At 68.1% G+C, this 54,355-nt stretch carries 57 protein-coding genes; 17 read left to right on the top strand and 40 right to left on the bottom strand.

Going from position 1 to position 54,355, the window contains the following annotated elements:
• Positions 1 to 160: 160 nt before the first annotated feature.
• Positions 161 to 1,129 carry a LacI family DNA-binding transcriptional regulator gene (locus ACIBL3_RS00005; RefSeq protein WP_396350921.1) on the bottom strand — a complete coding sequence of 323 codons (969 nt, stop codon included), beginning with the start codon at positions 1,127 to 1,129 and terminating at the stop codon, positions 161 to 163.
• Positions 1,130 to 1,225: 96 nt separating this feature from the next.
• Here ACIBL3_RS00005 and ACIBL3_RS00010 point away from each other — a divergent pair, with 96 nt between their 5' ends.
• Positions 1,226 to 2,521: a Gfo/Idh/MocA family protein gene (locus ACIBL3_RS00010; RefSeq protein ID WP_396350922.1), complete on the top strand. Its 1,296-nt coding sequence runs from the start codon at positions 1,226 to 1,228 to the stop codon at positions 2,519 to 2,521.
• On the opposite strand, the gene ACIBL3_RS00015 is transcribed toward ACIBL3_RS00010, so the two are convergent.
• The 3 genes from ACIBL3_RS00015 to ACIBL3_RS00025 all read right to left on the bottom strand — a co-directional run bounded on the left by ACIBL3_RS00015 (position 2,471) and on the right by ACIBL3_RS00025 (position 4,532).
• Positions 2,471 to 3,013: an AAA family ATPase gene (locus ACIBL3_RS00015; RefSeq protein ID WP_396350923.1), complete on the bottom strand. Its 543-nt coding sequence runs from the start codon at positions 3,011 to 3,013 to the stop codon at positions 2,471 to 2,473. The two genes, ACIBL3_RS00010 and ACIBL3_RS00015, sit on opposite strands and share 51 nt — an antisense overlap.
• 12 nt (positions 3,014 to 3,025) lie before the next feature.
• Positions 3,026 to 3,460: a VOC family protein gene (locus ACIBL3_RS00020; RefSeq protein WP_396350924.1), complete on the bottom strand. Its 435-nt coding sequence runs from the start codon at positions 3,458 to 3,460 to the stop codon at positions 3,026 to 3,028.
• A 67-nt stretch (positions 3,461 to 3,527) separates the two neighbouring features.
• Complete coding sequence (locus ACIBL3_RS00025) at positions 3,528 to 4,532, bottom strand: magnesium and cobalt transport protein CorA (RefSeq protein WP_396350925.1); 1,005 nt, start codon at positions 4,530 to 4,532, stop codon at positions 3,528 to 3,530.
• A gap of 98 nt (positions 4,533 to 4,630) precedes the next feature.
• On the opposite strand from ACIBL3_RS00025, the gene ACIBL3_RS00030 reads away from it, so the two are divergent.
• Positions 4,631 to 5,596: a 2-hydroxyacid dehydrogenase gene (locus tag ACIBL3_RS00030; protein WP_396350926.1), complete on the top strand. Its 966-nt coding sequence runs from the start codon at positions 4,631 to 4,633 to the stop codon at positions 5,594 to 5,596.
• Here ACIBL3_RS00030 and ACIBL3_RS00035 read toward each other — a convergent pair.
• Both ACIBL3_RS00035 and ACIBL3_RS00040 read right to left on the bottom strand, forming a co-directional pair.
• Complete coding sequence (locus ACIBL3_RS00035; RefSeq protein ID WP_396350927.1) at positions 5,593 to 6,099, bottom strand: DinB family protein; 507 nt, start codon at positions 6,097 to 6,099, stop codon at positions 5,593 to 5,595. The genes ACIBL3_RS00030 and ACIBL3_RS00035 overlap by 4 nt on opposite strands.
• A 73-nt stretch (positions 6,100 to 6,172) precedes the next feature.
• Positions 6,173 to 6,580, bottom strand: coding sequence for a VOC family protein (locus tag ACIBL3_RS00040; protein WP_396350928.1), 408 nt, complete (start codon positions 6,578 to 6,580; stop codon positions 6,173 to 6,175).
• 108 nt (positions 6,581 to 6,688) lie between these two features.
• Here ACIBL3_RS00040 and ACIBL3_RS00045 point away from each other — a divergent pair, with 108 nt between their 5' ends.
• Positions 6,689 to 7,063, top strand: coding sequence for a VOC family protein (locus tag ACIBL3_RS00045; protein ID WP_396350929.1), 375 nt, complete (start codon positions 6,689 to 6,691; stop codon positions 7,061 to 7,063).
• Between the two features lie 10 nt (positions 7,064 to 7,073).
• Here the strand turns inward: ACIBL3_RS00045 and ACIBL3_RS00050 are convergent, their stop codons facing one another.
• The 5 genes from ACIBL3_RS00050 to ACIBL3_RS00070 are packed head-to-tail and all read right to left on the bottom strand — an operon-like array spanning position 7,074 to position 11,238.
• Positions 7,074 to 7,430 carry a 5-carboxymethyl-2-hydroxymuconate Delta-isomerase gene (locus tag ACIBL3_RS00050; RefSeq protein ID WP_396350930.1) on the bottom strand — a complete coding sequence of 119 codons (357 nt, stop codon included), beginning with the start codon at positions 7,428 to 7,430 and terminating at the stop codon, positions 7,074 to 7,076.
• Complete coding sequence (locus ACIBL3_RS00055; protein ID WP_396350931.1) at positions 7,411 to 7,848, bottom strand: hypothetical protein; 438 nt, start codon at positions 7,846 to 7,848, stop codon at positions 7,411 to 7,413. The genes ACIBL3_RS00050 and ACIBL3_RS00055 overlap by 20 nt, the downstream gene beginning before the upstream one ends.
• 21 nt (positions 7,849 to 7,869) lie before the next feature.
• Entirely contained in the window at positions 7,870 to 9,168 is a 1,299-nt protein-coding gene (locus tag ACIBL3_RS00060) for an amidase (protein WP_396350932.1), read from the bottom strand.
• Complete coding sequence (locus ACIBL3_RS00065) at positions 9,165 to 10,322, bottom strand: hypothetical protein (protein ID WP_396350933.1); 1,158 nt, start codon at positions 10,320 to 10,322, stop codon at positions 9,165 to 9,167. Before ACIBL3_RS00065 ends, ACIBL3_RS00060 begins: the two co-directional genes overlap by 4 nt.
• 4 nt (positions 10,323 to 10,326) lie before the next feature.
• Positions 10,327 to 11,238 carry a nitrilase family protein gene (locus ACIBL3_RS00070; protein WP_396350934.1) on the bottom strand — a complete coding sequence of 304 codons (912 nt, stop codon included), beginning with the start codon at positions 11,236 to 11,238 and terminating at the stop codon, positions 10,327 to 10,329.
• A 130-nt stretch (positions 11,239 to 11,368) separates the two neighbouring features.
• On the opposite strand from ACIBL3_RS00070, the gene ACIBL3_RS00075 reads away from it, so the two are divergent.
• From ACIBL3_RS00075 to ACIBL3_RS00090, 4 genes are all read left to right on the top strand, one after another.
• Positions 11,369 to 11,818, top strand: coding sequence for a winged helix-turn-helix transcriptional regulator (locus ACIBL3_RS00075; RefSeq protein WP_396350935.1), 450 nt, complete (start codon positions 11,369 to 11,371; stop codon positions 11,816 to 11,818).
• 172 nt (positions 11,819 to 11,990) lie between these two features.
• Positions 11,991 to 13,946, top strand: coding sequence for a heparinase II/III family protein (locus tag ACIBL3_RS00080; RefSeq protein WP_396350936.1), 1,956 nt, complete (start codon positions 11,991 to 11,993; stop codon positions 13,944 to 13,946).
• A 188-nt stretch (positions 13,947 to 14,134) separates the two neighbouring features.
• Positions 14,135 to 14,890, top strand: a complete 756-nt coding sequence (locus tag ACIBL3_RS00085; protein ID WP_396350937.1) for a hypothetical protein — start codon at positions 14,135 to 14,137, stop codon at positions 14,888 to 14,890.
• Positions 14,891 to 15,296: 406 nt separating this feature from the next.
• Positions 15,297 to 17,195, top strand: a complete 1,899-nt coding sequence (locus ACIBL3_RS00090; RefSeq protein WP_396350938.1) for a heparinase II/III family protein — start codon at positions 15,297 to 15,299, stop codon at positions 17,193 to 17,195.
• Between the two features lie 63 nt (positions 17,196 to 17,258).
• Here the strand turns inward: ACIBL3_RS00090 and ACIBL3_RS00095 are convergent, their stop codons facing one another.
• From ACIBL3_RS00095 to ACIBL3_RS00105, 3 genes are all read right to left on the bottom strand, one after another.
• Positions 17,259 to 17,825: a DUF664 domain-containing protein gene (locus ACIBL3_RS00095; RefSeq protein WP_396350939.1), complete on the bottom strand. Its 567-nt coding sequence runs from the start codon at positions 17,823 to 17,825 to the stop codon at positions 17,259 to 17,261.
• Between the two features lie 49 nt (positions 17,826 to 17,874).
• Positions 17,875 to 18,570 (bottom strand): hypothetical protein, encoded by a 696-nt coding sequence (locus ACIBL3_RS00100; RefSeq protein WP_396350940.1) that lies wholly within the window; start codon positions 18,568 to 18,570, stop codon positions 17,875 to 17,877.
• 373 nt (positions 18,571 to 18,943) lie between these two features.
• Positions 18,944 to 19,339, bottom strand: a complete 396-nt coding sequence (locus ACIBL3_RS00105; RefSeq protein WP_396350941.1) for a hypothetical protein — start codon at positions 19,337 to 19,339, stop codon at positions 18,944 to 18,946.
• A gap of 39 nt (positions 19,340 to 19,378) precedes the next feature.
• On the opposite strand from ACIBL3_RS00105, the gene ACIBL3_RS00110 reads away from it, so the two are divergent.
• Together ACIBL3_RS00110 and ACIBL3_RS00115 are read left to right on the top strand one after the other, a co-directional pair.
• Entirely contained in the window at positions 19,379 to 19,738 is a 360-nt protein-coding gene (locus ACIBL3_RS00110) for a hypothetical protein (protein WP_396350942.1), read from the top strand.
• Positions 19,735 to 20,364 (top strand): histidine phosphatase family protein, encoded by a 630-nt coding sequence (locus ACIBL3_RS00115; RefSeq protein WP_396350943.1) that lies wholly within the window; start codon positions 19,735 to 19,737, stop codon positions 20,362 to 20,364. The genes ACIBL3_RS00110 and ACIBL3_RS00115 overlap by 4 nt, the downstream gene beginning before the upstream one ends.
• Positions 20,365 to 20,661: 297 nt before the next feature.
• On the opposite strand, the gene ACIBL3_RS00120 is transcribed toward ACIBL3_RS00115, so the two are convergent.
• Together ACIBL3_RS00120 and ACIBL3_RS00125 are read right to left on the bottom strand one after the other, a co-directional pair.
• Positions 20,662 to 21,216 carry a hypothetical protein gene (locus ACIBL3_RS00120; RefSeq protein ID WP_396350944.1) on the bottom strand — a complete coding sequence of 185 codons (555 nt, stop codon included), beginning with the start codon at positions 21,214 to 21,216 and terminating at the stop codon, positions 20,662 to 20,664.
• Positions 21,217 to 21,500: 284 nt separating this feature from the next.
• The gene (locus tag ACIBL3_RS00125; RefSeq protein ID WP_396350945.1) at positions 21,501 to 21,659 is read right to left on the bottom strand and encodes a hypothetical protein; all 159 of its coding nucleotides are present in this window, start codon (positions 21,657 to 21,659) and stop codon (positions 21,501 to 21,503) included.
• 82 nt (positions 21,660 to 21,741) lie between these two features.
• On the opposite strand from ACIBL3_RS00125, the gene ACIBL3_RS00130 reads away from it, so the two are divergent.
• Positions 21,742 to 21,912, top strand: a complete 171-nt coding sequence (locus ACIBL3_RS00130) for a hypothetical protein (RefSeq protein WP_396350946.1) — start codon at positions 21,742 to 21,744, stop codon at positions 21,910 to 21,912.
• A 436-nt stretch (positions 21,913 to 22,348) separates the two neighbouring features.
• On the opposite strand, the gene ACIBL3_RS00135 is transcribed toward ACIBL3_RS00130, so the two are convergent.
• Genes ACIBL3_RS00135 through ACIBL3_RS00145 form a run of 3 tightly spaced genes read right to left on the bottom strand, consistent with a single transcriptional unit; the run spans position 22,349 to position 23,670 of the window.
• A complete protein-coding gene (locus tag ACIBL3_RS00135) occupies positions 22,349 to 22,549 on the bottom strand; it encodes a hypothetical protein (protein ID WP_396350947.1) in 201 nt (66 codons plus the stop codon).
• Complete coding sequence (locus ACIBL3_RS00140) at positions 22,546 to 22,725, bottom strand: hypothetical protein (RefSeq protein WP_396350948.1); 180 nt, start codon at positions 22,723 to 22,725, stop codon at positions 22,546 to 22,548. The genes ACIBL3_RS00135 and ACIBL3_RS00140 overlap by 4 nt, the downstream gene beginning before the upstream one ends.
• Positions 22,726 to 22,743: 18 nt before the next feature.
• Positions 22,744 to 23,670, bottom strand: coding sequence for a hypothetical protein (locus ACIBL3_RS00145; protein WP_396350949.1), 927 nt, complete (start codon positions 23,668 to 23,670; stop codon positions 22,744 to 22,746).
• 479 nt (positions 23,671 to 24,149) lie between these two features.
• Between ACIBL3_RS00145 and ACIBL3_RS00150 the strand changes: the two genes are divergently transcribed.
• Positions 24,150 to 24,509 (top strand): PRC-barrel domain-containing protein, encoded by a 360-nt coding sequence (locus ACIBL3_RS00150; RefSeq protein ID WP_396350950.1) that lies wholly within the window; start codon positions 24,150 to 24,152, stop codon positions 24,507 to 24,509.
• Positions 24,510 to 24,795: 286 nt separating this feature from the next.
• On the opposite strand, the gene ACIBL3_RS00155 is transcribed toward ACIBL3_RS00150, so the two are convergent.
• The 3 genes from ACIBL3_RS00155 to ACIBL3_RS00165 all read right to left on the bottom strand — a co-directional run bounded on the left by ACIBL3_RS00155 (position 24,796) and on the right by ACIBL3_RS00165 (position 28,249).
• On the bottom strand, positions 24,796 to 25,611 hold the full coding sequence (locus ACIBL3_RS00155) for a GDSL-type esterase/lipase family protein (protein WP_396350951.1): 816 nt from the start codon (positions 25,609 to 25,611) through the stop codon (positions 24,796 to 24,798).
• A gap of 461 nt (positions 25,612 to 26,072) precedes the next feature.
• Entirely contained in the window at positions 26,073 to 27,071 is a 999-nt protein-coding gene (locus ACIBL3_RS00160; RefSeq protein WP_396350952.1) for a glutathione synthase, read from the bottom strand.
• Positions 27,068 to 28,249 carry a flavohemoglobin expression-modulating QEGLA motif protein gene (locus ACIBL3_RS00165; RefSeq protein WP_396350953.1) on the bottom strand — a complete coding sequence of 394 codons (1,182 nt, stop codon included), beginning with the start codon at positions 28,247 to 28,249 and terminating at the stop codon, positions 27,068 to 27,070. Before ACIBL3_RS00165 ends, ACIBL3_RS00160 begins: the two co-directional genes overlap by 4 nt.
• A gap of 777 nt (positions 28,250 to 29,026) precedes the next feature.
• On the opposite strand from ACIBL3_RS00165, the gene ACIBL3_RS00170 reads away from it, so the two are divergent.
• A complete protein-coding gene (locus ACIBL3_RS00170; protein WP_396350954.1) occupies positions 29,027 to 29,773 on the top strand; it encodes a DUF5131 family protein in 747 nt (248 codons plus the stop codon).
• A gap of 15 nt (positions 29,774 to 29,788) precedes the next feature.
• Here ACIBL3_RS00170 and tcmP read toward each other — a convergent pair whose 3' ends face one another.
• From tcmP to ACIBL3_RS00185, 3 genes are all read right to left on the bottom strand, one after another.
• On the bottom strand, positions 29,789 to 30,937 hold the full coding sequence (gene tcmP, locus ACIBL3_RS00175) for a three-Cys-motif partner protein TcmP (RefSeq protein WP_396350955.1): 1,149 nt from the start codon (positions 30,935 to 30,937) through the stop codon (positions 29,789 to 29,791).
• Between the two features lie 698 nt (positions 30,938 to 31,635).
• A complete protein-coding gene (locus tag ACIBL3_RS00180; protein WP_396350956.1) occupies positions 31,636 to 32,559 on the bottom strand; it encodes a hypothetical protein in 924 nt (307 codons plus the stop codon).
• Positions 32,560 to 32,918: 359 nt separating this feature from the next.
• Complete coding sequence (locus ACIBL3_RS00185) at positions 32,919 to 33,287, bottom strand: hypothetical protein (RefSeq protein WP_396350957.1); 369 nt, start codon at positions 33,285 to 33,287, stop codon at positions 32,919 to 32,921.
• A 293-nt stretch (positions 33,288 to 33,580) separates the two neighbouring features.
• Between ACIBL3_RS00185 and ACIBL3_RS00190 the strand changes: the two genes are divergently transcribed.
• Positions 33,581 to 34,015 carry a hypothetical protein gene (locus tag ACIBL3_RS00190; RefSeq protein WP_396350958.1) on the top strand — a complete coding sequence of 145 codons (435 nt, stop codon included), beginning with the start codon at positions 33,581 to 33,583 and terminating at the stop codon, positions 34,013 to 34,015.
• Positions 34,016 to 34,098: 83 nt separating this feature from the next.
• Here the strand turns inward: ACIBL3_RS00190 and ACIBL3_RS00195 are convergent, their stop codons facing one another.
• From ACIBL3_RS00195 to ACIBL3_RS00265, 15 genes are all read right to left on the bottom strand, one after another.
• Positions 34,099 to 34,989 (bottom strand): bifunctional DNA primase/polymerase, encoded by an 891-nt coding sequence (locus ACIBL3_RS00195; RefSeq protein ID WP_396350959.1) that lies wholly within the window; start codon positions 34,987 to 34,989, stop codon positions 34,099 to 34,101.
• Positions 34,986 to 35,210 (bottom strand): hypothetical protein, encoded by a 225-nt coding sequence (locus ACIBL3_RS00200; protein ID WP_396350960.1) that lies wholly within the window; start codon positions 35,208 to 35,210, stop codon positions 34,986 to 34,988. Before ACIBL3_RS00200 ends, ACIBL3_RS00195 begins: the two co-directional genes overlap by 4 nt.
• A gap of 4 nt (positions 35,211 to 35,214) precedes the next feature.
• Complete coding sequence (locus ACIBL3_RS00205; RefSeq protein ID WP_396350961.1) at positions 35,215 to 35,505, bottom strand: hypothetical protein; 291 nt, start codon at positions 35,503 to 35,505, stop codon at positions 35,215 to 35,217.
• A gap of 2 nt (positions 35,506 to 35,507) precedes the next feature.
• Complete coding sequence (locus ACIBL3_RS00210; protein WP_396350962.1) at positions 35,508 to 36,356, bottom strand: hypothetical protein; 849 nt, start codon at positions 36,354 to 36,356, stop codon at positions 35,508 to 35,510.
• A gap of 99 nt (positions 36,357 to 36,455) precedes the next feature.
• A complete protein-coding gene (locus ACIBL3_RS00215; RefSeq protein ID WP_396350963.1) occupies positions 36,456 to 38,018 on the bottom strand; it encodes a DNA cytosine methyltransferase in 1,563 nt (520 codons plus the stop codon).
• Positions 38,015 to 38,320, bottom strand: a complete 306-nt coding sequence (locus ACIBL3_RS00220) for a hypothetical protein (RefSeq protein WP_396350964.1) — start codon at positions 38,318 to 38,320, stop codon at positions 38,015 to 38,017. The genes ACIBL3_RS00215 and ACIBL3_RS00220 overlap by 4 nt, the downstream gene beginning before the upstream one ends.
• Before the next feature lie 516 nt (positions 38,321 to 38,836).
• A complete protein-coding gene (gene mobF, locus ACIBL3_RS00225) occupies positions 38,837 to 43,516 on the bottom strand; it encodes a MobF family relaxase (RefSeq protein ID WP_396350965.1) in 4,680 nt (1,559 codons plus the stop codon).
• 250 nt (positions 43,517 to 43,766) lie between these two features.
• Complete coding sequence (locus ACIBL3_RS00230) at positions 43,767 to 45,284, bottom strand: DUF2637 domain-containing protein (RefSeq protein ID WP_396350966.1); 1,518 nt, start codon at positions 45,282 to 45,284, stop codon at positions 43,767 to 43,769.
• Positions 45,281 to 46,036 carry a hypothetical protein gene (locus ACIBL3_RS00235; protein WP_396350967.1) on the bottom strand — a complete coding sequence of 252 codons (756 nt, stop codon included), beginning with the start codon at positions 46,034 to 46,036 and terminating at the stop codon, positions 45,281 to 45,283. The genes ACIBL3_RS00230 and ACIBL3_RS00235 overlap by 4 nt, the downstream gene beginning before the upstream one ends.
• Complete coding sequence (locus ACIBL3_RS00240; RefSeq protein ID WP_396350968.1) at positions 46,036 to 46,716, bottom strand: RRQRL motif-containing zinc-binding protein; 681 nt, start codon at positions 46,714 to 46,716, stop codon at positions 46,036 to 46,038. Before ACIBL3_RS00240 ends, ACIBL3_RS00235 begins: the two co-directional genes overlap by 1 nt.
• Positions 46,716 to 47,051: a hypothetical protein gene (locus ACIBL3_RS00245; protein ID WP_396350969.1), complete on the bottom strand. Its 336-nt coding sequence runs from the start codon at positions 47,049 to 47,051 to the stop codon at positions 46,716 to 46,718. The genes ACIBL3_RS00240 and ACIBL3_RS00245 overlap by 1 nt, the downstream gene beginning before the upstream one ends.
• Positions 47,048 to 49,297 (bottom strand): type IV secretory system conjugative DNA transfer family protein, encoded by a 2,250-nt coding sequence (locus ACIBL3_RS00250; RefSeq protein ID WP_396350970.1) that lies wholly within the window; start codon positions 49,295 to 49,297, stop codon positions 47,048 to 47,050. The genes ACIBL3_RS00245 and ACIBL3_RS00250 overlap by 4 nt, the downstream gene beginning before the upstream one ends.
• Complete coding sequence (locus ACIBL3_RS00255; RefSeq protein WP_396350971.1) at positions 49,297 to 49,809, bottom strand: Pycsar system effector family protein; 513 nt, start codon at positions 49,807 to 49,809, stop codon at positions 49,297 to 49,299. Before ACIBL3_RS00255 ends, ACIBL3_RS00250 begins: the two co-directional genes overlap by 1 nt.
• The gene (locus ACIBL3_RS00260) at positions 49,806 to 50,210 is read right to left on the bottom strand and encodes a hypothetical protein (RefSeq protein WP_396350972.1); all 405 of its coding nucleotides are present in this window, start codon (positions 50,208 to 50,210) and stop codon (positions 49,806 to 49,808) included. The genes ACIBL3_RS00255 and ACIBL3_RS00260 overlap by 4 nt, the downstream gene beginning before the upstream one ends.
• Before the next feature lie 119 nt (positions 50,211 to 50,329).
• On the bottom strand, positions 50,330 to 50,563 hold the full coding sequence (locus ACIBL3_RS00265; RefSeq protein WP_396350973.1) for a helix-turn-helix domain-containing protein: 234 nt from the start codon (positions 50,561 to 50,563) through the stop codon (positions 50,330 to 50,332).
• 117 nt (positions 50,564 to 50,680) lie between these two features.
• Here ACIBL3_RS00265 and ACIBL3_RS00270 point away from each other — a divergent pair, with 117 nt between their 5' ends.
• From ACIBL3_RS00270 to ACIBL3_RS00285, 4 genes are all read left to right on the top strand, one after another.
• Positions 50,681 to 51,028: a GntR family transcriptional regulator gene (locus tag ACIBL3_RS00270; RefSeq protein ID WP_396350974.1), complete on the top strand. Its 348-nt coding sequence runs from the start codon at positions 50,681 to 50,683 to the stop codon at positions 51,026 to 51,028.
• A 205-nt stretch (positions 51,029 to 51,233) separates the two neighbouring features.
• Complete coding sequence (locus ACIBL3_RS00275; protein WP_396350975.1) at positions 51,234 to 52,634, top strand: hypothetical protein; 1,401 nt, start codon at positions 51,234 to 51,236, stop codon at positions 52,632 to 52,634.
• A 497-nt stretch (positions 52,635 to 53,131) separates the two neighbouring features.
• Positions 53,132 to 53,932 (top strand): GAF domain-containing protein, encoded by an 801-nt coding sequence (locus ACIBL3_RS00280; protein WP_396350976.1) that lies wholly within the window; start codon positions 53,132 to 53,134, stop codon positions 53,930 to 53,932.
• A 73-nt stretch (positions 53,933 to 54,005) separates the two neighbouring features.
• A complete protein-coding gene (locus tag ACIBL3_RS00285; protein ID WP_396350977.1) occupies positions 54,006 to 54,173 on the top strand; it encodes a hypothetical protein in 168 nt (55 codons plus the stop codon).
• Positions 54,174 to 54,355 lie beyond the last annotated feature (182 nt).

The raw sequence follows: 54,355 nt of genomic DNA on the forward strand, positions 1-54,355 counted from the left end.
CGGAACCCCAGCACCCCAGCCGCAATCAGCTCCCCCGACCCAGCCTCCGCCAGCCGAACCGCCTTCGCCGACCGATCAACCCCCAACACAAACCCCCCCCCCCCCCCCGGGGCCCCCCCCCCCCCCCCCCCCCCCCCCCCCCCCCCCCCCCCCCCACCCCCTAACAGCCGCAGGACTGCCTGACGATCAGCTCGGCCGGGTAGGTGACTTCCTCGACCGCGTCCTGCCCGTCGACCAGTCGGCCGACGGCGTCGCGGGCCATCTGCTCGAGCGGCTGCCGTACGACGGTCAGCGGCGGCCAGCTGTACTCAGTCTCGGCGGTGCCGTCGAACGCCACCACCGCAACGTCCTGTGGAACCTTCAGCCCGGCCTCGTGAATCGCCCGCAACACCCCGATCGCCTGCAGATCCGAGCTGGCGAAGATCGCCGTCGGGCGATTCGTTGCCGCCAGCAACTCACGACCCGCTGCATGACCACCGCTCCGGCTGAAGCTCGCGCGGACAATCGGCCCCTCGTCCAACCCAGCCTGCGACAGCGCGTCCCGCCACCCGAGCTCACGCTCCGGACGACCGCGCCCGCCGATCACGAGACCGATCGTGCGATGACCGTGCTCGATCAGGTGCTCGACGCCACGCCGCGCGCCCTCGCGGTACTGCGGGCGGACCGACGAGGCATGCGGGAGAACGCGGTTGATCGCGACCACCGGTACGTCGACGCCGTCCAGGTCCGGATCCTCGGTCGGCGCGACCAGGAGCAGACCACTGACCCGCCGTACCAGCAGCTCCGCGAGCTTGGCCTGCTCGGTCGCCGGGTCACCGTCGGCGCTGGTCTGCAGGACGACGTACCCGCGGGCCGAGGCCTCCTTGTCGATCGCCTTCGCGAGCTCGGCGAACAGCGGGTTGCCGCCGTCCGGGGTGATCAGGCCGAGCGTCCGCGTCGTGCCCATCCGGAGCGCGCGGGCGGTCGCGTTCGGCCGGTAGCCGAGCACGCGGATCGCCTCCAGCACCCGCTCCCGGGTCTCCGGCGCGACCGGACGCGGGCCCTCGTTGACCACGTAGCTGACGACCGCGGTGCTGACCCCGGCGTACTCCGCCACGTCGTTGCGGGTGACTGGGGTGGCCTTGGGCATGTGCCGATAGTACGGCCTTGACCGCGCCGGAAAGCGATTGCTAGCGTGCTGGTTCTACACGAGTAGAGAGGGTTCGTCGTGCCCAGACGTTACGCAGTGGCAGGAACCGGTTCGCGGGCTCGGGCGTACGTCCGCGCGATCATCCAGGACCACCCCGACGAGGCCGTGCTGGTCGCGTTGCTCGACCCGAACCCGGGCCGGCTCGCGGTGCACGACCGGTGGGTGAAGGAGCTGAACGGGCCGGAGCTGCCGCAGTACGGCGCCGACGACCTGGAGCGGATGATCAAGGAGCAGTCCGTCGACCGGGTGGTCGTGACGAGCCCCGACTACACGCACGCGAACGTCGTGTCCCGGATCCTGCGGTCCGGCGCGGACGTGATCGTCGAGAAGCCGCTGACGATCGACGCCGACGGCACCCGGCAGATCGTCGACGCGATGAACGAGTCCGGCAAGTCTGTCGTCGTCACGTTCAACTACCGGTACTCGCCGCGGAACAGCGCCCTGCGGCAGCTGATCCTGGACGGCGAGATCGGCAAGGTCACCAGCGTCGAGTTCCAGTGGGTGCTCGACACCCGGCACGGCGCGGACTACTTCCGCCGCTGGCACCGGGAGAAGCGGTTCTCCGGCGGCCTGCTGGTGCACAAGGCGTCGCACCACTTCGACCTGGTGAACTGGTGGATCGCCTCGACCCCGACCCGAATCTTCGCCTCCGGCGGCCTGTTCTTCTACGGCGCCGACAACGCGGCAGCTCGTGGCCTTGGGCAACGACCTGAGCGCGGTACGGTCGACGGCTCGGCCGAGGACCCGTGGCTGCTCGACCTGCGCACCGACGAGACCAACCGGCAGCTGTACCTGGAGAGCGAGCAGTACGACGGGTACATCCGCGACCAGGACGTGTTCGGTCCGGGGATCACGATCGAGGACAACATGGCGGTGATCGCCGAGTACGCGAACGGCGCCCGGCTGAGCTACTCGCTGAATGCGCACTCGCCGTGGGAGGGGTACCGGGTCTGCGTGAACGGCACCGAGGGGCGCGCCGAGCTCGAGGTGGTCGAGCGCGCTGCCGTGGTGGACGAGCAGATCGACCCGAGCTACCCGTCGGAGCGGGTCGTGTCCGGCGACGTGCGGTCCGACGGCGAGCGGCTGGTGCTGCAGAAGCACTGGGCGCCGGCGGTCGAGGTCGAGATCCCGCGCGGGGTCGGCGGCCACGGCGGCGGTGACCGGCTGATCTACGCCGACCTGTTCAAGGGTCCCGGCGACGACCCGCTGGCCCGCGCCGCCGACGTCCACGACGGCGTGCGCGCCGTCGCCGTCGGCATCGCCGCAAACCAGTCCCTGGCCTCAGGCCAGCCCGTCGTGATCACCGACCTGGACCTGGGCGGCTGGGCCTAATCCGGTCTCGGTCAGGATGCGCGCGACGGTCGTCGCCAGCGAGCTCGTCTGGTCGATGACCGTCTCGCGCGGTTCGTCGAGGAGGTCCTGCGACTGGTACCACTCGGCCATGTCGGCGCCGGTGAACTCACCGGCCTTCGGCCGGGTCGCGTGCCGCCGGACCGTCTCCTCGAACGGGATGTCCAGGTAGTAGAAGTACGACGGACCCGTGTGGTCGGCGTGGAGTTGGCCGAGCATGTCGCCGTACCGGATCCTCGGCATGATGCCCTCGACGACGGCGTGGTAGCCGCGGTCGAGGGCGTGGGTCGCGATCTGGCGGATCATCTGGATGTTGGCGCCGTCGGGCTGGTCCAGTTCCTTGAAGATGATCCGGCGGACGTAGTCCTGCTCGATCCAGGCGACCCCGCGCCCGTACGCCGTCCGGATCGCCTGGACGATCGAGCTCTTGCCGGAGCCCGAGTTGCCTCTGATGACGATCAGCCGGGGGTCCACCGGCGCAGAGTACTACCAGGAGGCGGGCAGTCCCGGGCGGTGCGTCCCGAAGGTCCACTCGTAGCCCTCGGGGTCGGCGACGCGGCAGCGGTAGTTGCCCCACGCGGTGTCCGCCGGCTCCCAGACCGACTCGGCGCCGGCTGCGATCGCGGTCGCGTGGACCGTGTCGACCTCCGCCTTGCTGTCGAACGCGACATAGCTCCCGTGACCGACGGTCTCGCCCTTGCGCACCGGCTTGTCATAGCCTTCCTCGTCGGTGAAGAGCGTGAAGGAGACCCCGCCGTACCGCATCTCGGCGTGCATGATGCCGCCCTTGTCGTCCGGCACCTCCGTCGTGGTCTCGAACCCGAACGCCTGCTCCAGCCAGCGCAGGGCGCCGACCGCGTCCCGGTAGCCGAAGTACGCGTGGAAGGTGGCGGTACTGGTGCTGCTGCTGTTCTCGGTCATGTCTCCAGGATCCGCTGAGTAGCGGACAGGTCGTGTCCGCTACTCATCGCCGGTTGAACCGGTTGCGTCAGGTGGCTTGCCGGTGGGCTTTTCGCTGGCGGCGGAACCAGATGAACAGGCCTATGCACGGGATGAGCAAGCCTCCGACGCCGAAGATCAGGAAGTCCCACTCGGCGCTGATGTGCTCGACCAGCCAACCGAAGTTCTGTCCGAAGAAGCCGGTGACGAAGGTCAGCGGCAGGAACACCGTGGCCAGGATCGTGAGCTGCTCGATGGTCGCGTTCTGCCGGACACCGACCTTGGTCTGCTCGACCGAGATCACCGCCATGTTGGCCTCCAGCACGGTCGCGAGCAGGTCGCGCTGAGCCGCCACCTCCTCGTTCACCAGCACCAGGTGGTCGTGCACGTCCCGGAAGTACGGCAGTAGATCGGTACTGCGTGCCCCACGCTCGATGGTCGCGAGTACGGCGAGCAAGGGGTGCACGGCTCGGTAGAAGTCGGTCACCTCACGGCGGAGGAAGTAGATCCGCTCAGTCGGCGCGACGGATCCGGCGAACACTGTGTGCTCGACCTGCTCGATGTCGCGCTCGAGCTCAGCGACCACGGGCCCGTAGCCGTCGACGACCTGGTCGAAGATCGCCCACAGCACCGAGTTCGTGCCGGCTTTGAGCAGTTCCGGCCGCTGCTCGAGCCGGATCCGGGCGCCGTGCAGGTCGCTGGCGACGCCCTGACGGACGGTGATCACGAACGCCGGCCCGACGAACACGCTGACTTCGCCGAAGTCGACTTCCTCGCGCTCGTCGTCGTACCGGGCGGTGCGCAGGATGACGAGCCGGATGTCGCCCTCGTACGGCTCCACCTTGGGGCGCAGGTGGAAGGTCTGGGCGTCCTCGACCGCCAGCTCGTGCAGACCGAAACTCTCGCTGACCTGGATGAGCTCGTCGACGGTGGGCTCGAACATGCCGAGCCAGACGAAGCCGCCCTCCTTGCAGCGGGTCGCGGCGTCCGTGATCGACATCGGGCCGACGTGCTGGCGGTGCCCGTCGCGGTAGTAGGCGCAGTCGATGATCATGATGACCTCCTCCCCCGATCGTCAGTCCTATCGGCCACAGGAAATAGGGTTAGGCGGGAAAGGCAGCGTGAACTTCGGCGCCTGGGCGAGGAGGAACTGTGGGACTGCCAGTGGTGGTGATGCCGGGGCCGATGAACCCGGTCGTCGCGGAGGGTCTGGACGGGAAGGTCGAGCTGATCCGGCTCTGGCAGGAGGCGGACCCGGACGCCGTACTCGCGCAGCGCCGGGACGAGATCGTTGCCGTCGCGACCGGCGGCACGCGGATCGACGGCGCGTTCCTGGACCGGCTGCCGGCGGTGCGGATCGTGGCCAGCTTCGGGGTCGGGTACGACCAGATCGACGCGTCCGCCGCGGCCGAGCGTGGCGTGGTGGTGACGAACACCCCCGGTGTCCTGGACGACGAGGTCGCGGACACCGCGCTCGGGCTGCTGCTGATGACGGTCCGCGAGCTCCCGCAGGCCGAGCGGTACCTGCGCGCCGGCCAGTGGCAGGACGGGCCGTACCCGTTGACCAAGGCAACCTTGCACGGCCGCCGGATGGGTATCCTCGGCCTCGGCCGGATCGGGCAGGCGATCGCGGACCGGGTCGCGCCGTTCGGGGTATCGGTGGCCTACCACAACCGGCGCCGCAAGGACGTCGGCTACCGCTACTACCCGTCGCTGGTCGAGATGGCGCGCGACGTCGACATCCTGATGCTCGTCATCCCCGGTGGCGACAACACCCGCCACCTGGTGAACGCCGAGGTGCTCGAGGCGCTCGGTCCGGACGGCATCGTGATCAACGTTGCCCGCGGCACCGTCGTCGACGAGTCGGCCCTGGTCGACGCGCTGCGCAACGGCACGATCCTGAGCGCCGGCCTGGACGTCTTCGAGGCCGAACCGACTGTGCATCCAGGGCTGCTCGACCTGCCGAACGCCGTACTGCTGCCGCACGTCGGCTCCGCGACCATTCCGACTCGCAACGCCATGGGCAACCTGGTCGTGGAGAACATCCTGAACTGGGTCACCTACGGCACCCCGGTCACGCCGGTCCCCGAGTCGGCGCCGCTGCTGAAGCGAGGCTAGGCCGGCAGGTCCCAGATCCGGTTGTGGGTCCAGGCGTACTCCCAGGCCTGGATGTCCGGGGGCTGGATGCCGAGTCCGGTGAGGATCGCGCAGACCTGCTCGCGGTGGTGGTTGGCGTGGTTGATCGCCTGCGCGATGAAGATGCCGACCCGGGTGGCGCGGGAGTTGTTGTCGACGACGATCTCGCGTTCGACGTCGATCGGCTTGGTGAGGAACTCCTCCCAGAGCGCGCCGGCCTCGTCGTTCCAGCCTTCGAGGGTGCCGAAGTCGGTGGCCGGCTCGCTGTCCACGTAGTCGAGCGGGCTGTCCGCGATCCGGCGCAGGTAGCTGCCGTCGCACCGGACGATGTGGTCGAGGGTGGCGAGGATCCCGCCGTACGTGCCGACGCCGGTGACCTCCAGCTGTTCGGCGGTCAGCTTCTGGTCCCGGCAGAACCTGATCAGGCTCTTCGTCGCCCAGTTGTTGTGCCGGATCGGGTCGTACAGCACGTCGTTGAGTCCCATGCTGTTCACGGTAGACCCGGCACGGCGGGGCGCCGTACCCATTTTCCGTGCGGGTACGGCGCTCCGGAGCCGGTCAGCCCTGGCTGACGTTGACCATCCAGGTGATGCCGAACTTGTCGACGACCTGGCCGTACTCGTCGCCCCAGACCTGCTTCTCCAGCGGCATGACCACGGTGCCGCCGTCGGCCAGCTTCTCGTAGTACTCGCGCAGCTCCGCGTCGTCACCGCTCAGGCTGATCGAGATGTTCTGGCCCGGGTTGTAGGGCATGCCGACCGGTGTGTCCGAGGCCATCAGCGTGAAGCCGCCCGGTGTTTCGAGCTGGCCGTGCATCAGCTTGTCCTCGTCGTCCGGGCCGCTGCTCGCCCCGAACTCGGCGAACGTGTTCGTCGCGAGGTCGCCGCCGAAAATCCCCTGGTAGAACTCCATCGCCGCCCGCGCGGTGCCGTTGAACTGGATGTACGGATTGAGCCGTGACGCCATCGGGCTCACCCTCCCCCTCGGTGGAAACACTGTTTGGCCGCACACTAGACCCGCCCACCGACAATCCGCGAGACCCCACCGGCCTCGGGTCGCGGTTAGGGTCTCGGCATGATTCTGCGACACATCACGATCGACGCCGGCAACCCGTACGAGCTCGCGCAGTTCTGGAGCAACGTCACCGGCTGGCCGATCGCGGACGGCGACGTACCCGGGGACGAGGAGGTGCTGGTGGTCGCACCGGCTCCCGTGCCCGGCTTGCTGTTCATCGCCGTCCCCGAGGCCAAGTCGGTCAAGAACCGCGTCCACATCGACTGGGTCCCCGACCAGCGCACCCGCGACGAGGAGGTCGACCGCCTCCTCACCCTCGGCGCCACCATCCACGAAGACCACCGCAAACCCGACGGCCCCGGCTGGGTCACGATGCACGACCCCGAACACAACGAGTTCTGCATAGAACGCAGGCAGTCCGAGCGCACCGGCTGATCACCGCCGATCAGGGCAGAACGCGTTTGTGGTAGTTGGTGAGGTCGCGGATCTCGACGGTGACCTGGATGTTCAGATCCGCCGGGGCCTTCAGGTGGTCGGTCAGCACGTCGAGCGCCAACTCACCCAGCCGGTTCTTGAGGTCGTCGTCGCGCCCGGGCAGGATCGCCAGCTCGACGTGGACCATCGCCTCGCCGGGATCGCCGGTGGCGATGACCGCGTCGGTGATCGGGCGGAACCGGGTCTTGAAGGCCGGCACCGCGCTGCCGATCAGGTCGGAGGCGGCGGGGTGGAAGGTCAACGCGAAGCCTCGTCGGTCGAAGGCGTCGGTCAGGGACTCCGAGTACTCAACGGTGATCTGCGGCATGTGCTCCATTATCGAGACCAGCCGGTGGTCTCTCGTCGCCGGTCCAGTTGGTGTTGAAGCCGCCGAGGTGTGGGTGGTACATGTCGGCGCCGTCGTGCTGGGTGAACTCGACCTTCACCCACCGGGCGTCCAGCTCGAACGTCTGCGCGCAGGCGTCGATCAGGGCCTCCGCCAGACGTGCTCTGGTCTCCGTGGGACGCCCCTTCCGGACATCGCACATGATCAGGGCCGACGGTGTCGGCGGACCGGACTCGTGACAGCGCCAGACCCCGCCGCTGCCGAGGTCGTGGATGGAGACCGTGAGCAGATCCCTGCCGACCTGCATGATCTCCCCGTAGACATGGCCGAGGCGCTCCGCGAACGCCCGCTTGGTGACCTCACCGGCAGTCAGCGGCAGGTCGACCTGGATCGATGGCATGACAGTCCTTCCTCGCTCCGGCTACTCGGCCAGGGCGATCTCGAGCATCCGGGCCGTAGCGAAGAGCTGGCCTTCGTTACCCGGTGCAGTGATGAGTTGTACGGCGACCGGCAGCCCGTCGAGCCGCCCCGCGGGCACGCTGATCGCGGGCGAACCCGTCAGGTTCCACGGGCTGGTCAGCGACAGCAGCGCCCCACGAACCTCGAGGTCGACGCCACCGACTGAGACGCTGCGATCGCCCACACGTGGTGCCACGATCGGCACCGTCGGCAACGCGAGTACGTCGTACGTCGCCAGCAGCTCGCCGACCCTGGTCCGGAACTCCTGGCGAGCGGCATCGGCCTCGGCGTAGCGGCTCGCGGAGATCCCGCGCCCCCGGTCGAGCCGGGCCAGCACCTCGGGATCGATCAGGTCCCGGTCCGCGGCGAGGTGGTGCTCGTGCACACGGAATGCCTCCCGGCCCTGCAGGGTGGAGAAGACCTCGAACAACTCCGACTTGGGGAATCCAGGAACGACCTCGACGTCGGCTCCGATCCGGAGCAGGAGCTGCCGGGTCAGCTCCTCGACCCGTGAATCCGCGCTGGCGATCGACGTCGGCGGAATCCATCCGACCGCGAACCGACCCGACCGGGACAGCACTGGCCGGTCGCTCAGGGCCCGGTAGCCGGTCAGCGCGTCCTCTGCGGTGGCCGCGAAGAGTCCGACGTGGTCCAGGGTCGGAGCCAGCGGATACACGCCGGCGCTCGAGATCGCGTCGTACGCCGGTTTGAAGCCGACTACACCGCAGAGCGCGGCGGGCACGCGGACCGAGCCGGCCGTGTCGGTGCCCAGCGCGAGCGGCACCATCCCGGCGGCCACCGCGACAGCGCTGCCGCCACTGCTGCCGCCGGACATGCGGCTGGGGTCGACCGCGTTCCGGGAGGCGCCGTGGACGGAGCGGTCACCCGTGGCGCCGTACGCGAACTCGTGCAGCGTCGTCTTCCCGACGATGACCGCCCCGGCTGCGCGCAACCGCCGTACCACCTCGGCATCCTCCGTCGGAGTGGTTCCGAAGGACGTGGCCGATCCACAACTGGTGGGCAGACCGGCCATGTCGATGAGGTCCTTCACTGCCACGGGCACGCCGTGCAGCGGACCGAGGTCGATGCCGGCGGCAAGTTGTTCGTCGGCGACCCGTGCGGCCGCACGGGCTCCGTCGTCGTCTACGAAAGCGAACGCGTTCAGGGTGGGATTCAGCTCGTGGATCCGGTGCAACGTCGTCTCGGTGACCTCGCGGGCGGAGGTCTCGCGGTTCGCTTGGGCGAGTTCGGCGAGGTTCATGAGGCGAATCCGGGGACGAGGCCGAGCGCGGGCACGATCAACGCCGTACACACGCTCATCGAGACCACGTTGCCGATGAAGGGATGGAAGCCGGCCGGCATCCGCGCCCCGATCGCCGCGGCCACCGGTGGGGCGATCAGCGCTCCGGCGAGTGCGCCGGCCACGACGGACTGAAGGGTTCCACCGAAGGCCAGGACGGCCGCCGGTGCGACGGAGACGACCGGCACGAACGTGGGATAGAAGCCATGCGTCTGCCATCGCTTGCGCCAGACGACCACGCCCACCAGCGCGGTCAGTGCCTGGGCGGCGAGCACCGCCAGGAACAGGCCGGACCCGTAGGCAGTGCTGGACGGAGCGATCAAGTGCGTCACGACGGCGCCGACGATCAGCGCCGCGCTCGCCCACTCGTTGCCGAAGAACTGCGCCTCGGAGAAGTCGGCCAGGGCCCGGCGAGGCACCCACCACAGCACGGGACCGCGGCGCGGCTCATCCGCGGCCTGCGTTCGCCAGGCACCCGGAGCCGGCATCCACTTGAGATGTCTGCAGAGCCAGAACGCAGCCAGCGCACCGAGCGCCATGCCCGCGGTCGCACCGACAACGGGTGGCAGGTCCAGCGGGACGCAGACGCGCTCGACAGCGAGGATCGCGATCGGTGGCGTCAGCAACGCTCCCAGTACGGCGGCCGACAGCCCGACTCTCCACCCAGGTCCGAAGAGGACCACGATCGCCGGCGCGACGGACACCAGCGGGACGAACAACGGCTGCCAACTGCCGGGCTCCAGCGTCCAGCCCCAGACGAGGTTGCCGAGCAGCAAGCTGACCAGCCCGCTGCCGGCAGCCCACGGCCACAGACCCGTGCCGCAGGCTTGGACGAACCCCTGCCATCGCCACGATCCCCGGTGAGCGACATGCGCGGCCAGACCGCCGACGAGCAGCAACGCCCCGGCTGGAGCCACTGCATAGAACTGCGGCTCGCTCATGGATCCGGCGAGCCAGGAGGCGAACCGGCCGACGTCGGTGTAGTCGCCGTTCCATGGCTGCGCGTCGACTCGCGTGAAGGTCCAGCCGGCGAGGACCAGGAGGCCGAGGCCGGCACACCAGAAGGCGATCGTCCGCGCCCCGGTGACTCCCGCCGTACTGCGGATTGTCGTCATCAGGTCACCTCGGCAGCGGAGCACGGTCGCGGTAACCGAGCATCTGGTCGTACAGGTCGGTACGACGGTCCCGGTGCAGGTCGTTCAGCTGGTTCCAGATCGGGGCAGTGCGCGCGGCCGTCAGATCGATGTCGGCGTAGATGACGGTGTCCTCGTCCGGGCCCGCGATCCGGTCGATCGGCCAGCCGTTCGTCCCGGCGATCAGCGAGTTGCCCATGAAGCCCGCGCCCCGCTCCTGGCCGGTCCGGTCCGCGGTGGCGATGAAGACGTTGTTGGCATGGGCCGCCGTGATCGTCAGGTACGCCGCCATGCACACACCGCTCGCGTCGTACAGCGGTGGTGGTGTCCAGACCCAGCCGGTGGGCACGCAGATGATGTCTGCGCCCATTTGCGCCACGATCCGCGCCGTCTCCGGGAACCAGATGTCCCAGCAGACGAGCAGCCCGATCCGGCCGATCTTGGTGTCGAACACCGAGAACCCCTCGTCGCCGGGGGTGAACCACAGCTTCTCGGTGTTCCACAGGTGCGTCTTGCGGTACCGCCCGATGTAGCCCTCCGGGCCGACCAGTACGGCGGTGTCGTAGAGCTTCGCCCCCGATCGCTCCGGGAGGCAGCCGACGATGTACACGTTCCGCGCGGCGGCGATCCGGGCGAACAACTCGACCGTCGGACCGTCCGGAACCTCTTCGGCGTGGGCGAAGGCCTCCTCGCGGGTCTCGAAGACGTAGCCGGTGGTGGCGAGCTCGGGCAGCACGATCAGGCCGGCGCCGGCGTCCGCCGCCGCGGTCAGCCGCTGCTCCACCGCCAGCGCGTTGGCCTTCAGGTTCTCGACCCCGACCCGCGGCTCGAACTGCACGACCGCGGCCCGCACCGGACTCACTCTCGGGTCCGCGCTCTCCTGCGCCTGTGTCGTCATGACGTGGCCTCCTCGCTCACTCCCTGGGAATCTGGTTTCAAGTTGAAACCAGCTTGACCGGGAGCGTAGGGGATCCGGTTTATACTTGCAACCACTTGGCGACAGGAATCTGCACTCGAAGGGAACCGGGATGCCGCAGCGGGTGACGCACGAGGGAGCGGAGTGCCCGGTCGCGCGGGCTGTCGACGTGATCGGCGACCGCTGGTCGCTGCTCATCGTCCGGGACGCGTTCGACGGCATCAGCCGGTTCGGCGAGTTCCAGCGCAACCTCGGCCTGGCGAAGAACATCCTGTCCTCGCGGCTACGCGAGCTCGTCGCCCACGGCATCCTCGAGGTCGTCCCCGCCACCGACGGCACGGCGTACCACGAGTACGCACTGACCGAGAAGGGCCGCGACCTCTTCGTCATCCTGGTCAGCCTGCGCCAGTGGGGCGAGGATCACCTCTTCACCCCCACCGAGCCCCACTCGGTCCTCCTCGACACAAAAACCGGCAAACCCCTCCGCAAACTTGAGGTAAAAGACGCCACCGGCCGCCCCGTCACCCCCGCCCAAACCCACGTCCGCAAGGTAGGCGCCTGACGCCCCGAGCCATCTTCAGGTGGACACCGACAGCGATCCGGTGTGCACGGGGTGAGGTTGTTGGGGCCTTGGGCAAAGAGCGGGCAACTTTTGCCGGCTGTTGGTCATCAGGCGAGGTGTAGGGGTGTCCACCGCCGGCTGGGGGGCTGCGGGTTAGTGGTGGGGGAAGGACATGGTCAGGTGGGTCTTGGTGGTTGGGCTGGTGGTGGCGGGGATCGCCGGCGGAAGTGGCGGGGTGGCGACGGCGGGGCCGTCCGAGGACGGGCCGGGGATCGCGATCGCGGCGGATCTGCCGGAGCCGGACGAAGCGCAGTTCTTGCCAGAGGCAACAAATGTCGTGCCGGCGACCGCGGCGCCGGCGGGGGACGTGCGGACGAAGAGCCAGGCCGAGCTGCAGGCGGAAGCCGCGGCGGCCGGGACGTACACGTGTCCGGGGTTCAGCACCGTCGACGACGCGACTCCGTTGTCGTACGTGATGAACGACTACTACGCCTGGGGCGGGTTCAAGGCGGTCAAGGTCGGAAACGGCAGCGGCAACATCAACTGGAAGCTCAACCCGTACAACAATTCCAGCTGGTACATGTGGTTCCACTCGCTGCGCTGGCTGGGCCAAGGCATCATCGCGGCCGGCAAGGGTGACGCGAACGCGATCGCGCACGTCACCACGATCGTCAGCGACTGGGTGCTCGACAACCCGTACTCCTGGAAGGCGAACGTCGGCGCCTGGGAGTCGACGATGCACCGCACCAACGTGATCATCTGCACCAGGCAGGCAGTGCTGTCCGGGCTCAAGGTCACCACGCTTCCGCCGCGCTACCTCTGGTTGGACACCGCGTTGATCAACCACGCCCGGTTCCTGATCAACTACTGGAGCGGCGCCTGGAACCACGGCACGGACGAGAGCATCGCCTTGTTCGGCGTCGGCTGCACGCTCAACCGCGCCGACTACAAGACACTCGCCCAGCAACGCCTCGCGTCCGGCATCACGACCGCGATCGACTCCCAGGGCTCCACCAACGAGCAGTCGACGGCGTACGCGCAGTTCAACTACGCGCTCTGGGGGCGGGCAGTCGACGTACTGCGAGCCTGCGGCGCCGACCCCGGTACGACGATCACCGCCAGACGAGCCCTGATGGCACGCTGGCTCGCCTTGGCCACGAACTCCATGGGCCTTCTCCACCAGATCGGCGACTCCGAGGTCATCCGTACGGCGCCCGTCGCCGGGACACCACTCGAGTACGCCGGAAGCCTCGGCGCATCCGGGACAGCACCGGCCCAACGTGTCGGTCTGTACTCGGCCGGCTACGTCCTCGGCCGATCCGGTTGGGGAACGCGGACGACGTTTGCGGCCCAGGCGGCGTACAGCATCAGGTACGGCCCAGCGCGCAAGCTGCATGGGCACAGCGACCACATGTCGCTCACGTACACCGCTCGCGGCCGGGACATCGTGATCGACGGCGGCCACGCCGGCTACCAGAACACCGTCTGGCGGACCTGGGCGAAGAGCCCGTTCGCGCACAGTTCGATGACGACACCGCGGACTGCTGACCGGCTGCCGGCCACCAAGCTGACCCGCTACGCACTCAAGTCGACCTCGGACTTCTACGAGTTCTCCGACGTACCAGGGACCGGGATCAGCCGCGTTCGCGCCGTACTGGTCGTCCGTAATCCAGACCTGGTCGTGACGCTCGACCGCGCGTCGTCCACGACCGCGCAGCAGTTCCAGACGCTGTGGCACCTGCCGTCGGATCAGAAGGCGACGGTGTACTCGCGGACGACGGCCCTCGCGGCGCGAGCCGGCGACGGCACCCGGACGATCCTGTTCCAGGTGCCCTACCGGCAGGCGTTGCCGCGCGGCGCGATCCTGCTGAAGCAGGCGCAGACCAACCCGATCCAGGGCTGGCACTTCCCGAAGATCACCATCCGGCGTTCGGCGCCCACGCTGATGTTCGCGCGGGCCGGGACGTCGGCGTCGATCCTGTCGTTCATCGCGCCGGTCCGGGCGACGGGTTCGGTGACGTACCGCGCCCGCTGGTCGGGTACGACGTACGTCGTCGACCTGAACGTGGCCGGCGTACGGACGTCGATCGGGATCACCGCCGGGGGGTCGCTGGTGCGTCTCGCGTGACTCGGCGTGACTCGACGTGACTCGACATGGTCAGGAGGGCGCGCGGACGCGCGGGCCCTCCGTCATGCAACCGATGGAACCGTTCACCGCGTCGAGACATGTAGAGGGGTAAGGCGAGATTCTGGGGGTGTGGGGCGTTGAGGCATCGGGGCAGCTTCCGTCAGCACGTCGGGGGTTCGTTGGTCGCCATGGCGGTGACGATGGTCGTGCTGACGCTGGTGGGGGGCGTGCTGGTGCTGCTCGAGCCCAGCCGGCCGAGCGCGACGATACCGGTCAGCAGCACCCCGGGAACCGGGGCGCGATCGGTGGATCGGGGGCCGTACGGCTCGGGCCGGCTGGGCTCGTGGGAGGACCTGGTCAAGCACATCTCGTCCGACGACGAGGTCCAGGACACGCTGATGTTCAACGGGGTGTTCATGTTCGGCGACAGCATCGCCGTACAGGACGGATCCGCCCTGGAGAAGTTGCTGGCGGACCGGGCCGGTGACTCGATCGCCGTCCACGACTGGTCGGGGCAGCCCACCGCGGCCGCCGTCGACGCGCTGGAGGACTGGGAACGGCAGTTCGGTCTGCCGAGCCGGATCGTGATGGCGGTGGGTTCGAACGACATCTTCGACCCGCCGGCGTTCGCCGCGCAGGTGGAGCGCGCGATGCACATCGCCGGTCCTTCGCGGACGGTGTACTGGGTGAACGTGCACGTCGGCCGGGTCAATCAGCCCGCCGCGGTTCGGGCGGCCGATCTGGACAACAGTGCGTGGGTCAACCAGCAGCTGGAGCAGGCCGCCGTACGGCACCCGAACCTGCGGATCGTGCGCTGGAACGAGTTCCTCGCGGGGCAACCGGGTGGTCCGGCGAAGTACCTGCGGGACGGCGTCCACACCTCGCAGCCCGGTCAGCAGGCACGCAACGAACTGATCGTCGAGTCCCTCACCGGGCCTCACTGACCATGGCAACCTCCACACGGCATCTGCGGGCGATTCCGGACCACTGGGCTTGCCCGCAAGGGCAACGCGGGAACCGGAGTAGGGGATCCGGACAACTTTTAGGGTGTGTACGGACATCAAAGCGGACAGAGGGATTCACTTCGAGTCGGGGGGAACCGATGACAGCGACCATGAAGCTGGAGTGACAGCGGTAGGACGGCTGGACCGTGGCATCGATTTCGGTGCCGGACGCAACTTCGCAGGGGTCCCGCACCGTCTATAGAGCAAGACCCTCTGGCCCTGAGCCACCGCCGGCTCGGGCAGCGCAACGAAAACCAACCTGACCAGACCAAGGGACAGCTCCGACTCAAATTCAGGTCTAGGCCAGAACAAGGCAGGCCCTGGGGGCTGCAGTGAGGAACGAACCATGCCCGCGCACCGACACCGCAAGGCCGGCACGACCCTGCGGCTCAGCGTCGCCCTGCTGCTGAGCGCGATCGTCGTGGTGACGTCCCTGGTCATCCCGTGGGGTGGCTCGACACCTGAAGCCGCACCGGACCCGACCGTAGCCCGTACTCCGGAACCGCCGACGCCGACCGTCACCCAGCCCGCGAAACAGAACGTGTACACGTGCCCGGCGTACTCCGGCATCGACCGCACGAACCCACTGAGTGCCCTGTACAACGACACGTTCGCCTGGGGGACGTCGGCGCCGTACAAGGTCGGGAACGGCAAGGGCGACATCGACTGGAGCCTGCACCCGTACCAGAACCCGAGCTGGTACATGTGGTTCCACTCGCTGCGCTGGCTCGGCCAGGGCATCGCTGCCGGCGGCAAGGGCGACAAGCAGGCGCTCGCCCGGGCGAGCGCGATCGTGCGCGACTGGGTGAAGGACAACCCGTACTCGTGGAAGTCGAACATCGGCGCGTACGAGTCGACCATGCACCGCACGAACGTGCTGATCTGCTTGCGTCAGGCAACACTGACGGGGCTGAAGGTGGCCAAGCTGCCGCTGTCGTACGCCTGGCTCGACAAGGCGCTGCAGGAGCACGCGTGGTTCCTGCAGAAGAACTACAGCGGCGACTGGAACCACGGCACCGACGAGAGCCTCGCGCTGTTCGGCATCGGCTGCACGCTGAACCGGCCCGACCTGAAGAAGATCGCCGCCGACCGGCTGACCAGCGCGATCAAGACGTCGATCGACACCCAGGGGTCGACCAACGAGCAGTCGACGGCGTACGCGCAGTTCAACTACTCGCTGTGGGGACGGGCCATCGACGTACTGCAGAAGTGCGGTGTCGACCCGGGTACGACGATCAAGGCGCGCCGTCGTGAGCTCGCCAAGTGGCTCGCACTCGCGACCAACTCGCTCGGCAACCTGCACCAGATCGGCGACTCCGAGGTGGTGCGCACGTCCCCGGTCCCCGGCACGGTGCTCGAGTACGCCGGGACGCTCGGCAAGGAGGGGATCCGGCCGACGCAGCGAGTCGGGATCTTCGACGCCGGGTACATCTTTGGCCGGACTGGCTGGGGTGAGACGAGGCCGTTCACGCAGGAGTCGACGTACAGCATCCGGTTCGGCCCGTCGCGCAAGCTGCACGGGCACGAGGACCACACCGCGGTCACCTACACCTCGCACGGCCGCGACATCCTGATCGACGGCGGGCACTCCGGGTACAAGTGGGACGACTGGCGGAGTTGGGCGAAGAGCCAGTTCTCGCACAACCAGATGACAGTGTTGTCGACGGCAACGTCGCACCCGGTGACGCGCTTGACCCGGTCGTCGATCGGGGCGACGTCGGAGTTCTACGAGCTGAAGGACTCGCTTGGCCCGGGCATCGACCGGACGCGTGGCGTGCTGGTGCTGAAGGACCCGGATCTGATGGTCGTCCTCGACCGCGGGACGTCGGCGTCGGACGAGGAGTACCAGACGTTGTGGCACCTGCCGTCGGACCAGAAGGTGACTGTCGCCGGCAATGGGACCGCGGTGGCAGCCAAGCCGGGCGACAAGGTGAAGACCGTGTTGCTGCAGGTGCCGTTCCAGCAGGAGACCACGCCGATCAAGGTCGAGAACGGGGCCACCGACCCGATCCAGGGCTGGCACTACGAGACGATCGACACCCGCAAGCCGGCTCCGGTGGTCAAGTTCACCCGCTCGGGGCGCTCGGCAACGATCCTGTCGGTCATCGTCCCGGTCCGCGCCAACGCCGCCGTCACCTACACCACCACCCAGTCCGGCGACCGCACCCTGATCAACCTGACCGTCGACAAGCTCCAAACCACCATCGCAGTCACCCCCGACGGAACCCTGCAACGGGTGAAGTAGCTGCCGGGTTGTGTCACCGCTGGCCGGTTGTAGCAGGTCAGCGGTGACACAACCTGCCAGTGGCTAGCCCTGAGCCCCGATCGGGCGCCAGTCGGCGGGTGGGTCCTCGCCCACGCGGCCGTCCACGGCTTCGCGGAGGAGGTCGGCGTGGCCGGTGTGGCGCCCGTACTCCTCGATGAGGTCGCAGACGAGCCGGCGAAGGCTGGCGTGCCGCCCGTCGGGCCAAGCGATGTGCGCAGGCTGATCGAGCCCACCGTCGGCGATCGCCGCCGCCAAGGACGCCCGGGACCGCTGCACCGCACCATCCCAGAGCGCGTAGAGCTCCTCCGGCTTGTCATCGACCGCGGACGTCAACTCCCAGTCGTTGTCGTCCCGCCAGCCGTTGCCCACCCAAGGCTCCCCCATCGGCTCACCACGGAACTTCACGGTGAACAGGTAGTCCTCGTTGGCCGCCAGATGCTTCAACAGGCCCCCAATCGTCAACGACGACTTCCCGATCCGCGTGTTCAACCCCTCCGCACCCAACCCATCGGCCTTCCACCGAAACGTCGTACGCAACCTCTCCAACGCCCCCACCAGATGCTCAACATCCGACCCCGCCACCGGCGGCTCCCAAGGAATCTCAGCCATAGGGAGACGCTAACTCCCATTCCGGACATTCCCCTTCCGGAATCCTTGGCTAACTGCCCCTGAGGATCTCGATGTACTCCGCCAGCCGCGGATCTGCCGGCACGCGCGCGAGCCGCGGCGGCGCATCCTCGAGGATCCAGCGCTTCACGTCCGTCGTGATGTCGATCGTTCCCGACCATCCGACCATCAGGTCACCGCCGAGCAGGTCGCCCGCCCACCAGAGGCAGAGGTCCGCGGCATGCAGGTCCGCCGCACCGGCCGGCTGCGCGTTCCACACCTCGAGCCAGTGGGTGAACGGCACGGGCGTCGTCGCGAGGAAGCTGAGCACCTTCAGCGCCTCCGGCGTGCGCGGGTACGACGCGAGCGTCGCTTCCCACCACAGGTTGCACACGGCAAGCATCGCCGTACGCTCGGACTCCGCCCAGGTACTCCAGCACCCCGCCGTGACCAGACGTGACGCAACCAGCTCCTCGTCGAGATGCAGCTCGTCGTACACCATCAACGCCATCAGCCGCGGCGTCAACTTCCTGTACACGTTCGCAAAGTCGTCCCAGTGATCCGGCCCCTCGAACGCAGCCCTCGCCACGAGCTCCTCGGGAATCCCTCCGACCGGCCCCGAGAGCGCCACCGCATCCTCCTCGCCGTAGCAAAAGGTGCAGTAGTCACTGACGTCCACCTCAACCCCCGCCAGCACATCCGCCAACCCCAGCAGCGCACCGTCGAGAACCAACTCCTCCTCAGTCACACCCAAGATCATCCCGTCACCCACCCAACCCAACAACGCAATTCCCCGCCGAGTCCGCGAGAGCCCGCAGCTTCTCCACAGCCTCGGCGATACTGGCAGCGTTCGAGGACTCCGACTGGCTGGCCATCGAGACTGCCTTGCCGGACACGGACGGCGACGTCCAGCCCGAGCGGTGGTACGACTACCCGATCATCGGCTCGCCACCCCTCACGGCCTTCCTCGCCGAGGACCCCGGCGCCGCCGTCGTGAACATCCGCATCCGCAGGGAGCTCGACCCGGTCCTCGCCGCACGAATCGACACCACCCTCAGCATCCTCGCCGACGTCATCCCGACCAAGGCAACTGACCGACGCTCGACGCCGCTGGGAAATGATCAGTGCTCGGTTTGCTGGGCGATCGCGAGGGCCTCGGCGTGCTCGGCGCGGGCGAAGCGGACCAGCCACACCAGGGAGCCCAGGACGAGGAGGGCACCGAAGGCGCCCGCGGCCTTCAACTCCAGCTCAGGTCGGATCGCCACCACCCAGACCATGCATCCGACCGTCACCAGGCTGGCGCCACCGCCGACAACGCCGGTCGCCACCACTCGCCGCCTGGTCCAGAGCCGCGGCGCCGGCGGATGCCGCACCGAGCGGTAGAGGAGTACGGCGGCGAGGACCGTGGTGACCGCCGGCGAAATGGCATTCCCCGGTCCGCTCGTCACGAACGCGCCGACCGTCCCGACCGCAGACAGGCCGAGGACAACACCCAGAAAGACCTTCAAGCTCCCCACGCACCGAATGGTACGGCGACCTCGCGGGATGATGGTGCGATGCCTGAACGACATTCACGCCCCGTCACCGGCGGGCGAGCCTTCTACTTGACCGAACGGCTGTGGAAGCTGGCGGAAGGTCTTCCCGTCGAGTCGGTGCCTATCGACAGCATCCGGGAGTTCGATCAGGACTGCTGGTTCGGCGGGGACCCGGTCACCTGCCGGATGGTCGCCGTACACGCCGACCGGATCCAGAAGGCCGACCTCCGCTACCCCGTGATCCTGTCGTCGGACGGCCGCCTGATGGACGGCGGCCACCGAATCGCCAAGGCCTGGCTAAACGGCGCCACCACCATCAACGCAACCCGCTTCACCACAGACCCCGCCCCCGACTACATCCAGCCGGATCCCCGCCCATGAGACACATCTACCTCGTCACGCATCCGGAAGCCCAGCACCACATCGACAACATCGTCGGAGGCTGGCACGACTCAGAACTAACCGCCCGCGGACACCAGCAGGCCGAACGCATAGCCGACGTCCTGGCAACCAGAATCGGCCCCCAGCCGGTCGAGATCTACTCCTCCGACCTACGCCGAGCCACCCAAACCGCAGAGCCAATCGCGAGAAGATTCTCCGTCGAAGTCCAATCCGACGCACGCCTCCGCGAGCGCAGCAACGGCGAGGCCGACGGCCGTCCCCAATCCTGGCTAGCCGAGCGCCGCATCCCCCTCCCGGAGTACGGCGACCGCCTCAACCACCACGACGGCCCAGCCGGCGCAGAAACACGCCCAGCCTTGGTCGAACGCCTGTACCCCGCCCTCGAAGACATCCTCCGCAGTCCAGCCACAAACCAAATAATCGTGTCCCACGCGTCCGCATCGAGCTACCTGATCACCGCCTGGCTAGGCATGCCGATAACCTCCACAGACCGAGCCTTCTTCCCCCTGACCCCAGGCAGCATCACCACCCTCCACCGCAACCCCACCCACCACAGCCACCAAGTCCAAACCCTCAACGAAACCCACCACCTCCAAGACCTCTGACACCCACCGCTTGCGCGATCCAGGCCCCGCCGACCTGCCGATGCGCGTGGTTGCGAGGCGGCCGGGCTCTGCCGGACGCATGGAGCGACCAAGGTCTCCAGGTATGCACAACCCCAAGTTGGGGACCTGGATTTGGTGGAGCCGCCTGCCAGAATCGGACAGACGGAATTCTCATCACGAGTCCGTCACCGCACGCGGACGAACCCGAGCGACCCGCGATCCAGAGCGCCGATTAGGTCCACCGATCGCGGGTGGCTACGGCCGCTGAAGGCGCTCCGGGGCACCCCAGGGCACGAGTCAGCGAACCACCGATTTGTGATCGACGAACACCCGCTCCGCGACGGCGACGATGTAGCCAAAGCCCCACGTACCGATGACCGGTAAGTCTCGTGCCTCGTCTGCCGTGGCGGTGCCGACCATCCGGCCGTCGCAATAGAGCCCGACCGTTCCACCCACGCGGTGAGACACACCCGACAGCGCACCAGCTCGGTCGACGGGTGGGGAACGGTGACCGACGATCGCCCCGCGGTTCTCACCGATCATCTTGACGTGGCCGAAGCCCCAGGTCAGGAGCTGACTGTCGTCGGCCGTATCTGGTGAGGGCAGCTCGTCGCCAACCCAGTCGAGCAGACCCGCGGCGAACGTCCGACTGTTGATTGCATAGTGGGGTGCTTCCTGAGCGGTAGGGACTGCGACCACGACACCGCAGGCGAATCGGCCGTCTCGTAGCGCTATACCCCAGATGTGACCTGGCAAGAGGTGAGCATTGGACTTGGGCACGAACGGGTACGTCGGACGTCGCGAGACCATGGCGTGATTATGAGTGCCGGCGGCTACACCTGCCTGCCCCATGTCCTAATGATCTGGAAGCGCGGCCAAGTCGGGTGCTCCGTGCAGGTCAGGTCGTGATCTCCCCTGACAGTCATCCCAACCAGAACTCGCGGAGGGTGGGTGCGAGTGATCGCGCCTCCTGCTCAATCGGCGACCAGACGAAAACGGTGGGTTCGCCGTCGAGTGCGACGCAGTACGGATCTCCGGTGCCGTCGTCGCCAAAGGCAAGGAACCTCGTGCGAGCCTCGGATTCCCATCCGAGCCACGCGCCGGCATCCTGTCCGCCACGTCCTCGAGCCGCCACATCACGAACCACTGGCGGGCTTGTGATAGATGCCGTCCGTCGCTTGATACTGCCCGCGCAGCTCGGTTGGGAGCTCGATGCCGAGCCGATGCTCGACAGCCGCGATCGCGCTCGGGTCTGCAGCCGGCTGCCACTCCAGGCCGTCGTCTGTCCGCAGCATCCCTCGCCACACCGACGCATCTTTCAAACCCTTTGTCTGCAACCTCGTTGAACCATCGCCGGCTGCGATCGTCACCGTCGCCGTGTGGGTCGGCGTCGGCGCGTACCTGCCGCACCTGCAGGTCTTCGCCGGAGTACCGACGGTGCTGCTCGTCGCCTACCTGACCTGGGCCGTCCGCAGCGGCCGCCTTCCCCGATCGGTGCCTGGCTGTCGCTACTGGTCGCGGCTCGGGGTGGTGTTCCCTGTCGGGTGATGTTCGGCAGTCGTCGCCAGGTGACGTGCGACAGTACAAAGCAGGGACGCGGCAGATGACTGCCGCTCGTCCGCATCCCGTGGCTCGTTGACAAGGTCCGTCGGGTCTGGGTAATCGGGGTGCGTCTCGTTGCGCCAGTAGCCGATCAGCCGCCGCGGACGCCCGCGTCACCAGTTCTGGGTCGCCCGTTCAGTGGTCCAGTGAGCGCAGATCGTCGATGCTTTCCTCGAGCAAGCGGGCCGACGTACCGAGCCTTGCCCCTATCCCGGTGTTGACGGTCTGGGCATCCATGTGGGTCGTCGTGCGAGCAGTGTCCACGGGCGGGGAGCCAAACGAAACCGGCGCCAGCAGGACCGTGCCTTCCACCGTCAGCAGCCGCAGTCCGAAAAGGCGAGCGACCAGCGAAGTGCGTACGACAGCGCCACCAGCGAGCGTGCTAGCTCCGGCTGGCCTCGTCCAGATAGCTGTCGAGTCCGTCGCTCCCGGCCCGGGAAGGCTTGCCACGCTGACGGCGCGCCTCGTCGAACCGCTGTGACGCGGCCTGGATCGCTTCGACAATCTGGACATAGCGCTCCCGTCCCGCCTTCGCGCCGAGCACGTACCCCACGCCGAACACCGCGACACTGCGCAGCTTCATTTCTTGTCCCTCTGCCGCCGCGATGACACCACCGCGCTGGCAGCGCTCATGCCGATCGCCGCCGCAGCAGCGGCGAGGCTGTTGCGCACGGCACTACGGCGCATCGCCTTCGTCGCGCCGGTCGCGATCGGATCGACCATCCGCTCCAACCGGCTCTTCCTGTGCAACAGTCCCATTGTCGTCTCCACTCCTGGCTAGTGTCGCTTCGATCCGGACGAGCGTTTGAGGGCGGTCACCAATTCGGGCTTGCTCATCGCCGACCTGCCCTTGACGTCCTCGACCGTGGCAAGGTGCAGCAGGTCCGTCTTGGTCATCTCGTTCAGGTCCGCGGCGGTTTGAGTACGCACGTTGCGTGTGCGCTGTGCGCCGGCGCGACTCAGGACCTTCTCGGCCTCGCGGACGCGCTCGTCGGCGCTCTTCGCCTCGCGATCGGCGTTCGCTGCCAGCTGTGCGGCCTGTCGGTGCGCCTCGTCGGCAGCAGCCTTCGTCGCTTCGGTGGCCTCGTCGGCCAGCCGCCTGGCCTCCGCGAGGCTTTCCGTCGCGTCGGCCATTGTCTGCTTGGCCTTCGACTGCGCCGCCTCGGCCTCCTCGCGCGCCTTTGCGATCCGGTCGTCCGCCTCGGCCTTCGCGCGTTGCACCACGCGGTCGGCGTCCGCCTGCGCCGAGGCGCGGGCCCGCTCGACCCGGGCATCGGCCTCCCGGCGCGCCTCGGCGACCTTGTCGCTGACCTCCTGGGCCTGCTCCCGCTCGACGTCACGCACATACGCCCGGCACCGCTCGGCTATCTGACGTGCCTCGTCGCTACGCGCCTTCGCTTCCTCGGCCTCACGGACGGCCTCTTCCTCGGCCTGCTGTGCCTCGTCGGCCGCCGCCCGGGCTCGCTGGAGCCTCAGTTCGATCGAGTCGCCCACGGGCAGTGCATCCAGGACGGAAGCCCCTGCCTTGCGAGCCTTGTCGACCAGCCCGCCTCCTGCTGCGTGCGTCGCGCTGCCTGCCGCGTCCTTCGACGCTTCCAGCGGAGTCAACGCCTTCGACAGCAGCCACGTCGTGTTCCGCGGTAAGTCCTTGACTCCGTTTCCCCAGGCCTTCACGAGTCTGCCCGCGGTACCTGTTCCGGCCATGTCGCTCTCCCTGATTCGATCATGTACTCACGACCACCAGGCCCCCAGCCACTTGGCCGGTACCCGGCTCATGCGACACAAAACAGAGGATTGTCGACGGCCGGGCTGACTCGGCAACCGTGCTGCCGGCACTCCATAAAGCACGGTTGACGCAGCAGGGCATCCTGCCCATGACGCCGTCGGTGGGCTGGGTGCGCTGGGAATTCGAGGCCCGTCCGATCCAACAACGCGCCACCTCGCCGTACCCGCACAGGCGAGTACAGACGGTCTTCGATTGCCCAGCCTGCACTGACCCGCGCGGCCTCGCGGTGGACGCGAGCAGACAGATTCGAACGCCGATGGCGACCGGGTTCGTCCGCGTGGTGCTGGGTACCGGTGGCCACCAACGCTCGAGACACCGGCTGCGATCTCGATCCGGCACCGCGTCGAGAGCCCCCTACTGGGCCATGGCCCACCGACCGAAAGGCACACCAATGTCGATGAGCGCATTCGACCCCTGGACCTACCGAGACACCTCCGGCTTCACCGAGGACAAGGACCTCACCGGCTACAAGATCGCCGCCGTCGACGGTGACATCGGCAAGGTCGACGAAGCCACCTACGAGTCCGGTACCGCCGGCCTGGTGGTGGACACCGGGCCCTGGATCTTCGGCCGCAAGGTGCTACTTCCGGCCGGCATGGTCGAAAGGGTCGACCACGAAGACGAGAAGGTCTACGTCGACCGGAGCAAGGACCAGATCAAGGACGCCCCCGAGTTCGACCCTGACACCGGAGCCGATGACGACTACCGCACGCGCCTCGGCAGCTATTACGACCAGACCTACCGAACCGGCCTGTAGTTGGCCGGGTACCTCTTGAACCGTACGGCGGCCGGTGTGCCGCGGGTCCCCCGCACCACCAGGGGCCCCGCAGCCACGGCCGCCGACCGTTACACAAGCTCGAGCCCGTGTAACGGCTTCACGTCCCCCCGGCGTAACGTCCACAGCATCCGCGATCCAGGGTCCGTCAGCATCCCGATCGGGTCGGGAACGGGTGTTCACGCAGCCCAGCACACCGACCGTGCCGGCCGCGGTGTCGGCGGCACGTCCAAGACACTGCGCACACCGAGCTGGAGGACTTGTTCGGTCACGGCCACCAGCTGCGCGTCCAGGTGAGCTGGGCCAGAGCGGCCTGGCCGGACAGGCTGGGGTGGAAGTAGTCGAGCTTGCTGACCTGGCTACGGCTGAACCGGTAGTTGAAGGTCGCGTCGGCGTCGTACTTGCACAGCGGGTACGCCGCGCACTCCTCGCGCAGCACCGTGTTGAACGCGATGTTCCGGTCGCGCACGGTCTGCCGCTCCGTCTCGGTCCGGTTCGGCGCCAGCAGCGACTGGCAGATGTTCGCAACATCCCAGACGAGGTTGGCCACGACATCGGTGTGGTAGATCTCCCAGAGGTGGTACACGTCAGGGATGCTGGCGACGAAGATCCGCGCCTGTGCGGTGGTCAGCGTCTGCAGGGTCTGTCGGAACTGGTCGCGGAATGTGTCGACCGGCGTCATCGTCGACAGTGAGGAGGTGCACACGTCGTTGGCGCCCATCAGGATCGTGACGTACCCGGCCTGCTGCGAGACAGCCGCCTGGGCCTGACCCGGCGCGTCGCTCATCCGCGCGCCCGACTTCGCGTCGTTGTAGTTATGGCCGGTGATCGCCGGGTTGAGGACCCGCAGGCGCTCGTAGTGACTGGCGATGCCGTCCCAGCCCGCAGCACCGGTGCTCCAGGAGTTGGCCGGATGGTCGCCGTACCAGCAGCACACGTCGGTCGCCCTTGTGATTGAGTCCCCGATTGCGGCCATGCTGGTCGGTCCGGGTGGTGCGGCCTGCGCGGACGGTATGGTCACCGTCCCGCAGATCAGAGTCGCGACGGCGGTGACGATGGCCGTCCACAGCGTGGTTCGTCGCATGTTTGCCTCCAGCACGCGGGGTTGACGTAGCCGAGCATGATGCAGATGACGACCGGCAGATCGACGTATCACCTCGGCTCTGGTTGGCCGCCGACGCCAACCGCCTCATGGCGACTCCTCGGACTGCGCTGGGCGGTACCCGAGCCCCGTCTCTCCACAACGCACCTCCTCGCCGTACCCTCGGCAGGCGAGTATCAAACTGCCTTCGATTGCCCGGCCTGCACTCATCCGCGCGGCCTCACGGTCGCCGCGAGCAGACAGAGCCGAACGCTGATGGTGATCGTTGGAGCGCGTGGCGCTGCGTTCCCCGGTGAACACAAACGCTTGAGGCACCGGGTGGGATCTCGAAACGGAGATCGCTGCGACAACGTTCGCCTCGGTCTCGAGGGCCGGCGTTCTCGGCAGCGAACCCGGCGAGGTCCGACACCCGGACCGCGGCGCTTCACGGGCGCCGCGGCGGCTCAGGGCTTCGAGCCGATCCGGTCCTCCAGGGTTTCGATGACGGTCGGGCAGACGTCGGTCTCGTAGAGCCTTTCGACGCTCTGCATGCCGCCCGGGCTCTCCGCGTTGATCTCGACCACCTTGTCGCCGATCACATCGATGCCGACGAAGAACATGCCGTCGGCCACGAGCTTCTCGCTCATCGCTTCGATGATGCCGCGTTCCACGTCACCGATCTCGAGCGGGGCCGAGCGTGCGCCCGCGCTGATGTTGGCCCGCGGGTCGTTCCCTGTGGGCACTCGCCGGAAGGCGGCCCGTTTCCCGTCGCGCTCGAGGATCTGTCCCTCGAGCAGGAAGATCCGGGCATCGCCGTCCTCGCCGCCGTCGACGAACTCCTGGACGATCGCGTAGCCGTCCTGTAGCACCGCCTCCGTCATCTGCGCGAGGTTCGCTTCGTCCTCGTCCTCGATCATGAACACGTTCCGGCCTTTGGCGCCGTACAGCGGCTTGACGACGCAGTGGCCGACCTTGCCGACGAACCGTTCGATGGCTTCCGGGTCGCGTGTCACCAGCGATCGGGGCCGGATCTTCTCGGGGAACTCCTCCAGGTAGAGCTTGCTCGTTGCGCGTGTAAGGGACATCGGGTCGTTCACCACCGTTACGCCTCGAGCCTGGAGCATCTGGCCGAAAACCGCACCCAGTGGGCTTGCCCACGGCCGCTCCTGCAGATCGTCGATCGATTCGTTTCGCAGGAACAAGGCATCGAGGTCGTCCATGACAATCCGTTCGGCATCGCGCCCCTTGATGCGCTCCATGAAGGCCTCAAGCGGGTCGTCCTTCTCGAATTCTGCGGCATGAGCCCGGGCCGTCAGCTGTCCATCGTCTTCCGCGAGCTCGACGTCTGCGACCCCGACATACCAAACCTCGTGCCCGCCCTGGGCCGCGGCCCTTGCCAGCCGCGTTGTCGTGTACTCGTCTACCTCGGTAGCGACAGCGTTGACGAAAAAGGCAAGCCTCATGCCGAGACACCCCCTTCGTAGAGGTCGGTGACCGATGCGCCCGCGCGCAGTCTGTCGAGGCGCTCCTGAGCGCCGGGCACGTCCAGCCAGCGTGGACGGACCCATGGGGCCTCGAGCACCTTGCGGTCGAGCAGGTCCTGGATCAACGGGATGTGGTCCAATGAGAGCTTGCCGACGAACAGAACATCGAGGCTGCTGCCCTCTGCGAGAACTTCGAGGATGCGCGTGATTCCGCGGAGGTAGATCGCGTCCTTCACAGAACCGCCCCCGGCGACGACCCGGATGGCGATGGACCAAGCGGTCCTCGTCGGTATCCGGTGTTCTGCCCGCAACGATTCGAAGATCTCCAGGAATCCGGCGCCGTCGAGCATCTTGCCGACGGCAACAACCCTCGCCGCGAGCACGCGGAGACGCCGCGGGTCCAATCCGCCGGTCAGGTACTCGGCGAGCACGGCAAGGCCCTCTTGGGTCTCGTCGTAGCCCGGCAGTCCGATCGTCAGCAGCGTCAAGGGTTGCCTGGCGCCGTTCTGGTAGGTGACGACATGGGTGCCGACCTCGTGATGCAGCAAGGGCTCGACGCGGTCGGCCCTGATGGCGGCGGCTTCGGGTATGAGCAGCCGGCCGAACGACACCATCAATTCGGAGATGTCGTCACGCACTTCGACGTCCGCCGGGAAGTCCGGGTACGCGGCACGGTAGCGATCGAACTCCGCACGAGCCGCCTCCGCGAACGCGCCGGCCGTCACGGTTCGGGTGCTGGGAGCTTGGGCGGGGATGGTCTCGAGCAGCTCCTGGGCGGCGGACGCGAGAGGCTGGGCGACCCCTCCGTACAGCTGCAGCGACCCATACACGAACCGTGACGTATCGCGATCCTCCAAGGCTGTGATCTCTCGTGCTATCTCGTCTCGCTTCGCCCGCAAGAGCGCGTGCAACGCAGGATCGCTCACGGTCTCGATCTCGAGGTTGTAGAGATCACGTCGCACCATGTCCGGCTCGAACTCCAGCGGTCTGAGCCGGAGAGTGGGGGCCGTCCCGAAGTCACACCTTTCGAAGTCCGCCCATGCCTCTGCGGCATTGATCGGCGTGAGGTTGAGCAGAAGGTTCAAGCTGCGCTCGATCTCGGTGAGGCGGGCGTCGATATCGAGCGCAGGCGCAAGCTGCTGGGTCGGCGAGGTCACCTCACCGCAGTACCCACCAACCAAAACTGACAACCTGAGCCTGGTCAGGCGAAACCCAGGACCCGCGGCGTCGGCTGACGCGAGCTGAGCCCGTGCCGGCTTCACATCGAGAGAGAACCTCAGGAAGCCCGTGGTACGGCGTCCTGCGGCCTGGGCCCGGTCGTAGCGCGGAGGGCTGACCATGCCACACCCGACCAGCCACGAAGAAACCCCCGGGCGAGGAAACCGGGTCCTGACCTGGGGGTTTGGTGGAGCCGCCTGTCGGAATCGAACCGACGACCTTCTCATTACGAGGAGGAACGACACTGTCGAATCTGGCCTCTACCAGCGACTTTGCCATCGCCTGCTTCGCACCACGGCTACATGTCCCACATGAGTTGACGCCAGTTCGCACCACGATCCGCACCACGCCTACGGCCCGCCACGGCCCGCCACCTCTGTGGATAACTTGCCGCACTCGTTCCGAGGATGATGCATCCTGTTGATGGATCTCCGGGCCGAGGCCACCGCCGCCGCACCCGTCACGTGACCGCACATGCCGGCTTCGGGGTTGAGCTCGGCGGAAGGCCGCCCGGAGATTCCACGTACCGCCGGATCCTGGTCTCGCGCGACCGTACGGCGTGACGTCATGTGCGGACCACGGATCGCCTGCACGCAGCACAAGATCGAACTCGTGCGCCGCGTGGGGCACCAGGGATCGGCGAATTGCTGGCACAGTAGGCGCGTCGCGACTAGCATTCATGCTATCGAACATACATTCGATTTTAGGAGTAAGTTATGGCGACGCGGAGCACCATCGAGTGGACCGACGTGACCTGGAATCCGGTGACGGGTTGCGATCGCGTCGCGGCCGGCTGCGACAACTGCTATGCGCTTGCGCTGGCCAAACGGCTGAAGGCGATGGGCGCCGAGAAGTACCAGCTGGACGGGGACCCGCGCACCTCCGGCCCGGGGTTCGGCGTGGCGTTGCACCCCACGGCGTTGCGGCATCCGTATAAGTGGCGTAGTCCGAGGGTCGTCTTCGTCAACTCCATGAGCGACCTTTTCCACGCCCGTGTTCCGGTCTCGTACGTCCGCGACATTTTCGACGTCATCCGGGAGACTCCGCAACACACGTACCAGGTACTTACGAAACGATCGCATCGAATGGCGCGTTTGGCCGACGAGCTCGAGTGGCCGCACAACCTGTGGATGGGTGTCTCGGTGGAGTCCGCGGAGGTTGTCAGCCGGATCGATCACCTGCGCGACACTCCGGCCAGCGTCCGCTTCCTGTCCTGCGAACCTCTCCTCAGTGCGCTACCGAATCTGAATCTCGATCGGATCGACTGGCTGATCGCGGGCGGGGAATCCGGGCGTCGAGCTCGACCGATCGACCCAGCCTGGGCGCTCGATATTCGGGATCAGTGCCGAGCTGCCGGCGTCGCGTTCTTCTTCAAGCAGTGGGGCGGCCGTACGCCGAAGGCGAACGGTCGCGAACTGGGGGGCCGTACGTGGGACGAGATGCCTCAGCTCGCGACCGCGTGACGATCGGAGCGCCCCTCAGCTGGCCTTGCGGATGACGTGCTGGTGAGGCTTGTTCCCCTTCTCGACATACTCGACCTCGCCGGCGGCAACGAGCTGCCGCAGCGCCAGGCTGAACGTCTTTTCCAGCGCCTCACCCCACACATCACCGAAGATCGCCGTCGTGTGCTCGACTACCTTCTTCGGCTTGCCGTCGGCAACCAACTCGCGGAGGTTGGCCATGATCTCCTCGGCCGCCTGCGTCTGCTCCGACTTGAACTGTTCCTCGACCGTGTCGAACAGCATTCCGTCGCGGGTCTCCTGGTCCGGCCCCAAGAAGTCGAGCCACTTCTGGCGCGCCTTGGCGGCGGCGGCACCGAAGACCCACAGACCGTGCGGATCCATCGTGAGGAAGATCAGGAAGTACACCGGCTGGTGATGCAGCTGCCGCCGGACGGGAGCGACCACCCAGCGGAACGGGGTGTTCCTCGTCAGCCGCCGCCCGTACTCCACCGCGACCGCCTCGGCCGCTGCCTCCCAGTCCTTCTCACCGGACTCGATGTGCGCCTGAAGGGCGAGCTCGCGCCACCACTCGCCGCCACAGACCTTGTCCAGACTGGCAATGCCCGGCTGGTCAAGCTGGCCCTTCTTGTACTGTCCGCCGGCGCGGCGGACGAGGTCGGCGTTGAAGTTCATGAGGAACTCGGTCCGGGGCCAGTTCGGCCGCCCCTTCACAATCTCCGACAGCATGTCGAACGACAGCATCGCGCCGCACGGGTCGAGAAAGAGGAACAGGCTCGCGCCCTTGGCGTAGGTCACCACCTCTTCGAGGTAGTCCCCGCACTCCCCGTAGCGAGTCTCGATGTCGAAGCCCTGGCCGCGGTACTGCTCGGCCACGGTCTCGAGCTGACGGTAGTCCTTCTTCTTGCGTTCGACGAGGAAGATGTCGATCTGGGTGCTGTTCTTCATCTTCTGGGCGGCCAGCATCATGTGCTCTGCCGATGCGGCCTGGCCGCCGTCGAACCTGCCCCGGCCGGCGAAGCCGTCGAACAGGACCGCCCGCTTGGGGTTGAGCCTGCTCGCGGTCATCGTGGCGTAGCGGATCGCGTGCTGCTCCAGGATCCCGTGCTTGTACACCGACTGCGGAGCCGGGCTGTCGAGAAGCCCGGCATCTGTTCCAGTGGCCATTACACCTCCATAGGTCCTAGCGACGAGCGCGAGAACCTCGGCGACGCGGCCGGACAGCTACCCCACTGCATAACAGTGCAGTAACTATTACCACCGAATCTACCGGTTGGTGTAGACGAAGCCGTGGAACCCAGTACGGTCTGATGCGTCACGGCCAATGACAGCAACGAGACCTCGGGCGGCGTCCACGTCGACCGGGGTCTTCGCGTTTTCCGGTGAGACCGTACACCCCGACACCCCGAAGTCCCGCACTCCAGATCCCACCGGTGTAATTACCACATGTGCCGGAGCAGGTACAGGTAGTCATTTCAAACAAAATCCAACATCTCGTGAAGTTCGTCACAAATCTGCTTTTCTGCTCCCCTGCAGGCTAGGAAAGCGCTCACCTGAGCACCTAGCGCACTTGAAGTTCGCACGCCCCGTCACGAAGCGCCTGTTCACAAACGCACATCCGGTCGTGACCGAATTGTTATGTAAAGACCCCTACACAGGTTTCTGGCGGAAGTGATAGGCAAAGCGAGCGACTCGCTTGATCGCGCAACGAGTTCGACTTTGTGCGAAACGTAATGTCCATCCGGCGTACATCAGGCGGAGCAGTACCTCCTTGCAGGCGGCGATCGGGCGTGCCAGGCAATGTGCCGGGGCCGGCATCCGCATCCAACGGAGCGGTTCGGGTCGGGCCGGCCGGCTGTTCGGCATCACTCGTTGAACGCTTCGATGCGTTGCTGTTGTGCGTCCCGGCGACGGCGCGCTGCTGCGGCGCCCCGCGCGGCGCGAGTGAGCTCGCGTTCGAGCTTCCGGGTTCGGCTCTGGGCTTGGCGTAGTTCGCGGCGGGCTTGTTCGAGCTCGTTCGCGAGTCGCTCGATCGCGGTCTGCATGTCGGCGATGTGGTGCTCGTTGGCGTCGAGCTCGGACTCCGCAGCCGTCCGCTCGTTCTCGGCTGCTTCGTAGTCGGCTTCGACTTCTCGCAGACGCTCCTGCAGCTCCGCATGTTGCCTGCGCAGCAGCTCGTCCTGCGTGAGCCTTCTCGTCTTCGCGGCGGCGATCTTCTTCTTCGGGCTGGTCTTGGGCCGAGACGCCTTGACTGTCGCCGCGGGGGTTGGCCGATCCGGGACCAGCCGAGGGACAGGAGCTGGCGCTCCGGTCTCATCGACGACGCCGAATCCGACGTGCCGCAGGCCGCTGCTGAGGCGTCCGCTACGCAGCATCTGGGCCGCATTGGGGTCCACGACGGCCGCGTCGAGGGTGGCCGCGAGCCGCTCCGCAGTGCTCGTGGTGATCGATCGCCCATCGTGGGCCGCGTTCTCCTGCGCGACCTCCACGAGGCGGTCAACCAGTTCATGGCGGCGAGGCGTGAGTAGCTTGAGCCGCGTGCGGTCGCCGAGACGGTGGGCCTCGCGCAGGTCTTCTCCCAACTCGGTCAACTCCGCGATCTGCTCCGGCGCAGTTCGCACGAGACGGTTGGCGAGCCAGGCCGCGATGGTTGGCTTCCGGAGCGATCGGACGCTGTCGCTGCCGCGGGTGTCGCCGGCGTCGCGGAGCGTCTGGGCTAGCTGGTTGCGGGCAGCGGTGAACTGCTCTGGCAGCAGCCCGTACAGCTCCAGCACCGGGTCCAGCTCCATCTCACCACAGTGCATGGCACGGTTGCCCTAGGCAAGCTAACTGTCGGTCAGTCCGCGGGCGCGGTCTGCTAAGTTACTGCGCTGGCTGACTCGGGCTGACGTGCGCGCTCGGCGCTCGAGTCAGGCCGCGTTTCGGGCTGCGGTGTTCCTGGGCCAGCTCGCTCCTGCGGTCCAGATCCACCGCAAACTTCCCGGCGTCTCGGTCTGGTAGGCCAGCGGCCAGCCGCAAAACTCGTTCGCGGTGCGGCCCATCCGCTCGGCCGCGCGGCGGCGTTCCTCCCAATCGGAGACGTAGAACACTTGCCGGTCCCCTGGCCCTCCGACCAAAGTCACAACGGGTTCGCGCAGTGGCCCGGGCATCAGCCGGCCTCCCGCGCTTCTGGTGGGGCCGGTTGGCGGCTGGGCGCAGCTCGGAGTTCGCTCTGGTCGATCCAGCCGATCCGGCCGTCAGGCATCCGCACCCGCCCAAGCCAGCGCCCCTGCTCGCGCACCCAAGCGTCCAGAACCCCGGCGCGCTGCCACGCATCCACCGGCACCGGCGGACTGACGCGCCGGACGTTGGCCTGGTCGCGGGCGCCGTGCACGTCGTACTGCAACTCCAGCTCGGCGGCCACTTCGCTCGCCTCGGCCTGCGACAGCCCGCGACCTCGGTGGCCGTTCATGGCGTTGTCCCACACCGACCAGTCGTCGACCCCGTCACCCGGCCGTACGTTGAACCGTCCCACCATGACCACATCATGACATCAACCGAACAAATGTTCTAGCGAGTCTTCGTGATCCGCCCGCGCTTCGACCGGCGTTCAGCATCGAACACTGACGGTAGCCAGCGGAGGAACGACAGGCCCATGCCCCATGCATCGCTGGTCGCCGGCTCCGGCGCTCGATCTCCACTCTGGGGCGGCGGAGTCACCATCGAGCCCGACGCGTTCGGCGGCGGCTGCGCCCCAGCCGGGGGGTCTTGGGGTTGGTCGGCGTTCCCGGCGCGGGAAACTGTCGGTGCCTGGTGGGATCGTGCTGTGGTATGGAGCTGACTGTCCGGGATTTCGAGCGGATACCGCCGGGGAACCTGCGGGTGCCGGTGCGTGAGTTCGCCCGGCTGTGGTTGGCAGCTGAGACCCGTGGTGATGCGCTGACCGCTGAAGGTCGCGGCGACTGGTACCTGACCGGTGTACAGGTCACATGCAGATGGCTGGCCTGCGGCTTCGTGACGTTCAACTTCCCGTCGGGACCGACTCGGCAGCGGGCGCATGCTCCGACCACCGGAAGTACGAGGGTCGCGTACGAGGAGCTAATCGCGCGGGAGACTGAGGCGGCCGAGCGCGTGGTTGCCAGCGGTGGGCGCCCCGGGCGTCCCGGTTTCGCTGAGGGCGCGCTGGCGACGCTGGACTGGGCGTGGCGCCGATCAGGTGTACCCCCGATCGAGGTGGAGCAAGAGCCGGCCAGGCAAACGGGCTAGGTAGCCCACCCGGGAAGGGGCCTCAGGAAGCGCCGTACGGGGCGTCCTGAGGCCCCTTTCTCCTGTCCGGACCCTCAGGCGGTTCAGCGGCGCGGGTGGCGGCTGCCGGCGGTGAGTCCGGAGGTGATGGTGCGTTCGGCTTCGGCGCGGGGTAGGCCGATGCGGGTTGCTGCGGAGACGAGTTCGTCTTGTGCGATGTGGTGGTCGAGGAGCTGCGCGCCGACGAGTTGGCCGAGTGCGAAGGCGGCGCGGTTGAGGGTGTCGTTGCGCTGGCCGGGGGTGGCGGCGAGGACGTTCTCGAGTTCGCCGGTGAGCGCGGCGAGGGTGTACGCGCTGGTGTTCCTCAAAGTGGAAGCTCCCCGCCGCACCTCGACAGCCGCCGGGGTCATGTCGAGGGCACCGATGATCCAGCTGGGCAACGGCTGCGGCGTACTGGTGGCGGCGCTGAGGTACCGGCCGTCGGCGGTGATCGATCCTGCACCGACGACGTAGCCGCCATGACCGCGAGTGTCGATCTTCCAGCCAACGCGGCCGGCGGTGTTGCCGAGCTGCTCGCGGTCTGGCTGCCGGTAGTACAGGTGTTCTCCGCCCGAGGGTGTAGTGACGGTGTAGGTCGGCGGCACAGAGGCGGCGTGGTCGGCGGCCACGAGCGCGAGCACGTCGGCGCCGGTTGCTGCGCTGCGCCTTCGCCACGGTTCGGGTACTTCCTCCCGTGGGTTCTTCGGCTGGTCCAAGTCCACGACCAGGAGCCCTGACGGCCCGGCTGCAACGCCGATGTTGTACGGCGCTCTGCGCCAGGTGTGGGCGATCGCCAGGTGGTCGGTGGTGGCGGCTGCTTCCCAGTCTTCGACGGCTGGTACTTTGCGTCCGGGGACCAGGGGGAAGACCGAAAAGCCGTGATCGGCGTGCCAGTGCGCTGCCCGGCAGAGCGTCCGGTGGTCCGCGTCCAGGGCGACGCGCCGCGTGGTGGTCACGGCTCGATTCCTCTCCGGTCCGGGTGGACTCGTTCGCTGCGGACTCGCTGCTTGCCCCGGCCTGCAGCAGGTGCGCGGAGCTCGAGGTAGACGCGGACGCCGAACGATCCTCGGTTCGGGTAGGCGCGGTCTGCGCCGGCCAGCTCGAACTTGTGGCGTAGTTGCTCGACCAGGCGCGCGATTTCGTCGGCCTCGCCGGACAGCCGGACCTTGATCGTCATGCCGTCACACCCCCTGGTCTTTGCTCGCACCGGGCCACGCCTCGGGGCTTCGGTCGCCGTTGAACACCACGCGCAGCGGGCCACGCTCGCACAGCCCGTGGAAGTCGGTTCGGCCGGGAATGTCGTCGTCGGGGCAGGGCACGGTGACCGCGTAGTCGTCGCCGTCCTCGGTCGCGAACACGATCCATGGGGTGCCGTCGCGGTCGATGACCACCGGCGCCATCGCGTGGGAAACCAGCTCGATCAGGTGGTCGTACGTGGTGAGGAGTGTGCCGTTCGGGATGCGCTGGGACATGGTCAGTTCTCCTTCGTGGTGGTGGGTGTGCCGTAGTGGGCGTGTTGCGGGATGCGCAGGTGTGGCCAGTGCCCGGCGTCCAGCAGGGCCTTCGCGTGCGATTGGCCGGCGGTCCAGTCCGGCTGGGTGTTGCTGCCGGGCAGCGGTGTGTGCTCGCGGGCGTGCTGGTAGAGGAGGCTGGCCAGATCGCTGCCCCACAGGTCGGTCAGGTCGTCGTTGCTAGCGGGGTAGCTGAGGTCTTCGTCGGCGAACCGGACGGTCACTGTCATGTGCTCGGGGTAGCGGTGGGGGTCTTCGGTGCGCATCTGCTCGAAGCGAGCCTGGACGGTGGCGGTGAACCGTTGCCGGTACTCGGCGCGGTCCCTGTGCTCGAGCTCGGCGAGCGGTTCCTCGATGTCCTCGATCTTCTCCAGCTGGTCGAGGGTCAGCCGGTCGCGCGACGGGGTCCAGCGGTCACCGAACAACGTCTGGCCGATGTGGTTGGTGCTGGCTTCGTAGGTCTCGAACATGCCGAGGTCGTCCAGCTCGTAGACGCTGTTCACGACGACCTCGACCGGTTCGGTGCGATAGGTCAGCAGATACTCGTCGTCGTAGCCGACCGTGCTTCGCAGCAGGTCGGTCACGCCGGCGGCTTCCCACGATCCCGGGCGGCCTGCGGTCACTGCGTCGCTGCTGCCGAGGTTCGCGGCGACGGCGGCGAGCAGGTGGGTGATGAACCCGGCGCCGTCGCCGCCGCGCTGGTTGTTGTTGATCGCGCGGATCGCGCGGGTGATCGCGGTAGCGGCGATCTGGAAGTCGTCGGGTTCGGCGCCGGTGTCGGTCTGGGTCTCGGTGTTGGTGGAGTCGCTCATCGTGGTTTCTCCTGTGTGTGTGTTGACGGTTACGTGTCACCTGGTCGGGCGGCCGAGGGGCCGAACCTCGGTTGGGAGGTCCGGCCGACTGCGGCCCGGTCAGGCGGCGGGCTGGTCAGAGCTGCTGGGGAGGTTGGTGAGGTCGTGTCCGAGGGATTCGGCGACGGCAGCGATCAGGTCGCGGGCGGCGGGTGGGGTGACGGCGTTGCCGAGCTGGCGGACCTTCTCGCGCTTGTTGCCCAGCACCACATAGCCGGTCGTGAACGCCATCCCTGCCGCTACTTCGTGGGGTTCGAGCATCCGGAACAGGCAGTCCTCGACCGCGATGGTCTGCGGCTCCAGCAGCGACTGGTGCCCGGCGGTGGTCAGCGTCCGCAGCGTCGCGGTCGCCGGTGTGCACATCTCCGCCCCGTCGCGGCGGGAGCCGTTGTTGCGCATGACGAGTGCGTAGCGGTCGCGGGTGGTGAACGTGCCGTGCGGCTCGCTCGTGGCGCGCGAGGTGGCGTTGCCGTAGTACGGCATCAGTAGCCCGTGGTGGTTGCCTGCGGCGGCGAACGTGTCGAACGGGTCAGTGGCCTTCTTGGTGGTGTTGTTGTTGCGCAGCGGCACGACCAGTGCCTCGGATTCGCGCGTGGTCCTGGTCCGCATCACGTCGCCGGTGTGGGTCGCGGTCTCCTTCCGCGTGCCGCCGGCAGGGACCAGTAGCCCGGTTTCGTTGCGGGTCGTCATGGTGCGCATCGCCTCCGACAGTGGTGCTGCGGTCTTGCCGTCGCGGCCCTCGACCGGCACCAGCAGCTCCGGGAGCAGGTAGCGCTCGAGTCCGGCGCGGATGCGGGCCATGGTCTTGTCGGCCAGCGGCCTCGCGCGGTCGCCGATTCGCTCGCCGGTCAGGGTCCAGTCGATGGCAGCTGCGGCCGGGAGCCAGCCGGGCTCCACGATCTGGTTGCGGCAGGCCACGTTCGGGCAGCGCCACACGTACTGGGCGCGGTATCGGCCCCAGGTCCGTTCCGGCTTCTTCCACGCTTGCATCGCCCGGACCAGCTCGCCGCACCCCTCGCACCACGCCTGCGGGCGGGTCCACCGGTTCAGGTCCGGGCAGGTCGACGTGCGCTGGTGCGCCACGACATAGAGGCGGTCGCGGGACTGCGGCGCCGGCAGGCCACCAGCCTGGGCGTGCATGCTGTTGAGGTAGACCACGTGGACGCAGTAGCCGAGCGCGTCCAGCCCGGAGCGCCATGCCGGCCACAGCACCCACAGCGCGGCGTCCACGACGTTCTCGACCACGATCGCTGAGTAGCGGTGGTGCTCGGCGAACCGCACCACATCCCACATCGTCGCCCGGCTGCGTTCCGCCGCCTCGTCCGGCAGCGTGTCGCCGAACAGGTCCGGCATCGCGTCCACGTTGCGCTTCTTGCCCTTGGCCTGCGAGTGGTTCGTGCACTCCGGCGACGCCCACAGAATGTCGGTGCGCGGGTACTTGCGCGGCTCGACCTGGGACAGGTCCGCACAGTCGTGGTCGGTGCCCGGGTGGTTGCTGTTGTGGGTCTCGACGGCCAGCTTCCAGTGATTCGCGGCCAGGCGCACCGTCACCCCCGGCACCTGCGCAGCGCCGGTACTCGAGCCCCCGGCCCCGCAGAACAGGTCAGTCATCGTGAGCGTCATCGCGACTCCCGACCGGCGTCCAGGTAGGCCGAGACGCTGTTCTGGCGGCGCTCGAACCCGTCGTCCCAGCCCATCAGGAACGCCTGCAACGCCTTCCGGCACACACCACACAGGCACCCGCCGAGCTGCACCGGGGCGGCCCAGTCGCCGACGGCTTCCCACTCCGGACCGGGGTTCATCGGCTCGTACTTGCTGACGTGCGCGGTGTAGGCCTCATCGCCCGGGTTGATCGGGCCGAGGCACCGCGTGCAGGTGGCGACGTGCCAGCGGTCGGTGTGCGTGTCCAAGGTGAGGTGGTTCATCAGGGAGTCCTCCTGTGAAGGGTTGGTGCGGGGAGGCGCCGTGGGTGCGTGGTCCTTCACCACGGCCCTCCCCGAGCAGTGGGGTCAGCGGCGGGGCGTCCGGGGGCGCTGTGGGCTGGACGGGCAGCCGGGCCGGCCGCAGCCGACCTGACGCCGGGGGCTGCACCACGGCGGGCAGCCGGTCTGCTGGGTGGTTGCTGTTGCCTTCGGCATCGTGTTCTCCCCTGTGCCGCTGGTGGCCGTTGTGTGACGGCAGTCCCCGTTCTTTGGGGCCTGCCGGCTACTGCCGTCTGCCGGGCCGCTAGAGGCTCCGAAGTCAAGGGGTTCTCGGTTGGTGGACAAGGAAATAAGCGAGCGCAGCGAGCGCCGTCGTCCTCCAGGCGAGAAGCCCTTGACTTTGGAGGGGGCGGTCTGGCACCCGGCCACCAACCCCAGCCACAGAAGGGCTTTCGTCCCGGCCGGAGGCCTGGGTGCTCTCCCGCCCGCCAGGGGCGGGAGAGCCTGGACTACACGTGGTCAGTCGTCGTAGGTGCCTAGCTCCATTACCGGGCCGTCGTCGTGTGCGGCTTCATCGGCGGCCGTCACTGTGGCGGGAGCGGTGTGAGTGCTGGTGTCGTCGGCGTGCCACCGGGCGAGTTCCTCGGCGCGGGCCTCGGCTTCGGCGTCGGCGTGGCGTTCTTCGGCTTCGCGGCGGTGCTGAATCTCGATCAGTGCCCGCTGCGCACGGCGTACCGCTTCGGCGGTCTCGTCCGCGGACGGAACTGTCGGCACGTCGGACTCTGCGACCTGCTCCTCGTCGGCGGCGACCTCGCGAATGTCGGCCGGTGCCTGGCTCTCCAGCAGATCCCGGTCCTCGCCCGGCTGGGAGGCGTCCAGATCGCTGCTCACCTCGGCCTCGTCTATGTTGTCGTCGGCAACAACCTCGGCGGAGGGGATCTCGTCGGCAGCCAGGTCCGGCCCCGCGGCCTTGCTGGCTAGCTGGTCGTTGACCAGTCCGGCAACGGCGGACTCGTCGCCATGCGCGGCAGCGGTCGTGTCGGCGTCGCGCTGCTGGGCGATGTCGGCCAGCTCGTGCTCGTCGGTGACTTCCCGGTGCTCGTTTTCGGCGGCCTCGGCGTCGATGGTGTCGAGCAGCTCTTCGGGTGTGGGTCCGTCGTCGGTGTTGTCGATGCCGCGGGTCTCCAGCTCGAACGCGGCCCGCTCGGCGTTCGCGCGGGTCTCGGCGGTGTGGGCGAGCCAGACCGCGCGGGCTTCGTCGGCGGCCTGGAGCTCGGCGGCGCGGGCGTCGAGGGCGTTCGCGAGGGCCTTGGCCTGCCCGGCGTCGGTGCGCAGCCGCTCTCTGGCTGTCTCGTCGTTGCTGGCGTCGGCTTCCGCGATTCGCAGTGCGGCGGTGCGGCGCTCGCGCTCTGCGGCTTGTCTGGTGCCGGCGAGTTCCTCACCGACGTACGGCGGCGCCCACGCCTTCTCACGCTCGTAGGCACGGACCCGGACCCGCAGCTGGCCGTTCGACATCTCGGCCTCGGCCCGGTCGGCTTCGGGTTTGCCGAGCGCGCGCCACGCGGCGCGCCAGGAGGCGTACTGCTCGACCTGGCCGGGCTTCGGCGCTTTGCCGAGCGCGTCGTCGCTGGCCTCGTGGCTCATGACCTCGCGGTGCGCGGCCACGACGCCGGCGCGGCGAATCCACTCGTCACGCGCTGGCCCGGCCCCTGTCGGTGGCGCGTCGAAAGCTTCTTTCGCCCATTGCGGCAGCTCGGCGGCGACCTGCTCGCCGAGCTGCTCGGTGCGGCGGTCGGCCTCGGTGGCCAGGCTGGCCAGGTACGCCGACCACATCGGGTCATCAACCTGCGGAAGCCGGTCAGCGAAGCTGTCACCGGCCGGATCAAGGCTCCGGTAGGTGTTCGTGATCCGGTCTTGGATGACGTGGCTGACCTTGCGGGCGTCGTGCAGCGAGCGCTGCTGGATCGCGTCGGTCAGCACCTTGCGCGGGTCGTGCCCGGCCAGCTCGACGCGCCGCAGCAACGTCTGGAGCGTCCCTGCACCATCCTCGACCGCCAGCTTCGTGCGCTGATCCGGCGTGAGCACACCGGCTTCGGTGAGTTCGTCCAGCCAGCGCGCGGTCCTGCCCGCGGTGGCGAGCGCGATGCCGTCGGCGAGGAGTTCGGCGGGAGTGCGCAGGCGGTTGGCCTCGGCGGCGTCCTCGGCGGCGGTCTGCAACGCCGACAGCTGGGGGTCGTCCATGTCGAACGCGCCGCGCAGCACCGACATCGCCGACCTCTTGGCGGCGGCGGCGGTCTCGCCGTACTCGGCTTCCTTGGCCAGTGACTGGGTGACGACGTGTGCGGTGTTCGCGACCCGCCCGCGAGTCATCGCGACGTATAGCGCGTAGATCGATGTGTTCTGCGTGGCGACCAGGTGGCTGGAGTCCACCGTCAGTCCTTGCGAGGCGTGGACGGTCGCGGCGTAGCCGAGCGCCACCCAGCCCTGAACGTAGTCCGCGGGCAGGATCATCGTTTCGTCGGGCACCGGCTCGCGGGTGCCACGGATCAGCGGCGCGACCCGCAGCCCGCCGTCGTCCAGCACCTCGACCACCCGGTACTCGTCGCGATTGAACGCGGCGCGCTTGTTGCCGCGGTAGCCGTTGAGCTCCCAGGCGTTGAGCCGTGTCTGGATCAGGTCACCAGCGCCGACTCGGTTGCCGCTGAAGGAGAGCCAGACGGTGCGCTCGTCGTCAACCTGGCCGTACTCGACCAACCGCGCGCGCAGCTGCGCGGACAGGTCGGCGGCCTGGGCGTTGGTGTCTACGATCAGCAGGGCGTGGCGGCCGTTGAGGTGGTCGGCCAGCCACGCATCGGCCGCCGAACGCTGGGCTGCTTCGAGGTGGCCGCCGTCGAGGATACGGCCCTGTTTGTGGTACTCGGCCAGGACCGACTCGTCACCGTCACGCAGCCGCAGCGACGCGGGGCCTTCCCAGTCCGCTTGGAAGCGCCGGGTCTCGCTGAGTTCATGGTGGAGCGCGTGCGCGGTGACCAGCCGCATACCGCCACCGGCACCGACCGCGGCGAGCTGACGGTGGTCACCGACCAGCAGCAGCTTCGCCCCGGCGGCGTCGCAGTGTGCGTGGATCTGGGCCAGGTCGCTGGTGTTAGCCATCGCCGACTCGTCCACCACGACCAGGTCTCCCTCGCGCAGGCTCCAGACCCGGTCTTCGGGGCGCGGGATCGAGTCGACGCCGAGTCGGTGCTGAGTGATCAGCCACCGGGTGATGTTCATAGCGGTGACGCCGTCAGCAGCCAGTACTTCGGTGGCGACCTGGGACGCGGCCAGCCCGACCATCCGGCGCTGCTGCCCCTCCCAGAGGCCGGAGTCCTTCCAGGCCCTGGCGAGCGCGCCGACCACGCGGGACTTGCCGGTGCCAGCTGGGCCAACCAGAGTCTCGACCTTCGCGCCGGAGGTGAGGATGCCCCGCACCGCGGCCTCCTGGTCGGCGCCCAACTGGAGACCATCGGCGGTCAGGCGCTCCACGAACTCCTGCGCACTCGGCGGGCTCATTGCGGCAGCGCCGCGGGCGTAGCCAGACGCGGCGAGTTGCCGTTCAGCCTTGACGTGATCCGGGGTCACGTACCGGGTTGCGCCCGGCGCGGCGTACGCCGACGACCCGTCGCCGCGGCGTAGCTCCTCGGGCAGCGCCGCGAGCTCGGCGGTGCTGTGGCCGGGCCGGTCGGCGTCCACCTGCTGCGCGAGCTTCAGGCCGCGCTCGGTCAGCCGGTCCAGCAGCCGCTCGATCCTCGCCGGGCGCATGTTGCCGAGATTGTCCGGCAACGCGTCGCTGATCGCCCGGGTCAGATCAGCCGCCCGCCAGGTCGCCTGCTTGGCCTGCACCTCGGCCAAGGCAGTCTCGAGCACCTTGGCCTGATTGATCCGGCCGGGCAGCCACTGACGCTGGCGCAACGCGAGCACGTCGCGCGCGACCTTGCCGAGTCCCCCGCTAACCTCCGCGCGCAGCTGACGGTCCCACCGCTCCAGCCGCTGCTCGACAGCCTCACCGGTGTGCGACTTGGCCTTGCGGGTCGCCAGCGACGCCTGCTGCTGGAGGTAGGCCAGCTCCAGGTTGTTCGGCTCCCGACCCTTCCTCGCCTCGAACGCAGCCACCAACGGCGCGGTCTTCTTCGTGATCGCCTTGCGGCGCGAGGAGAACATGTCCATCACAGCCTGGTCGATCCCGACGATCTCGCGGGCCTTACCGTCAGGCCGGGTCACGAACTGCACCCCGAGCGCCTTGATCAGGTGCTGCTCCATCACCCGCTCCCCGACGGCCGCCGCCGCGGGCTGAACCCGGTGCAGCGCCTTCGAGTCAATCGTGCGCCACTTGCCGTCGGGCCCCTGGACGCGGTTGAGGATCGCGTTGTGGATGTGCAGCTGCGGGTCGTGCTCGCGGCTGTCGTGCTGGAAGAACGACGCGATCGTCCAGGCGTGGGCGTCGGCCCACCGGCCGGTCACTCCCCCGAAGCGCCCGACGCGGGTATAGCCGGCCTTGTCCTGCAAGTAGTTCAGTGCGGCGCGGTTCCCGGCCCAGATCGCGTCCTCGACCGCCTGGCGGTGCTTGCTCCACTGCACCGCTTCCCGCTCCGCAGTGCGCACCGCCGCCCGGTGCACCAGCACCGCGTTGCGGTTCCCGGTGCGCTCGGCGTCGGTCAGTGCACCGCGCGCCCGCTCCGCTGCGGTGCGGGCCTGCACCTCCTGGGCCTCGAACGCGGTGTGCAGCACCGTCACCGACTTCTGCGGACTGAACGTGGCGTCGTGGAACGCCACGTTCTTGCGCACCGCCTTGCCCGCCAGTGCACGCAACTCGGCGCGGCGCTCCGGCGATGCACCGGGCTCCTTTGCCAGCGAGTCGGCGTACACCTGTTCCTCGGACTTGTAGTTGCGGCCGGTGTGCCCGAGGGTGTCGGCCTCGTCCCACCGCGCCGGATCCCGGAACGCCTCGTCGCGTGGGTCGATGAACCGCTCATACAGCGCGGTCATGTCCTGCGCATCAACCTCACCCGACAGCCCGAGCGCTTCCGCGCCCTTGCCGAACCAGCGCCCCGGCGGCTCACCGGCCGCGACCGCCCCGGTGTAGTAGTTCTCCCGCCCGGCCGCGACCGCGCCGGTCAGATAGTCGGCCCGGTGGCCGCTGCGGACACTCACCACCGCCATGCCGCACCCCCCGCCACAACCGGCGCGCCAGCGCCGGAAGCCGCAAGCGGCGGCCAGCCGAACCGACGACGCGAAGCGGAGTCAAGGCTCCATTTGATCGTGATGCCTAGGTGTGATCTGAGTTCTTTCATCCTGAAGCTGTCTGCTGAGGGATGGTCAGATGTCGTCTGGTCGGTCGCGTCTGCGGCTTCGTAACTGGCCTGGTAGGTGGCTTGGCGACTGTCTGCTGCTCGGGTGTTCTTTGGGCTGTTCATCGGCTGCTGCTCGTTTCGAGTTCGCGGTCGGTGGTCTCGTCATCGGTGGCACTGTCGGTGTCGCGTTCGTTCTCGGTCGCGTTTTCACCGGGCTCGGTAACGAGCGGGAGCTGTCCCTTGGTCTGTGAGGTGGTCGGTGCCGGGGTGTCGTGAGTGGTGGGCTCGGCCCACCCGGCCAGTCCCTGCAGGCGCTTGGCGCGACCGAAGCCGACCGGCCGGCCGAAGGCCTCCTCAGTGGCGCGGCGGATCTCGCGCTGCCCCAAGGGCGCGCCGCCGTTCTCGGCCGCGTGGCGCTGCACCGCATCGAGCAGTTCGGCATCCGAAGGCCCAGCGCCCCTGCGGGGTGCTGCGTCGTGACCGGCTGCGTCCGGTGCGGGTGCATCGTCTTGGTCGTCGTCATGCACCGGTGCGGGTGCATCGTCTTGGTCGTCGTCATGCACCGGTGCGGGTGCATCGTCTTGATCGTCGTTGTGCATCGGTGCAGCGTCCGGTGCAGCCTCTGTGGTGGTGCGTAGTGCACCGAGCAGGTAGGCGATCAGCCACACGGGTGCACCGATCGGCTCCCGGTCGGCGTCCTCGACGCCTGGCTGCGCATCCACCGGGTCCACCTGGTCGTCGCCGGGGCTGGTTAGGCCGAGGGCCGCGGAGTCGACGACCGCGAGCAGCTCGCCCGGGGTGAGTCGGCCGGTGGCCGGCAGCAGCGCGGCCAGGTCGCCCGCGGACAGCAGGCCGTCGCGGATGGTCTGCAGACACGCAACCCGCGCGGCCCGGGCCGCGCCGAACGGCCACAGCCTCTGGCTCGGGCACAGCGTCGCCAGCCGCGACGCCATCCGCACCACCTGCTGGACCAGAGCCCGCGCCGCCGCGGGGTCGTCGCTGCCGGTCCGCGACAGGTGCAGCCACACGCGGGTGGTGATCACCGGCGACGTAAACCACGTCAGCGCCGACAGCCGCGGCTTGGCGGGCTGGGCCAGCTTCATGTGCAGCCGCAGCAGGTGCGCGAGCATCTCGACCAGCACCGCATACGCCAGCGGAGCCAGCGCGTGCGCCACCGCGTCCGCGACACCGTGGGCGGTGTCGACGTTCAGCCACACCGTGCCGAAGATCCCGAGATAGGTCGTGACCAGCGCGCCCGGGATCCGCCACCCACGCGTCAGCGCGGCCAGCCGCAACGCCGTGCAGGCGATGATCATGCCGTCGGCAACCAACGGCACCAACGCACTGTCGAACTTCTCCGACACCGCAGTGAACGACCGGGCACCGCCGATCCCGGCAACACCGAGCGCGGCCACAACCGCCACCGTGATCAGGACACGCCGCGTGGTCAGCCGACCCGCCTCGACCGCTTCAGCGACGCCGCGGACTGTACGGCGGGCCGCCCATCCGACGGCGGTGATGGTGGCCGCGAGGATCAGCAGCCCGGCCGTGCCGGCGGCGATCATCGGCCACGTCACCGCGCCCAGGTCGGCGAGCTCGGGCAGATCGATCAGCTGGTTGGTGAGTCGCGTAGTCATCGCTGGCCTCCAGCGGTGTTGGGTACGGCGGTCAGGCCGCCGCGGCGGCCCGCCTTGATCTGCTCATCCGTCGGCTTCGGGCCGTTGTCGGCGCGGCCGGTGGCCCACCAGGTCACGAACGGGTCGGCGCTGGCCGCCAGCGGCACCGTCACCGCGCGGCGGCCGGCCTCGTCGCGGTGCGCAAGCACGTCACAGGCCGGGGCGTACTCGCCGATGCGGCGCGTGACGCCGGGACGTTGCCGGTCGTGCCAGTCCCCGACCAGCCGATTCGAGGCCTCCGGGCCTTCGTAGGCGCCGGTCCAGGCGTCCATCAGCCACAGCAGTTCTTCCACGACCTCGGGGTGCCACAGCCAGCACGGCGGCAGCGACTCCCGCGCGGTCGCGTACCGCAGATAGGTGGATTCCATCCACGGCAGCAGTTCGCTCAGCACCGCCTCGACCGCGGCGGCGTCGGCCTCGGGCAGCCGCAGCCACGACCGCACCGGCTCCACCTCACCCGCGCCCGCGGCCTCGCCGCGGCTGCCGCCGGGTTTGGCGGCGATCCGGGTCAGCAGGTCCTCGAACTGCGTGACGGTGTTGCCCAGTGCGGCCACCGTGTCGTTGAGCCGCGTGACCTCGGTCTTGCTGGCGGTGTGTCGCAGCCCGGTCTTCATCGCGGCCACGTCGCGGGTCAGTGCCTCGACCGACCGGGCGAGGCCGGCGACCGCCGCGAGCGCGGCGGTGCCGGGGTCCTTGTCGTCGTCGTGGCGCATCAGGCCACTCCCCTCTCGTCCCACGACCGGTCCTGCTGGTCGGTGCCGTGGGCCTGCTCGGCAGCGAACCGCGCTGCCTGGTCGTCGGCGTGCCAGCGGGCCAGCTGCTCATCTCGCTGCGCCGCTAGGTCGTTGTCGATTCGGGCGGTGGCGCGGGCCAGCGCCTCGGCGGCTCTGGCCGCCGCCGGCGTCGCCTCGTCCCGCTCGGCCTGCTCGCTCTCGTCGTCGGACTGCTCGGATTCCGACGACTGCTCCTGCCAGTGCTGGACGGTCCGCCATCCGGTGGTGCCGCCTGCGGTCGGTGTCACGCCGGCTGCGTGGCAGTCACCGCACAGCCGGTCCGTGGTGCGGACGAAGTGATCGACCGGGCCGCACTCGCCGCACACCTTCCGGGCAGCCAGCGCCTTGCCGACGGCGGCGAGCTGCTTGTCGCTCGGGATCCGCTTGGCCCGGGCCTTGGCGTCGACGTACAGCCACGCGAACCGCTGATCCCGCTTCCATGTCAACCGAGCGAACGGCTCCTGCCCGCCACGCGACAGGCCCTTGTCTCGGAGCTGGCGACGCGTGGACAGGCCCGAAGGGGCCTGACCGAACCGGAACTCGGGCAGACCACCCCGGACCCTGCCCGGCCAGCGGCGGCCGTCCCACAACTGCACCCACTCCACGCCTTGGCCGGTCATCACCGGCCTCCGGTGAGATACCACACGGGCTTGCCGGTGCTGGTGGCGTAGGCGATCTCGCGCCGGGTCGACTCCCCGATGTACCCGCCAGGGTTGACGACATAGATCCACGCCGCCAGATCGATCTTGGTCAGGTGCAGCCTGTCGAGGCGCTTCTTGTCTTGCTCGGTGACCTGGTCGCCGTCGTGCCCGAACACGCCGGGTGCGAGGACGACATAGCCAGCAAGGGTCAGTTCACGATTCACCCGCGCGATGTCGCCGCGGAACCGGGTGGACCCGCAGATCGTCACCAGGCCAGCGACCGGTGAGACATTGGTTGCCACAGGCCACTTCATCGCCGGACCTCCCGATCCACGGGCCGCCCGGCGCGAGCCGCGATCCGGGCACGGGCCTTGCGCATCGCCCCGGCCAGCCGCAGCCGGGCGAGGAGTTCGCGGGCCGGGTCGTTGGCCTCCAACCAGGTCAGCGCAGCCCCGATCCGGCGGACCAGGAGTGCACTGACCCGGCGCGTGACTCGGCGGGTAGCAGCCTCGATCCGCTCGGCCCCGGTCAGCGCGTGGTCTCGCAGCCATGCGCAGCCGCCGACCAGCCGGGCACCGGCCCGGTTCTCGAGCGCGGCCAGGTGACGGCCGGTCCACTGCACGGCGGGGCGGTTGTGGAACCGCTCCCGGCGCAGATCCGAGCGTTTCCACGCCATCTTGACTCGCCCGATCGCGGGCGGCATGCCGCGGGTGATGATCAGTGCCTGCCCGGCGCGCAGCTGCGCGATCTGGCCAGGGGTCAGGACCGGCACGTGGCGGTCGCTGATCGACACCCCGCCGGTGGTGCGGTCCTTGGTCGCGGTCTGCTCCAGCCGCTCCCCGCACAGCGTCGACCAGAACTGCAGGTCGTCATCGTCGCTGGTGCCCGCGAGCACGATCTTGGTGGTCACGTTGGTCATCAGCGACCCGGTCGCGGCCTCGCCGAACCGCTCTCGCAGCTGCGCCCGCGACTGCGCGACGATGTGCAGTGTGATGCCGCGGGATCCGAAGTCACCGGACCACCTATCGAGGGGGATCAGGCAGATCAGCGCGGCCTCGTCCAGCACCATCGTTAGCTGCGGCTCCAACCGGCGGCCCTTGCGGCGGACCGCGATCGCCCGCGCCGACCGGGCAATATGAGCCGTCAGCGCGGTTACCAGCGGGGCGGTCTTCTTGTCCTCCGCACCGAGCAGGTACACGGTGCCGGTCTCCTCGAGCAGCCGCGCCACGTCGAACGGCACCCCGCCCGGCGCCGCGGCAGCCGCAGCCGTCGGCACCGACAGCCACGACAGCGCGGGCATGATCGTCGTAGAGATGCTGGAGCGGGTGCGGTCGTTGTTGGTGAAGAACTGCATCGCCTGCTGCTCGAACCCGACCGCGTTCGCGACCCGCAGCTCCCACAGCACGTCGTCCTTGCCGGTGTCCGGGTGGGCCACCCAGGCCTGCACGTCGGCCATCGTGTAGCCGCCGAGCGCGGCGGCGTGCATCAACGCGGTCAGCGCCTGCCGGGCCAGGTTCAGCCAGTGCTCGGCATCGGCCGAGGTCGCGCCGATCCCGTCCAGCAGGTCCGAGGCGCGGTCCATCGCGACCGCCGGGTCGGTGCAGCCGACCAGCGGGTCGAACGTGATCGTGGACCCGTCCTCGGTCAGGCCGTCGGGGTCGAACACCCACACCGGGCCCCGCCTGTCGCGCAAGTTCCGGGTGATGTCGAGTACGTCGGTCTTGGTCGAGGTCACGATCGCCGCGCCCGGCGCATCCAGCAGGTGCCCCATCACCAGCCCGGTCTTGCCCGCCCGAGGCCCGGCCACCGTCAGCGTGTGATCCTCCGCCGAGGACCGCACCTTGACCCAGCCCACCGTCGCGACCGTCGTGCCCAGCTCGGTCAGCGGCACGAAGCGCCGCTTCCACGCCGGCACTTCTGCCAGGGAGGGGCGGACCTGCTTGGCCTTGCGGCGCAGCATCCGCGCCGAGGCGTTGCGGTGCACGTCCCACGCCGACGCCAGCCCGTCAGTGACCCGGCCGGCGCGGCCCAGGCGGCGCAGCAGGCCCCGCGAGCTCGACCGCGACCGCAGCGTGAGTCCCGCTGTCGCGATCAGCGCAACTGTTGCCGCGAGCAACAGCAGCCACCAGCGCTGCGAGGCCTGCACCGAGTCCGGCAGGGCGCGCAGCACGAGGCCGGCGTAGGCCAGCCACCACGCGGCCGCGAGCCCGCCGCCGACCGGGCGGTTCACCGCCACCAGGCCCAGCGTCACCAGCAGCAGCACGCCGGCCGCGATCACCCACCCGGCCGCGCCACCCGGCGCACTCAGCCGCAATCCGATCGCACCTGCCAGCAGGACCCACAACGGCGCCGCAATCAGCGCGCCGTGCATCAACCGCCAAAACAACAGGCCCGCGGTCACCAGACCGACCGCGCCGGTCGCGGCAGCCCAGTAGCCCAGCTCACTCAGGCCCGGCGTCCGGTCCCACGCCACCGCGCCGACGCCGAGGGCCACCAGCGCCACCATGGCGAGCGTGAACCGCGGCACCAGCACACCCTCGGTCTTCGTCGGCCGCCGCATCATCGCGCACCACCGACCAGGACACCGACCACCGCGAACACCGCGCCGGCCACCGCCGCGGCGAACGACACCCGCAGCCACCTGTGCTTCGTCCAAGCAATGTCGGCCAGCCGCTTGGCCTGATGCACTACAGCCACAAGCGGCTCAGCAACCCTCCACAGCGGCTGCGGGTCCAGGTGCCGACCGACCAGCAGATCGACCGATCGCATCTGCACCGCGCCGAAGTACAGGAACTCCCCCGGTTCCAGCATCGCGCCTGGGTGGTGCAGCCGCGGCACGACCACCACCAGCGCAGAACCCAACGCCACCGCCAGACAAACCAGCGCCGCACCGAACAGCACCCGCACAACCACCGGGTCGCCGTGCGACTGCGCCACCAGCGTCAACACCACCGCAGCCAGCGCGGTCTCCACCGTCGCCGCGAACCCCGCCTTCGTGTCCGCCTTGTCGATCGCCTGCGCGGCCGAATCGTGCATCCGCCACGCCAGATCAAGCGCCGTGTGCCCGCTCATCGCGCACCACCCGTCACGCCACCGTCGACCGGCTGGACGTTGTCGCGGTAGGACATGTGCGCGTCGTAAGCAGCATCGTGCTCCGGCGTACTGGCCATGGCGTACACGCGCACCGGACCGAACAGCCGCTCAGCGTGGTAATGACCACCCCTCGCGCGGAACGCAGCCACCGTTCCGAGCGTCGCCGCGATCCGATCGACCTCGGCCGCCTCAGCGGCGAAGTCCTCGCCGCGAGGAAAGATGCCCCCGTGGACGTCCGGTAGCGGCCACTCCGGGTGATCCGCCACAAACGCCGCCAACTCGAACAAGCCACGGATGAACTCCGCCCGCTCGGCCGGCACCTCCTCCAACATCCCAAACTGCGGCACCCACTCCGGGCCGCCCTGTACTGCGTCAGTCATGCTGTAGACCTCTCGAACTCGTTGCTGAGTGATGGGAGAACCGGCCCTGTTCTGGTTGGCGCCTGGGCGGGGCCGGTCTGCAATCGCTTGTTCTGTTCGGGCGTCGCGCGACGCCGCGCTCATGAGGCTTCGCCGGCAACCTCGGCGGCCGTGACGACCCGCCCGGTACTGATCGCAGCCTCAGCCAGCTGATCGGGCAGCCGGGCCGGAATGAAGAGACGCCGGCCAATGCGAACAGCCGGAAACTCTCCGTTCGCGATCGCGCGGTAGAGCGTCATCTCCGAGAGACCCATCACCGCAGCCATTTCCGCGACGTTGAGCCAGTCCCGCTTGCCCTCAGTGGACTCCTGCATTTTCCGTTCTCCCCTCTGATAACTCTAGTCTTGTCTAGACTAGACTAGATAACTAGATCACACAACGAATCGGCGGCAGGCATGACTAGCTGACCTAGCGCGGACTACCGTGCAGCTATGAAGCTGGACGACTCCTCAACAAGCGCGCCCTACATCCAGGTCGCGGATGCGATTCGAGCGGCAACTTCGACTGGCGAGCTCAACGTGGGCGACCGGCTCCCGTCCGGCCCAAAGCTCGCCAAGCAGCTCGGAGTGTCGACGATGACGGTGCGCCGCGCGATCGAACTGCTCCAGCGCGAAGGTCTACTGCGGAGCACCCAAGGAGTTGGCGTCTTCGTGTCGACGTCCGGTCCAGCGCAGGCTGGCGATGAGTTGGCCGACCTTCGGAAGTCCGTCGGCGACCTGGAACGCCGGTTGGCTGCAGTCGAGCAACTCCTGCAGTCGGACGAGGCCACCCGAACCTGACCGGTTCGAGTCGCCATTCGTAGCCCAATGCGTTCATGTGAACCAGTGAATACTGGAGGTGGCCCGGTCAACATGCCGCGACGATGCAACGACAGTGCCACGACAGTGCAATCACGCTGGCCGGACCTTGTGGAGGACCCAGACGATGGACGTAGTTGACCTGTGGACAGGCCGACGAGCGTCGGCGCTCCGAACATCCCTGCGCATGAGCAACGAGACCTTCGCCGGCCACCTCGGAGCCGGAGTCCGCACCGTCGCGAACTGGGAGGCGTCTCCGGACATGGTGCTCTCGCCGGGCATGCAAGAGGTACTCGATGCAGCTCTGAAAGACGCGGACGAAGGCGTCCAACGTCGGTTCGGCATGCTGCTGGCTGCTCAAGAGGGATCGGCCCCGGCCGCGCCGGGCGAGACCACGTCCCGGCAGCCCGAGCCCCGATCGCGGCTGGCGCCTGAGGCTGCGGTCGAAGCGAGCCAGGCAGACTGGCGCGACGTACGGCAGTACCTAATCGAAAGCGGGATTGGCCTAGCCGCACGAACCGCCGACCTGTACGAACCGTCCCTCCGCGTCGAGCATGTGCCTGCGATCAGCACAGCCGATTGGCTTCCAAACGGACCGGTGCCGCTTGAGATGCTCGCCTTGCAGTGGGACAGGAATCCGAGCAAGCCGCGTGTTACGGGCCTTGAGGCAGAGGCTCGAGGCACATTGCCTCTCCGCGCACCAGGTCACGCTTTCGGCCGCTACACCGCCGCCATCCGGTACCTGCGTAAACCTGCGCTCTTCGAGAATCGTCACAGCTACCGCCTCACAGGCATCGAATGGACCAGCGACGGCGGCCGGATGACATTCGGACTCGCAACCTTCTTTGACAAGCTGGACGTCTCCGAGCCACTTGGCCACGAGGCCGCGGCCGCGGAGATGGCCGGCCACCTCGACTGGGCACATCTGCCGTTCAGAGGCCTGCTGTCAGACCCGTTCGACCTGTCCGCCCGAGTCGTGAACCCGGGGGTCAGCACGCTCACGATCCGACGGAACACATCCGATGGCAGCGGAACCTTCTTCCTGCTCAGACGCGACCCAACAAAGGTCACGAACGGTCGGCACTACAGCCTGTTGCCCGCGGGTGAATTCCAGCCCGCCAGCATCTCGCCAGAGAGCGTCGAGACCGACCTCGATATCTGGCGCAACATGGTCCGCGAGTACGCCGAGGAGATGCTCGGGCAGCCAGAACACGACGGCAGCGGTGGAATCCCCGTCGATTACGAAGTCTGGCCGTTCTTCCGAGACATGACCCGCGCCCGCGAGGCCGGCACGGTGCGGCCGTATGCCCTCGGGGTCATCCTCGACGCGCTCAGCCTGAACTCGTCCATCGCCACAACGACAGTAATCGATGACACGGTCTTCGACGACCTGTTCCGCGACCTGGTGGCCACAAACCCCGAAGGCGAGGTCGTACTGTCGCTGGACAACAACAAGTCGATCCGAGGACTACCTTTCAACGCGGAAACGGTGGAGCGTCTAACCACACGCGAGCCGCTGGGGCAAACCAGCGCCGCATGCCTGACACTCGCGTGGCGTCATCGCGCGCGACTGCTTGGCGCGGACTAGCCACCTCGTCGCTGGCCCCGCTGCCTGAGTCCACGGACTGCAACCGATTCGTTGGGCTCGGAGCAACGGAGCATGCAGGCAGGCGACCTAGTAAGTCGCGGGATGCTGGTAGGCAACGGCAGGCCTTCTGATCCGTAGGACCCTGCACCATCAAGTAGTGCGCATGTCCTCCGCTGGGCTCATGGGCCAGCCGGGGCGTCCACGGTCAGACTGTGCGCGCCCGTTGGGGTACGACTGGGGTACAGAACATCGGCTTGGGAATCACTCCGCCCATCCGCGTTGACCCACGACCACGCCTGGCTCAGCCGACCCCGCTCCGGGCCTGGACTACCGCCACCCGGCCCCCGTAGTGGCACGCCGATGGCACACGGCTGGGATTGTTGGCCGCGCTCGCGGATCTATAACGGCCGGGCGGGTACCCCTTGCAAGACTGCCGCTATTCGGGCACTGTGCGTTAGTTAAGGGGATCACAGTATGTGATGGGGGGATGGTCAGTCATGACCATGAAACAAGGCGTGCGCACAGCTCGGGAGGCGCACCCGTTGGTTGAGGCAGTAACACACGCTCGCGGCACGCCATATGCGCTGCTTATCGTAGGAACCGTCGCAACGACGGTGACGGGATTTCCCGACTCCTGGATATGGCGAGGCGCAGCGTTGGCGGTGGGCGTTCTCGCTCTGACCGCCAGGGAGGTGGTCGGGACAGCGCGTGCGCGGGCAACGGAACGGCAACTCATGTCAGCACGTGAGGCAGCGATCCAGGCAAAAACGAATCTCACAGTCATGCTGCAAGACGCTTTTGAGCCCATAGCCGAGGTCCTCGGAAGGATCGCAGCCTGTCGAACGAAGGCCGATCGCGACAAGCTGACTCCGGTACTGGTGGAAAAAGTTGTCGGCGTTGCGGCCAGCATTTGCGGACCATCCAAAGCAGGTCAGACGCGCTCGTGCTACTTCAAGTGTGAAGACGGTCAGTTGAAGTTCCTCACCTATGACGGTCGTGGCGGCAAGCCACGCCACCAGAATTTACCTCCACAGGCCTACGACCTAGCTCAGAAGCGCAAGTCGGGCATTGAGCCTGATGTTCGAAGCTCGGCGGATCCAACGCTGTTCCTCGGTGCGTCCTACCGGACGTACATCAGTTGTCCTGTGTACGCAGGCGATGAGGTACTCGGACTACTGACGGTCGACGCTGTCGAACCACACACGCTGAGTAAGCAGGACCTTCGATCCACAGAGGTACTCGCGCACATGCTTGGCGCTGGACTCGCAACACGGAAGTTACCGCCAGCCGGAGCTTGATTTGCGCTCGATGACCGGTGACACTGCAGACAACCGAGGGGGGATGGGGATGTCGATCGCGAGCGGAGAAACCATGACCGCAGAGAGCGTCGAAGGTAGCTGGATCCAGCTTGATTCATCGCATGCCGACGAATGGATCGGCGGTGAGGTTTCATCGGAGGACTACTTCCGCGAGGCGTTCGCTGCGGCCCGAGCCGAGGCTCAGGCTGAGGTGGACGAGTACATCCACTCAGCCGACTAACCCGATCGCCAGGCCAACCCCGTCCTCCTGATAGCTGCCAACCGAGGGCAGGCTGCCGTGGGTCAATGCTCGAGCTTGCTCGATCCCGAAGGGACGCCGTAGGCGCCATTGACGCGCGGCGGCATGACCGGACAATTGGGCGACCAGGGGGGCGGGGCAAACCGCCGGGCGCAGCCGACAAT

Source organism: Kribbella sp. NPDC050124 (genome assembly GCF_044460355.1).
Lineage (GTDB): Bacteria > Actinomycetota > Actinomycetes > Propionibacteriales > Kribbellaceae > Kribbella.

Coding starts and splice junctions, on each gene's coding strand:
- ACIBL3_RS00050 (WP_396350930.1), bottom strand. CDS start 7,430: ATGCCGCAGATCACCGTTGAGTACTCGGAGTCCCTGACCGACGCCTTC.
- ACIBL3_RS00075 (WP_396350935.1), top strand. CDS start 11,369: ATGCCGCAGCGGGTGACGCACGAGGGAGCGGAGTGCCCGGTCGCGCGG.
- ACIBL3_RS00185 (WP_396350957.1), bottom strand. CDS start 33,287: ATGGTGGGACGGTTCAACGTACGGCCGGGTGACGGGGTCGACGACTGG.
- ACIBL3_RS00180 (WP_396350956.1), bottom strand. CDS start 32,559: ATGGAGCTGGACCCGGTGCTGGAGCTGTACGGGCTGCTGCCAGAGCAG.
- ACIBL3_RS00085 (WP_396350937.1), top strand. CDS start 14,135: ATGGCGGTGACGATGGTCGTGCTGACGCTGGTGGGGGGCGTGCTGGTG.
- ACIBL3_RS00270 (WP_396350974.1), top strand. CDS start 50,681: ATGAAGCTGGACGACTCCTCAACAAGCGCGCCCTACATCCAGGTCGCG.
- ACIBL3_RS00205 (WP_396350961.1), bottom strand. CDS start 35,505: ATGTCCCAGCGCATCCCGAACGGCACACTCCTCACCACGTACGACCAC.
- ACIBL3_RS00145 (WP_396350949.1), bottom strand. CDS start 23,670: ATGGCCGGAACAGGTACCGCGGGCAGACTCGTGAAGGCCTGGGGAAAC.
- ACIBL3_RS00215 (WP_396350963.1), bottom strand. CDS start 38,018: ATGACGCTCACGATGACTGACCTGTTCTGCGGGGCCGGGGGCTCGAGT.
- ACIBL3_RS00120 (WP_396350944.1), bottom strand. CDS start 21,216: ATGGGGCAGGCAGGTGTAGCCGCCGGCACTCATAATCACGCCATGGTC.
- ACIBL3_RS00070 (WP_396350934.1), bottom strand. CDS start 11,238: ATGACGACACAGGCGCAGGAGAGCGCGGACCCGAGAGTGAGTCCGGTG.
- ACIBL3_RS00065 (WP_396350933.1), bottom strand. CDS start 10,322: ATGACGACAATCCGCAGTACGGCGGGAGTCACCGGGGCGCGGACGATC.
- ACIBL3_RS00140 (WP_396350948.1), bottom strand. CDS start 22,725: ATGGGACTGTTGCACAGGAAGAGCCGGTTGGAGCGGATGGTCGATCCG.
- ACIBL3_RS00040 (WP_396350928.1), bottom strand. CDS start 6,580: ATGGCGTCACGGCTCAATCCGTACATCCAGTTCAACGGCACCGCGCGG.
- ACIBL3_RS00170 (WP_396350954.1), top strand. CDS start 29,027: ATGGCGACGCGGAGCACCATCGAGTGGACCGACGTGACCTGGAATCCG.
- ACIBL3_RS00035 (WP_396350927.1), bottom strand. CDS start 6,099: ATGGGACTCAACGACGTGCTGTACGACCCGATCCGGCACAACAACTGG.
- ACIBL3_RS00055 (WP_396350931.1), bottom strand. CDS start 7,848: ATGCCATCGATCCAGGTCGACCTGCCGCTGACTGCCGGTGAGGTCACC.
- ACIBL3_RS00020 (WP_396350924.1), bottom strand. CDS start 3,460: ATGACCGAGAACAGCAGCAGCACCAGTACCGCCACCTTCCACGCGTAC.
- ACIBL3_RS00235 (WP_396350967.1), bottom strand. CDS start 46,036: ATGCGCCACGACGACGACAAGGACCCCGGCACCGCCGCGCTCGCGGCG.
- ACIBL3_RS00155 (WP_396350951.1), bottom strand. CDS start 25,611: ATGCGACGAACCACGCTGTGGACGGCCATCGTCACCGCCGTCGCGACT.
- ACIBL3_RS00275 (WP_396350975.1), top strand. CDS start 51,234: ATGAGCAACGAGACCTTCGCCGGCCACCTCGGAGCCGGAGTCCGCACC.
- ACIBL3_RS00160 (WP_396350952.1), bottom strand. CDS start 27,071: ATGAGGCTTGCCTTTTTCGTCAACGCTGTCGCTACCGAGGTAGACGAG.
- ACIBL3_RS00265 (WP_396350973.1), bottom strand. CDS start 50,563: ATGCAGGAGTCCACTGAGGGCAAGCGGGACTGGCTCAACGTCGCGGAA.
- tcmP (WP_396350955.1), bottom strand. CDS start 30,937: ATGGCCACTGGAACAGATGCCGGGCTTCTCGACAGCCCGGCTCCGCAG.
- ACIBL3_RS00095 (WP_396350939.1), bottom strand. CDS start 17,825: ATGGCTGAGATTCCTTGGGAGCCGCCGGTGGCGGGGTCGGATGTTGAG.
- ACIBL3_RS00245 (WP_396350969.1), bottom strand. CDS start 47,051: ATGAAGTGGCCTGTGGCAACCAATGTCTCACCGGTCGCTGGCCTGGTG.
- ACIBL3_RS00220 (WP_396350964.1), bottom strand. CDS start 38,320: ATGAACCACCTCACCTTGGACACGCACACCGACCGCTGGCACGTCGCC.
- ACIBL3_RS00080 (WP_396350936.1), top strand. CDS start 11,991: ATGGTCAGGTGGGTCTTGGTGGTTGGGCTGGTGGTGGCGGGGATCGCC.
- ACIBL3_RS00090 (WP_396350938.1), top strand. CDS start 15,297: ATGCCCGCGCACCGACACCGCAAGGCCGGCACGACCCTGCGGCTCAGC.
- ACIBL3_RS00240 (WP_396350968.1), bottom strand. CDS start 46,716: ATGACCGGCCAAGGCGTGGAGTGGGTGCAGTTGTGGGACGGCCGCCGC.
- ACIBL3_RS00005 (WP_396350921.1), bottom strand. CDS start 1,129: ATGCCCAAGGCCACCCCAGTCACCCGCAACGACGTGGCGGAGTACGCC.
- ACIBL3_RS00280 (WP_396350976.1), top strand. CDS start 53,132: ATGACCATGAAACAAGGCGTGCGCACAGCTCGGGAGGCGCACCCGTTG.
- ACIBL3_RS00135 (WP_396350947.1), bottom strand. CDS start 22,549: ATGAAGCTGCGCAGTGTCGCGGTGTTCGGCGTGGGGTACGTGCTCGGC.
- ACIBL3_RS00025 (WP_396350925.1), bottom strand. CDS start 4,532: ATGATCATCGACTGCGCCTACTACCGCGACGGGCACCGCCAGCACGTC.
- ACIBL3_RS00255 (WP_396350971.1), bottom strand. CDS start 49,809: ATGAGCGGGCACACGGCGCTTGATCTGGCGTGGCGGATGCACGATTCG.
- ACIBL3_RS00230 (WP_396350966.1), bottom strand. CDS start 45,284: ATGACTACGCGACTCACCAACCAGCTGATCGATCTGCCCGAGCTCGCC.
- ACIBL3_RS00190 (WP_396350958.1), top strand. CDS start 33,581: ATGGAGCTGACTGTCCGGGATTTCGAGCGGATACCGCCGGGGAACCTG.
- mobF (WP_396350965.1), bottom strand. CDS start 43,516: ATGGCGGTGGTGAGTGTCCGCAGCGGCCACCGGGCCGACTATCTGACC.
- ACIBL3_RS00115 (WP_396350943.1), top strand. CDS start 19,735: ATGAGACACATCTACCTCGTCACGCATCCGGAAGCCCAGCACCACATC.
- ACIBL3_RS00200 (WP_396350960.1), bottom strand. CDS start 35,210: ATGACGATCAAGGTCCGGCTGTCCGGCGAGGCCGACGAAATCGCGCGC.
- ACIBL3_RS00045 (WP_396350929.1), top strand. CDS start 6,689: ATGATTCTGCGACACATCACGATCGACGCCGGCAACCCGTACGAGCTC.
- ACIBL3_RS00060 (WP_396350932.1), bottom strand. CDS start 9,168: ATGAACCTCGCCGAACTCGCCCAAGCGAACCGCGAGACCTCCGCCCGC.
- ACIBL3_RS00250 (WP_396350970.1), bottom strand. CDS start 49,297: ATGCGGCGGCCGACGAAGACCGAGGGTGTGCTGGTGCCGCGGTTCACG.
- ACIBL3_RS00210 (WP_396350962.1), bottom strand. CDS start 36,356: ATGAGCGACTCCACCAACACCGAGACCCAGACCGACACCGGCGCCGAA.
- ACIBL3_RS00285 (WP_396350977.1), top strand. CDS start 54,006: ATGACCGCAGAGAGCGTCGAAGGTAGCTGGATCCAGCTTGATTCATCG.
- ACIBL3_RS00150 (WP_396350950.1), top strand. CDS start 24,150: ATGAGCGCATTCGACCCCTGGACCTACCGAGACACCTCCGGCTTCACC.
- ACIBL3_RS00260 (WP_396350972.1), bottom strand. CDS start 50,210: ATGACTGACGCAGTACAGGGCGGCCCGGAGTGGGTGCCGCAGTTTGGG.
- ACIBL3_RS00110 (WP_396350942.1), top strand. CDS start 19,379: ATGCCTGAACGACATTCACGCCCCGTCACCGGCGGGCGAGCCTTCTAC.
- ACIBL3_RS00125 (WP_396350945.1), bottom strand. CDS start 21,659: ATGCTGCGGACAGACGACGGCCTGGAGTGGCAGCCGGCTGCAGACCCG.